General features: G+C 42.2%; 48 protein-coding genes, 3 tRNA genes and 2 pseudogenes (1 of these 53 running past the window's edge). 32 read left to right on the forward strand and 21 right to left on the reverse strand.

The genetic code is table 11. The features are described from left to right. From ACE01R_RS12105 to rpoC, 10 genes and pseudogenes are all read left to right on the forward strand, one after another. Positions 1-119, forward strand: a pseudogene (locus ACE01R_RS12105) (elongation factor Tu); the annotation flags it as partial. Positions 120-175: 56 nt separating this feature from the next. Then, positions 176-251, forward strand: a tRNA-Trp gene (locus ACE01R_RS12110). Positions 252-324: 73 nt separating this feature from the next. After that, positions 325-765, forward strand: a complete 441-nt coding sequence (secE, locus tag ACE01R_RS12115; RefSeq protein WP_395551462.1) for a preprotein translocase subunit SecE — start codon at positions 325-327, stop codon at positions 763-765. Positions 766-772: 7 nt separating this feature from the next. Next, on the forward strand, positions 773-1,306 hold the full coding sequence (nusG, locus tag ACE01R_RS12120) for a transcription termination/antitermination protein NusG (RefSeq protein WP_086197255.1): 534 nt from the start codon (positions 773-775) through the stop codon (positions 1,304-1,306). Between the two features lie 118 nt (positions 1,307-1,424). After that, the gene (gene rplK / locus ACE01R_RS12125) at positions 1,425-1,853 is read left to right on the forward strand and encodes a 50S ribosomal protein L11 (RefSeq protein ID WP_034587972.1); all 429 of its coding nucleotides are present in this window, start codon (positions 1,425-1,427) and stop codon (positions 1,851-1,853) included. Positions 1,854-1,856: 3 nt separating this feature from the next. After that, a complete protein-coding gene (rplA, locus tag ACE01R_RS12130; protein WP_395551463.1) occupies positions 1,857-2,552 on the forward strand; it encodes a 50S ribosomal protein L1 in 696 nt (231 codons plus the stop codon). Positions 2,553-2,863: 311 nt separating this feature from the next. Further along, positions 2,864-3,370: a 50S ribosomal protein L10 gene (gene rplJ / locus ACE01R_RS12135; protein ID WP_395551464.1), complete on the forward strand. Its 507-nt coding sequence runs from the start codon at positions 2,864-2,866 to the stop codon at positions 3,368-3,370. A gap of 48 nt (positions 3,371-3,418) precedes the next feature. Further along, entirely contained in the window at positions 3,419-3,787 is a 369-nt protein-coding gene (gene rplL, locus ACE01R_RS12140) for a 50S ribosomal protein L7/L12 (protein ID WP_086197252.1), read from the forward strand. 304 nt (positions 3,788-4,091) lie between these two features. Next, positions 4,092-8,180: a DNA-directed RNA polymerase subunit beta gene (gene rpoB / locus ACE01R_RS12145; RefSeq protein ID WP_395551465.1), complete on the forward strand. Its 4,089-nt coding sequence runs from the start codon at positions 4,092-4,094 to the stop codon at positions 8,178-8,180. Positions 8,181-8,326: 146 nt separating this feature from the next. Further along, the gene (gene rpoC / locus ACE01R_RS12150; protein ID WP_395551466.1) at positions 8,327-12,517 is read left to right on the forward strand and encodes a DNA-directed RNA polymerase subunit beta'; all 4,191 of its coding nucleotides are present in this window, start codon (positions 8,327-8,329) and stop codon (positions 12,515-12,517) included. A gap of 165 nt (positions 12,518-12,682) precedes the next feature. On the opposite strand, the gene ACE01R_RS12155 is transcribed toward rpoC, so the two are convergent. Further along, complete coding sequence (locus ACE01R_RS12155; protein WP_395551467.1) at positions 12,683-13,549, reverse strand: alpha/beta hydrolase; 867 nt, start codon at positions 13,547-13,549, stop codon at positions 12,683-12,685. A 628-nt stretch (positions 13,550-14,177) separates the two neighbouring features. Between ACE01R_RS12155 and ACE01R_RS12160 the strand changes: the two genes are divergently transcribed. Continuing rightward, entirely contained in the window at positions 14,178-14,717 is a 540-nt protein-coding gene (locus tag ACE01R_RS12160; RefSeq protein WP_395551468.1) for a hypothetical protein, read from the forward strand. Positions 14,718-14,854: 137 nt separating this feature from the next. After that, a complete protein-coding gene (locus ACE01R_RS12165; protein WP_395551469.1) occupies positions 14,855-15,214 on the forward strand; it encodes a DNA transfer protein p32 in 360 nt (119 codons plus the stop codon). A 50-nt stretch (positions 15,215-15,264) separates the two neighbouring features. Here ACE01R_RS12165 and ACE01R_RS12170 read toward each other — a convergent pair whose 3' ends face one another. After that, positions 15,265-15,750 (reverse strand): PaaI family thioesterase, encoded by a 486-nt coding sequence (locus ACE01R_RS12170; RefSeq protein ID WP_395551470.1) that lies wholly within the window; start codon positions 15,748-15,750, stop codon positions 15,265-15,267. Positions 15,751-15,869: 119 nt separating this feature from the next. Here ACE01R_RS12170 and ACE01R_RS12175 point away from each other — a divergent pair, with 119 nt between their 5' ends. From ACE01R_RS12175 to htpG, 5 genes are all read left to right on the forward strand, one after another. Continuing rightward, the gene (locus tag ACE01R_RS12175; protein ID WP_395551471.1) at positions 15,870-16,739 is read left to right on the forward strand and encodes an alpha/beta fold hydrolase; all 870 of its coding nucleotides are present in this window, start codon (positions 15,870-15,872) and stop codon (positions 16,737-16,739) included. Positions 16,740-16,869: 130 nt separating this feature from the next. Then, a complete protein-coding gene (locus tag ACE01R_RS12180) occupies positions 16,870-18,237 on the forward strand; it encodes a Na+/H+ antiporter family protein (RefSeq protein WP_395551472.1) in 1,368 nt (455 codons plus the stop codon). A gap of 301 nt (positions 18,238-18,538) precedes the next feature. Next, positions 18,539-19,141, forward strand: a complete 603-nt coding sequence (locus ACE01R_RS12185; protein ID WP_395551473.1) for an OmpW family protein — start codon at positions 18,539-18,541, stop codon at positions 19,139-19,141. Between the two features lie 178 nt (positions 19,142-19,319). Continuing rightward, positions 19,320-19,664, forward strand: coding sequence for a lysozyme inhibitor LprI family protein (locus tag ACE01R_RS12190; protein WP_395551474.1), 345 nt, complete (start codon positions 19,320-19,322; stop codon positions 19,662-19,664). 93 nt (positions 19,665-19,757) lie between these two features. Then, complete coding sequence (htpG, locus tag ACE01R_RS12195; protein WP_395551475.1) at positions 19,758-21,677, forward strand: molecular chaperone HtpG; 1,920 nt, start codon at positions 19,758-19,760, stop codon at positions 21,675-21,677. A gap of 81 nt (positions 21,678-21,758) precedes the next feature. On the opposite strand, the gene ACE01R_RS12200 is transcribed toward htpG, so the two are convergent. From ACE01R_RS12200 to ACE01R_RS12220, 5 genes are all read right to left on the reverse strand, one after another. Beyond that, complete coding sequence (locus ACE01R_RS12200) at positions 21,759-22,925, reverse strand: hypothetical protein (RefSeq protein WP_395551476.1); 1,167 nt, start codon at positions 22,923-22,925, stop codon at positions 21,759-21,761. An 85-nt stretch (positions 22,926-23,010) separates the two neighbouring features. Beyond that, positions 23,011-24,537, reverse strand: coding sequence for a hypothetical protein (locus tag ACE01R_RS12205; RefSeq protein ID WP_395551477.1), 1,527 nt, complete (start codon positions 24,535-24,537; stop codon positions 23,011-23,013). Positions 24,538-24,552: 15 nt separating this feature from the next. Next, on the reverse strand, positions 24,553-24,732 hold the full coding sequence (locus ACE01R_RS12210; protein WP_395551478.1) for a hypothetical protein: 180 nt from the start codon (positions 24,730-24,732) through the stop codon (positions 24,553-24,555). Positions 24,733-25,077: 345 nt separating this feature from the next. Then, positions 25,078-25,263 carry a hypothetical protein gene (locus tag ACE01R_RS12215; protein ID WP_395551479.1) on the reverse strand — a complete coding sequence of 62 codons (186 nt, stop codon included), beginning with the start codon at positions 25,261-25,263 and terminating at the stop codon, positions 25,078-25,080. 243 nt (positions 25,264-25,506) lie between these two features. Then, positions 25,507-25,722, reverse strand: a complete 216-nt coding sequence (locus ACE01R_RS12220) for a glycine zipper domain-containing protein (RefSeq protein WP_395551538.1) — start codon at positions 25,720-25,722, stop codon at positions 25,507-25,509. Positions 25,723-25,963: 241 nt separating this feature from the next. On the opposite strand from ACE01R_RS12220, the gene ACE01R_RS12225 reads away from it, so the two are divergent. Next, complete coding sequence (locus ACE01R_RS12225) at positions 25,964-26,164, forward strand: dodecin family protein (protein WP_395551480.1); 201 nt, start codon at positions 25,964-25,966, stop codon at positions 26,162-26,164. Positions 26,165-26,270: 106 nt separating this feature from the next. Here ACE01R_RS12225 and ACE01R_RS12230 read toward each other — a convergent pair whose 3' ends face one another. After that, the gene (locus tag ACE01R_RS12230) at positions 26,271-26,972 is read right to left on the reverse strand and encodes a DsbA family oxidoreductase (protein ID WP_395551481.1); all 702 of its coding nucleotides are present in this window, start codon (positions 26,970-26,972) and stop codon (positions 26,271-26,273) included. 179 nt (positions 26,973-27,151) lie between these two features. Here ACE01R_RS12230 and ACE01R_RS12235 point away from each other — a divergent pair, with 179 nt between their 5' ends. Further along, positions 27,152-27,901, forward strand: coding sequence for a hypothetical protein (locus ACE01R_RS12235; protein WP_395551482.1), 750 nt, complete (start codon positions 27,152-27,154; stop codon positions 27,899-27,901). A 103-nt stretch (positions 27,902-28,004) separates the two neighbouring features. On the opposite strand, the gene ACE01R_RS12240 is transcribed toward ACE01R_RS12235, so the two are convergent. From ACE01R_RS12240 to ompR, 3 genes are all read right to left on the reverse strand, one after another. Next, on the reverse strand, positions 28,005-29,522 hold the full coding sequence (locus ACE01R_RS12240; protein WP_395551483.1) for an acetyl-CoA hydrolase/transferase family protein: 1,518 nt from the start codon (positions 29,520-29,522) through the stop codon (positions 28,005-28,007). A 205-nt stretch (positions 29,523-29,727) separates the two neighbouring features. Beyond that, positions 29,728-31,188, reverse strand: coding sequence for an ATP-binding protein (locus ACE01R_RS12245; RefSeq protein ID WP_395551484.1), 1,461 nt, complete (start codon positions 31,186-31,188; stop codon positions 29,728-29,730). A gap of 232 nt (positions 31,189-31,420) precedes the next feature. Beyond that, positions 31,421-32,185, reverse strand: coding sequence for a two-component system response regulator OmpR (ompR, locus tag ACE01R_RS12250; protein ID WP_092820227.1), 765 nt, complete (start codon positions 32,183-32,185; stop codon positions 31,421-31,423). A 335-nt stretch (positions 32,186-32,520) separates the two neighbouring features. On the opposite strand from ompR, the gene ACE01R_RS12255 reads away from it, so the two are divergent. Then, a complete protein-coding gene (locus ACE01R_RS12255) occupies positions 32,521-34,884 on the forward strand; it encodes a Tex family protein (protein ID WP_395551485.1) in 2,364 nt (787 codons plus the stop codon). Positions 34,885-34,969: 85 nt separating this feature from the next. Continuing rightward, a pseudogene (locus ACE01R_RS12260) lies at positions 34,970-36,938 on the forward strand (DUF2075 domain-containing protein). Positions 36,939-36,976: 38 nt separating this feature from the next. On the opposite strand, the gene ACE01R_RS12265 reads toward ACE01R_RS12260, so the two are convergent. The 3 genes from ACE01R_RS12265 to ACE01R_RS12275 form a co-directional block, all read right to left on the reverse strand. Beyond that, entirely contained in the window at positions 36,977-37,294 is a 318-nt protein-coding gene (locus ACE01R_RS12265) for a hypothetical protein (RefSeq protein WP_395551486.1), read from the reverse strand. Between the two features lie 82 nt (positions 37,295-37,376). Next, the gene (locus ACE01R_RS12270; RefSeq protein WP_395551487.1) at positions 37,377-38,264 is read right to left on the reverse strand and encodes an SDR family NAD(P)-dependent oxidoreductase; all 888 of its coding nucleotides are present in this window, start codon (positions 38,262-38,264) and stop codon (positions 37,377-37,379) included. 312 nt (positions 38,265-38,576) lie between these two features. After that, positions 38,577-39,854 (reverse strand): O-acetylhomoserine aminocarboxypropyltransferase/cysteine synthase family protein, encoded by a 1,278-nt coding sequence (locus ACE01R_RS12275; protein ID WP_395551488.1) that lies wholly within the window; start codon positions 39,852-39,854, stop codon positions 38,577-38,579. A 324-nt stretch (positions 39,855-40,178) separates the two neighbouring features. Between ACE01R_RS12275 and ettA the strand changes: the two genes are divergently transcribed. Next, positions 40,179-41,840 carry an energy-dependent translational throttle protein EttA gene (gene ettA / locus ACE01R_RS12280; protein ID WP_395551489.1) on the forward strand — a complete coding sequence of 554 codons (1,662 nt, stop codon included), beginning with the start codon at positions 40,179-40,181 and terminating at the stop codon, positions 41,838-41,840. A gap of 49 nt (positions 41,841-41,889) precedes the next feature. Here the strand turns inward: ettA and ACE01R_RS12285 are convergent, their stop codons facing one another. After that, positions 41,890-42,309, reverse strand: coding sequence for a tetratricopeptide repeat protein (locus ACE01R_RS12285; RefSeq protein WP_395551490.1), 420 nt, complete (start codon positions 42,307-42,309; stop codon positions 41,890-41,892). A 310-nt stretch (positions 42,310-42,619) separates the two neighbouring features. Between ACE01R_RS12285 and ACE01R_RS12290 the strand changes: the two genes are divergently transcribed. After that, complete coding sequence (locus ACE01R_RS12290) at positions 42,620-43,576, forward strand: cation diffusion facilitator family transporter (RefSeq protein WP_395551491.1); 957 nt, start codon at positions 42,620-42,622, stop codon at positions 43,574-43,576. Between the two features lie 24 nt (positions 43,577-43,600). Here ACE01R_RS12290 and ACE01R_RS12295 read toward each other — a convergent pair whose 3' ends face one another. The 5 genes from ACE01R_RS12295 to ACE01R_RS12315 all read right to left on the reverse strand — a co-directional run bounded on the left by ACE01R_RS12295 (position 43,601) and on the right by ACE01R_RS12315 (position 46,289). Further along, a complete protein-coding gene (locus ACE01R_RS12295; RefSeq protein WP_395551492.1) occupies positions 43,601-43,942 on the reverse strand; it encodes a hypothetical protein in 342 nt (113 codons plus the stop codon). 164 nt (positions 43,943-44,106) lie between these two features. After that, a tRNA-Glu gene (locus ACE01R_RS12300) sits at positions 44,107-44,182 on the reverse strand. Positions 44,183-44,214: 32 nt separating this feature from the next. Continuing rightward, positions 44,215-44,290: transfer RNA gene (locus tag ACE01R_RS12305), tRNA-Ala, on the reverse strand. Between the two features lie 57 nt (positions 44,291-44,347). Beyond that, complete coding sequence (gltX, locus tag ACE01R_RS12310; RefSeq protein ID WP_395551493.1) at positions 44,348-45,856, reverse strand: glutamate--tRNA ligase; 1,509 nt, start codon at positions 45,854-45,856, stop codon at positions 44,348-44,350. 130 nt (positions 45,857-45,986) lie between these two features. Next, positions 45,987-46,289, reverse strand: a complete 303-nt coding sequence (locus ACE01R_RS12315) for a hypothetical protein (RefSeq protein ID WP_395551494.1) — start codon at positions 46,287-46,289, stop codon at positions 45,987-45,989. A 364-nt stretch (positions 46,290-46,653) separates the two neighbouring features. Here ACE01R_RS12315 and ACE01R_RS12320 point away from each other — a divergent pair, with 364 nt between their 5' ends. The 9 genes from ACE01R_RS12320 to ACE01R_RS12360 all read left to right on the forward strand — a co-directional run bounded on the left by ACE01R_RS12320 (position 46,654) and on the right by ACE01R_RS12360 (position 57,205). Next, on the forward strand, positions 46,654-47,655 hold the full coding sequence (locus ACE01R_RS12320; RefSeq protein ID WP_395551495.1) for a sulfate ABC transporter substrate-binding protein: 1,002 nt from the start codon (positions 46,654-46,656) through the stop codon (positions 47,653-47,655). Positions 47,656-47,894: 239 nt separating this feature from the next. Beyond that, on the forward strand, positions 47,895-48,914 hold the full coding sequence (locus tag ACE01R_RS12325) for a sulfate ABC transporter substrate-binding protein (RefSeq protein WP_395551496.1): 1,020 nt from the start codon (positions 47,895-47,897) through the stop codon (positions 48,912-48,914). Between the two features lie 262 nt (positions 48,915-49,176). Continuing rightward, positions 49,177-50,100, forward strand: coding sequence for a 16S rRNA (cytosine(1402)-N(4))-methyltransferase RsmH (gene rsmH / locus ACE01R_RS12330; RefSeq protein ID WP_395551498.1), 924 nt, complete (start codon positions 49,177-49,179; stop codon positions 50,098-50,100). Beyond that, positions 50,100-50,432, forward strand: coding sequence for a cell division protein FtsL (gene ftsL, locus ACE01R_RS12335; RefSeq protein ID WP_395551500.1), 333 nt, complete (start codon positions 50,100-50,102; stop codon positions 50,430-50,432). Before rsmH ends, ftsL begins: the two co-directional genes overlap by 1 nt. 14 nt (positions 50,433-50,446) lie before the next feature. Next, on the forward strand, positions 50,447-52,273 hold the full coding sequence (ftsI, locus tag ACE01R_RS12340; RefSeq protein ID WP_395551505.1) for a penicillin-binding protein PBP3: 1,827 nt from the start codon (positions 50,447-50,449) through the stop codon (positions 52,271-52,273). A gap of 10 nt (positions 52,274-52,283) precedes the next feature. After that, the gene (locus ACE01R_RS12345) at positions 52,284-53,780 is read left to right on the forward strand and encodes a UDP-N-acetylmuramoyl-L-alanyl-D-glutamate--2,6-diaminopimelate ligase (RefSeq protein WP_395551511.1); all 1,497 of its coding nucleotides are present in this window, start codon (positions 52,284-52,286) and stop codon (positions 53,778-53,780) included. A gap of 9 nt (positions 53,781-53,789) precedes the next feature. After that, positions 53,790-55,199: a UDP-N-acetylmuramoyl-tripeptide--D-alanyl-D-alanine ligase gene (gene murF, locus ACE01R_RS12350; protein WP_395551512.1), complete on the forward strand. Its 1,410-nt coding sequence runs from the start codon at positions 53,790-53,792 to the stop codon at positions 55,197-55,199. Further along, positions 55,199-56,317, forward strand: a complete 1,119-nt coding sequence (mraY, locus tag ACE01R_RS12355; RefSeq protein ID WP_395551513.1) for a phospho-N-acetylmuramoyl-pentapeptide-transferase — start codon at positions 55,199-55,201, stop codon at positions 56,315-56,317. The genes murF and mraY overlap by 1 nt, the downstream gene beginning before the upstream one ends. An 81-nt stretch (positions 56,318-56,398) precedes the next feature. Beyond that, on the forward strand, positions 56,399-57,205 hold the full coding sequence (locus ACE01R_RS12360) for a putative RNA methyltransferase (protein ID WP_395551514.1): 807 nt from the start codon (positions 56,399-56,401) through the stop codon (positions 57,203-57,205). Between the two features lie 46 nt (positions 57,206-57,251). Here the strand turns inward: ACE01R_RS12360 and ponA are convergent, their stop codons facing one another. Beyond that, positions 57,252-57,671, reverse strand: the end of a protein-coding gene (gene ponA / locus ACE01R_RS12365; RefSeq protein ID WP_395551515.1) for a penicillin-binding protein PBP1a. Its footprint extends 2,109 nt past the window's final position; the window shows 420 of its 2,529 coding nt (coding positions 2,110-2,529); its start codon lies off the right edge, out of view; the stop codon is at positions 57,252-57,254.

The following is a 57,671-nucleotide window of genomic DNA, read 5'->3' on the forward strand; positions in this document are numbered from 1 at the left end:
ACGTAGAAATGTCAGTAGAATTGATCCACCCAATCGCAATGGACCCAGGTCTACGTTTTGCGATCCGTGAAGGTGGTCGTACAGTTGGTGCTGGTGTTGTTGCTAAAGTAACTGCATAATAGCAACCATAAGTTGAAATTACAGATCGGGGACTTAAGTTCCCGATCTGTACTGTAGGTCAGTAGTTCAATTGGTAGAGCGTCGGTCTCCAAAACCGAATGTTGGGGGTTCGAGTCCCTCCTGGCCTGCCATTTTTTTAAAAAAAAGCTTGATGCTGGTTAAATTGTCATATAATAAGTCGCGAAGCCTACGACGAGTACAAAAATGTCGAATGATAAATCGCGTGACGCATTAAGCGAAGCGCCAATTCCACAAAGAAATAATTCTGCTGAAGTTATTAATTCTGGTTCACCCTTGGATATAGTTATATGGGTTATCGCATTGATTTTATTGATTGGTGCGGCCATGGTGGGGCAGTATTTGCCAGCGTATTGGGCACCAGCAAATAGTGTTTGGGTGCGCGTTGGAGTAATTTTGGCTTGTATCGTAGTGGCTTTAGGTTTATTATACGCCACCCATCAAGGCAAAGGCTTTGTTCGTTTGTTGAAAGACTCTCGAATTGAGTTACGTCGTGTGACTTGGCCTACCAAACAAGAAACAGTGACCACATCTTGGCATGTTCTTGCTGTTGTTGTAATCGCAGCCATTGTTTTATGGTGTTTTGATTACATTTTAGGCTGGTTAATGAAGTTTTTTATCGGGTAAAAGAGCTATGAAACGTTGGTACATTATTCATGCCTATTCAGGTTATGAAAAACAAGTGATGCGTTCACTTAATGATCGAATCCAGCGTAGCGCTGTAGCCGATAGCTTTGGTGAAGTCCTTGTTCCTACCGAAGAAGTGGTAGAGATGAAGGATGGCAAGAAGCGTAAATCAGAGCGTAAATTTTTTCCTGGCTATGTATTGGTCGAAATGGAAATGAATGATGACACCTGGCACATTGTTAAAGAATGTCCAAAAGTATTAGGTTTCATCGGCGGTACAGCAGAAAAACCTGCACCGATTACGCAAAAAGAAGCTGATGCGATTTTGGCACGTGTACGCAATACTGGTGAAGCACCTCGTCCTAAGACAATGTTTGAGCCAGGCGAAGAATTACTCGTTATTGATGGTCCATTCACCGACTTTAAAGGCGTGGTGGAAGAGGTTCTTTACGAGAAGTCACGTTTAACGTTGACAATTAATGTATTCAATCGTCCAACTCAGGTTGAGCTCGAATTTCGTCAAGTCGAAAAAGCGAACTGATTTAAGTTGGATTGAAGACGCCCGATTTGTTATGGATCGGGCATTGTTGTTGTAACAGTTTTGTTACATAGATAATGTTGGGGAGCCTAGCGGCGTTTGTACCCAGAGGTAATTTGAAATGGCTAAGAAGATTGACGGCTATATCAAGCTGCAAGTTCCAGCTGGTAAAGCGAATCCATCTCCACCGATTGGTCCTGCACTAGGTCAACGTGGTGTTAACATCATGGCATTCTGTAAAGAATTCAATGCTGCTACACAAAAAGTTGAACCAGGTCTTCCAATTCCTGTAGTGATTACTGTGTACAACGACAAGTCGTTCACATTCATCATGAAAACTCCACCTGCTGCTATTCTTCTTAAGAAAGCTGCTGGTATTCAAAAGGGTTCAGCTGTACCTAACAAAACTAAAGTTGGTAAGTTGACTCGTGCTCAGTTAGAAGAAATTGCGACTACTAAAGAACCAGATCTTACTGGTGCTGATTTAGACGCACGTGTACGTACCATTGCTGGTTCTGCGCGTTCTATGGGCTTGGAAGTGGAGCTATAAGACATGGCTAAATTAACTAAACGTCAAAAAGCCATTGCTGCTGCTGTAGAAGCACACAAAGTTTACACTTTGGAAGAAGCAGTACAAGTTTTAACTAACCTTCCTGCTGTTAAATTCAAAGAATCTTTGGATGTTTCAGTAAACCTAGGTGTTGACCCTCGTAAATCTGACCAGGTTGTTCGTGGCGCGACTACACTTCCTGCAGGTACTGGTAAAACTGTACGTGTTGCTGTGTTTGCTCAAGGCGCTGCTGCTGAAGCTGCTAAAGCTGAAGGCGCAGACATCGTTGGTTTTGATGATCTTGCTGAAAGCATCCAAGCGGGTAACCTTGACTTTGACGTAGTAATTGCTGCTCCAGATGCAATGCGCGTTGTAGGTAAACTTGGTACGATTCTTGGTCCACGTGGCTTAATGCCAAACCCTAAAGTGGGTACAGTAACTCCTGACGTAGCTGGCGCTGTTAAAAACGCTAAAGCTGGTCAAGCACGTTACCGTGTAGACAAAGCGGGTATTATCCACGCTGCGATCGGTCAAGTTGGCTTTGAAGCTGCTGCTGTTCGTCAAAACGTTGAAGCTTTAGTAGCTGACTTGAAAAAGTTAAAACCTGCTACTTCTAAAGGCGTATACATCAAAAAGATCACTTTGAGCTCAACTATGGGGCCTGGTCTTACTGTTGATGTAAGCAATGTAACTAACTAAGTTAAGCTTAGTTAAGACAGAATTTTAAAGCCCTGAGTGAAAATCAAAGCGCGGCTTTGATTTTTACGCAAGAGAAACCGGTTTTAGGCCTCTTGCGAACTTGGGCGAACTTTGAATTGATAAATGTAAATTTGTCAGCGTCAAAGACCTCGGGCGAGGGGAGTTCTTCGGAACTCACTTCTTAAAAATCCAGTCCGAGTAGACGCGGTGGTGTGATTTTGTTCCTCCTCCGCGTGTAAATTCAGAAATGAATTTACGAATTGGGAGTGTGCTTCGCGTAAGCACATAAATCACCGTTAGGAGGTTTTACAATGGCTCTTCTTATCGAAGGCAAAAAACAGATCGTAGCTGAAGTAGCTGAAGTTGCTTCTACTGCATTTGCTGCTGTTGTTGCTGACTACCAAGGTTTAACTGTTGAGCAATTAACTGCTCTTCGTGTTGAAGCTCGTAAACTAGGTGTTGCTACACGTGTTGTACGTAATACTCTAGCTAAACGCGCTCTTCAAGATACTCAATTCAATATCTTGAACGACAACCTTGTTGGCCCAACAATCTTAGCTTTCTCAACTTCTGAAGACGACATGGGCGCTGCTGCTCGCTTGTTCGAAGAATTTGCGAAAACTAACAAAGCATTTGAACTTAAAGCTGCTGCATTTGACGGTAAGGTTTATCAAGGTGCTGAAGTTAGCGTTATCGCGAATCTTCCGAACCAAGAAAAAGCGCTTACTATGCTTGCAAACGTTCTTCAAGCTCCTATTTCGAAATTGGGTCGCTTACTTACAGCGCTTCAAGAGAAAAACGAGTCAGAAGCTGCATAAGCTTAAATTCACTTTCACACCATTCAATACCCATTTGGAGTTACTCTCATGGCTTTAACAAACGAAGAAATCTTAAACGCAGTTGCTGAAAAAACTGTTCTTGAACTTGTTGAACTTATCTCTGCTTTTGAAGAAAAATTCAACGTATCTGCTGCTGCTGTAGCTGTTGCTGCTGGTCCTGCTGCTGGTGCTGCTGTTGAAGAACAAACTGAATTCAACGTTGAGTTGACTTCTTTCGGTGCTAACAAAGTAGCTGTAATTAAAGCAGTTCGTGAAATCACTGGTCTTGGCTTGAAAGAAGCTAAAGACATGGTTGAAGGCGCTCCTTCAGTTCTTAAAGAAGGCGTTTCTAAAGAAGAAGCTGAAGAACTTAAGAAAAAACTTGAAGAAACTGGTGCTACAGTTACTGTTAAGTAATTTCGATCGGGGTCTAATTTTAAATTGACCCCAAAAATTGGCTGATGGCTCTTGGGTCATCAGCCTTTTTGCGTTACAATTATCGGCTCGATTTTTGTTTGATTGGTGTAAAAAAGCATCAATTATTATAATAATCAATAATATCAAACGTTTACCAATATTTTTTATATCTGAAAATATTGCTAAGCGTTTTAATACCACTAAAAATTGCAGCATTTGTAAAAAGTGGTGGCCATATCGGCCTGTGTAATTCCTTCTAGGCCCGTTCTGCAGGCGGGCTTAGTTTACTTTCCGAGGACTCCAGATGGCATACTCATATACCGAAAAGAAACGGATCCGTAAGAATTTTGGTAAATTGCCTAGCGTCATGGATGCTCCGTACTTGCTTTCGATTCAAGTCGACTCGTACCGAACATTCTTACAAGATGGCAAAACACCAAAAAACCGCGAAGATATCGGTCTCCAAGCCGCATTTCGTTCAGTTTTTCCTATTGAAAGTTATTCTGGCAATGCTGCTTTAGAATTTGTTGAGTATAGTCTTGGTAAGCCTGAGTTTGACGTGCGTGAATGTATTTTACGCGGTTCAACTTATGCAGCACCAATGCGTGTAAAAATTCGTCTGATCATTAAAGATCGCGAAACGAAATCAATTAAAGACGTACGTGAACAAGAAGTGTACATGGGTGAAATGCCACTCATGACAGAAAACGGTACTTTTGTTATCAATGGTACTGAGCGTGTAATCGTATCTCAATTACACCGTTCACCAGGTGTGTTCTTTGACCACGATAAAGGCAAAACACATTCTAGCGGTAAAGTTCTTTATTCTGCACGTATTATTCCTTACCGTGGTTCATGGTTAGATTTTGAATTCGATGCTAAAGACTTAGTCTATGTACGTATTGACCGTCGTCGTAAATTGCTTGCGACTGTAGTACTTCGTGCGTTGGGTTATAGCAACGAACAAATCCTGGATATGTTCTACGAAAAAGTACCTGTGTATCTTGACATGGGTAGCTACCAGATTGACCTTGTACCAGAACGTCTTCGTGGCGAAATGGCTCAATTCGACATTGCTGATGCTGACGGCAAAGTGATTGTTGAACAAGGTAAACGTATTAATGCACGTCATGTTCGTCAAATGGAAGCAGCAGGTCTAGAAAAACTTTCTGTTCCTGATGAATACTTGTACGAACGTATTATCGCTGAAGACGTAACTTTACGTGACGGTGACGTGATTGCAGCCAATACTGTATTGAGCCATGAGATCATGGTGAAATTGGCTGAAGGCGGCGTAAAACAGTTCAACGTATTGTTCACCAATGACATCGACCGTGGTTCGTTCATTGCTGACTCTTTACGTGCCGATACTACAACTGGTCGTGAAGAAGCACTGGTAGAAATCTACAAAGTGATGCGCCCAGGCGAGCCACCAACAAAAGAAGCTGCTGAAAACTTATTCAACAACTTGTTCTTCTCTTCTGAACGTTACGACTTGTCTCCTGTTGGTCGTATGAAGTTCAACCGTCGTTTGGGTCGTCCTTACGAAGTGGGTACAGATCAGAAGTCACGTGAAGTTGAAGGCATTCTATCTAACGAAGATATCACTGATGTATTAAAAACATTAGTTGAAATCCGTAACGGTAAAGGCGAAGTCGACGATATCGATCATTTAGGTAACCGTCGTGTACGTTCTGTTGGTGAAATGACAGAAAACCAATTCCGTGTTGGTCTTGTACGTGTTGAACGTGCTGTTAAAGAACGTTTAAGCCAAGCTGAAACTGACAACTTGTCTCCGCAAGATTTGATCAATGCGAAACCAGTTGCTGCTGCAATCAAAGAATTCTTTGGTTCAAGCCAGTTGTCTCAGTTCATGGACCAAAACAACCCGTTGTCTGAAATTACACACAAACGTCGTGTATCAGCGCTCGGTCCTGGTGGTTTGACGCGTGAACGTGCGGGCTTCGAAGTACGTGACGTACATCAAACTCACTACGGTCGTGTATGTCCAATTGAAACACCGGAAGGTCCAAACATTGGTTTGATCAACTCGCTTTCTGTTTATGCTAAAGCGAACAACTTTGGTTTCTTGGAAACACCATACCGTAAAGTTGTTGATGGTCGTGTAACCGACGAAGTTGAATACCTGTCTGCGATTGAAGAAGTAGGTACTGTAATTGCACAGGCCGATTCTGCAATTGATAAAGACGGTAACTTGACTGAAGAATTCGTTTCTGTACGTCACCAAGGTGATTTCGTACGTATTCCTCCTGAAAAAGTGACGCATATGGACGTATCTGCTCAGCAGGTTGTATCTGTAGCAGCATCACTTATTCCATTCCTTGAACACGATGATGCCAACCGTGCATTGATGGGTTCAAACATGCAACGTCAGGCAGTACCTACGTTGATCGCCGACAAGCCGCTTGTTGGTACAGGTATGGAAGCAAACGTAGCGCACGACTCAGGTGTATGTGTTCTTGCGAAACGTGGTGGCCGTATTGAATTTGTAGATGCGTCTCGTGTTGTTATTCGTGTCAACGAAGATGAAATGATCGCGGGTGAAGCAGGTGTAGATATCTACAACCTGATCAAATACACACGTTCTAACCAAAACACTTGTATTAACCAGAAAGTTCTTGTGAAACTTGGTGATCAAGTAGGTCGTGGTGACGTTCTTGCCGATGGTCCATCTACAGATGGCGGTGAATTGGCTCTTGGTCAAAACATGCGTGTAGCGTTCATGACCTGGAACGGTTACAACTACGAAGACTCGATCTTGTTATCTGAACGTGTTCTTCAAGAAGACCGTTTAACGTCGATTCATATTCAAGAATTGTCATGTGTAGCACGTGATACCAAGTTGGGTGCAGAAGAAATTACTGCCGATATCCCGAACGTTGGTGAAGCTGCACTGTCTAAACTTGACGAATCAGGTATCGTTTATATCGGTGCTGAAGTAACAGCAGGTGACATCCTTGTAGGTAAAGTAACACCTAAAGGTGAAACACAATTAACACCGGAAGAAAAATTGCTTCGTGCAATCTTCGGTGAAAAAGCGGCTGACGTGAAAGACTCATCTTTACGCGTATCTTCAGGTGTGAAAGGTACAGTAATCGACGTTCAAGTGTTTACACGTGATGGTCTTGAAAAAGACGAACGTGCTCAAGCAATTGAGAAAGCACAGCTTGACGCTTACCGTAAAGACTTGAAAGAAGAATTCAAAATCTTCGAAGAAGCAGCACGTGAACGTATTGTTCGCTTGTTGAAAGGTCAAGAATCGAATGGTGGCGGCACAACTAAACGCGGAGACAAACTTTCTGAAGAATTGTTATCTGGTTTAGAGCTTGTTGACTTACTTGACATTCAACCAAGTGATGAAGCGATTGCTGAGCGCTTAACTCAAATTCAAGTGTTCTTGAAAGAGAAGAGCCAAGAGATTGACGAGAAATTTGCTGAGAAAAAACGCAAACTTTCTACAGGTGATGAACTGACAACTGGCGTATTGAAAGTTGTTAAAGTTTACTTGGCTGTAAAACGTCGCATCCAGCCGGGTGATAAGATGGCGGGTCGTCATGGTAACAAGGGTGTAGTATCAAACATCTTGCCTGTAGAAGACATGCCACACGATGCTAACGGTGTTCCAGTTGACGTGGTACTTAACCCGCTGGGTGTACCGTCACGTATGAACGTGGGTCAGATTCTTGAAACTCACTTGGGTATGGCAGCAAAAGGTCTTGGTGACAAGATCGACAAGATGCTTCAAGAGCAACGCACTGTACTTGAGCTTCGTGACTTCTTAGACAAGATCTACAACAAAGTTGGTGGCGAGCAAGAAGATCTCGATAGCTTAACTGATGATGAAATCTTGGCATTGTCTGGTAACTTGCGTGCTGGTGTTCCTTTGGCAACGCCTGTATTTGATGGTGCTGAAGAATCACAAATTAAAGACTTGTTAGAACTTGGCGGCATTTCACGTACTGGTCAAACAGTATTGTATGATGGCCGTACCGGTGAACGTTTTGACCGTCCAGTAACTGTAGGTTACATGTACATGTTGAAACTGAACCACTTGGTTGACGACAAGATGCATGCGCGTTCTACGGGTTCTTACTCTCTAGTAACGCAACAGCCGCTGGGTGGTAAAGCACAATTCGGTGGTCAGCGTTTCGGTGAGATGGAAGTATGGGCACTTGAAGCATACGGTGCAGCATATACTCTCCAAGAAATGCTTACTGTTAAGTCGGATGACGTTGAAGGTCGTACCCGTATCTATAAGAACATTGTAGATGGTAACCATTATATGGACCCAGGTATGCCTGAATCGTTCAACGTATTGACCAAAGAGATCCGTTCTTTAGGTATCAACATTGAACTGAAAAATGGTGACTAATTAAATCCCCCTGACCCCCTTTTACAAAGGGGGAAGTTCCCCTCTTTATCAAAGAGGGGCTAGGGGAGATTCCAAATTTCAGTTAAAAAACAATATTTGTGACCCAGTTGTGAAGTGAAAATCTCCACAACACACGGAGAAAAAAATTGAAAGACTTGCTCGATATCATGCGCAAAAAGACGGATTCAGACGGTCATGCTCCTGTAGAGTTTGATCGCATCCGTATTGGTCTTGCGTCACCAGAAATGATTAAGTCATGGTCTCATGGTGAAGTTAAAAAACCTGAGACAATTAACTATCGTACGTTTAAACCTGAACGTGATGGTTTGTTCTGTGCCAAAATCTTTGGTCCAGTAAAAGATTACGAATGCTTGTGTGGCAAATACAAGCGTATGAAATACAAAGGCGTCATTTGTGAAAAATGTGGCGTTGAAGTAACAACTGCGAAAGTTCGTCGTGAACGTATGGGTCACATCGAATTGGCTTCTCCAGTTGCGCACATCTGGTTCTTGAAATCATTACCGTCTCGTATCGGTCTTCTTCTAGACATGACTTTACGTGACATCGAACGCGTATTGTATTTTGAATCTTATGTTGTTACTGACCCGGGTATGACTCCTATGGAGAAATACCAGCTTCTTAACGATGAAGAATACTTCACAGCGTTAGAAGAACACGGTGACGAATTCAGCGCGAAAATGGGTGCAGAAGCAGTTCAGGACTTGTTGAAAGACATCGATCTTGAAGCTGAAATTTCACGCCTTCGTGAAGAAATTCCGAATACAACTTCAGAAACGAAGCTTAAAAAAGCATCTAAACGTTTGAAGTTGATGGAAGCGTTCAAAGAATCGAACAACAAACCAGAATGGATGGTGTTGACTGTATTGCCAGTTCTTCCACCTGACCTTCGTCCGTTGGTTCCTCTTGAAGGTGGTCGTTTCGCGACTTCTGATTTGAACGATCTTTACCGTCGTGTGATCAACCGTAACAACCGTTTGAAACGTCTTCTTGACCTTGCGGCTCCTGACATCATTGTACGTAACGAAAAACGTATGTTACAAGAGTCTGTAGATGCATTGTTGGATAACGGTCGTCGTGGTCGTGCAATTACAGGTTCGAACAAACGTCCGCTTAAATCTTTGGCAGACATGATCAAAGGTAAGCAAGGTCGTTTCCGTCAAAACTTGTTGGGTAAACGTGTCGATTACTCTGGTCGTTCGGTTATTACTGTAGGTCCAACTTTACGTTTGCACCAATGTGGTCTTCCGAAGAAAATGGCACTTGAATTATTCAAGCCATTCATTTTCGCAAAACTGCAAGCTTCTGGCCAAGCAACAACCATTAAAGCTGCGAAGAAAATGGTTGAGCGCGAAACGCCGGAAGTTTGGGACGTTCTTGCTCACGTGATCCGTCAACATCCAGTGATGTTGAACCGTGCGCCGACACTTCACCGTTTGGGTCTTCAAGCATTTGAACCAACCCTGATTGAAGGTAAAGCGATCCGTCTTCACCCACTTGTATGTGCTGCGTTCAACGCCGACTTCGACGGTGACCAAATGGCGGTACACGTACCATTAACACTTGAAGCTCAGTTAGAAGCTCGTGCGTTAATGATGTCGACCAACAACATCTTGTCTCCAGCGAACGGTGAGCCAATCATCGTACCGTCGCAGGACGTGGTCTTGGGCTTGTATTACATCACGCGTGATGCGATCAATGCCAAAGGTGAAGGCATGGTGTTCGCGGATACTGACGAAGTAAACCGTGCACTTGCAACAGGTCAGGTAGATTTACACGCTCGCGTTAAAGCACGTGTACACCAGACTGTGATTGACGACAATGGCAACCGTGAACAGCAAACCATTATTGTTGACACGACGCCTGGTCGCTGTCTGCTTTGGGAAGTTGTTCCTGAAGGTATGGACTTCCAGCAAATCAACGTTGAGATGACTAAAAAGAACATCTCTAAATTGATTAACTCTTGCTACCGTAAATTGGGTCTGAAAGATACCGTAATCTTTGCTGACCAATTGATGTACCTGGGCTTCCGTCAAGCGACTCGTTCTGGTGTATCTGTTGGTATGGAAGACATGCTCATTCCACCAGCGAAATACTCGATCATCGAAAAAGCAGAAGTTGAAGTTCGTGAAATCGAACAACAATTCGAACAAGGTTTCGTAACTGCCGGTGAACGTTATAACAAGGTTGTCGATATCTGGGCGCGTACCAATGACCAGGTAGCGAAAGCGATGATGGACAACTTGTCTTTCACCACTGTTAAGAACAAACAGGGCGAAGACGAGAAACAAAAATCATTCAACTCGATCTACATGATGTCTGACTCGGGTGCCCGTGGTTCTGCAGCTCAGATTCGTCAGTTGGCTGGTATGCGTGGTTTGATGGCGAAACCGGATGGCTCGATCATTGAAACCCCAATTAAAGCAAACTTCCGTGAAGGTTTGACAGTACTTCAGTACTTCATTTCAACACACGGTGCGCGTAAAGGTTTGGCCGATACAGCACTTAAAACAGCAAACTCTGGTTACTTGACTCGTCGTTTAGTAGACGTAGCGCAAGACTTGGTAATTACCGAGCCTGATTGCGGTACTTTAGGCGGTCTTGTGATGACTCCGTTCATTCAGGGTGGTGATGTGATCGAGAACTTAGGTACTCGAGTATTGGGTCGTGTTGTTGCTGAAGATGTGAAGAAAGTCGGTTCTGACGAAGTGATTCTTCCACGTAATACATTGATTGACGAAAAAATCGCTGCCTTCCTTGAAGAAGCTGGTGTCGATGAAGTTAAAGTACGTTCAGTGGTTTCTTGTGAATCTACCTTCGGCGTATGTGCGAAATGTTACGGTCGTGACCTTGCACGCGGTCACTTGGTGAACCCAGGTGAATCTGTAGGTGTAATGGCAGCTCAATCGATTGGTGAGCCAGGTACACAGTTAACCATGCGTACGTTCCACGTCGGTGGTGCTGCGAGCCGAACTTCTGCTGCAAACAGTGTACAGGTTCGTAACAAAGGTACAGTACGTTTCCATAATGTGAAAACAGTACAACATGCCAAAGGTCACCTGGTATCAACTTCACGTTCAGGTGAAATCGGTATTGCGGATGATTTAGGTCGTGAACGCGAACGCTATAAACTTCCTTACGGTGCATCTATCTTGCTGAAAGATGGTGAAGCTGTTGAGGCAGGCGGTATCGTAGCGACTTGGGATCCACATACACATCCACTTGTTACAGAAGTTGCAGGTAAAGTACGTTTCAGCCAGATCGCTGATGGCGTAACAGTTACCTCGAAAACTGATGACGCAACAGGTATGACGACAATCGAAATCTTGCCAGTGACTTCACGTCCTGCGTCAGGTAAAGATATGCGTCCAGCGGTGGTATTGGATACTACTGATGGTGGCGAACAGTTCTACTTCTTGCCACAAAACACGATTCTTTCTGTCCGTGATGGCGAAACGATTGGTGTGGGTGACGTTATCGGTCGTGTACCACAAGAATCTTCACGTACCCGTGATATTACCGGTGGTCTTCCACGCGTAGCTGACTTGTTCGAAGCACGTAAACCGAAAGAGCATGCAATTCTTGCTGAAATTTCTGGTGTGGTAAGCTTCGGTAAAGAGACCAAAGGTAAGAACCGTCTTGTGATTACTCCGGATGATGGCTCAGAGATCTACGAAGAGCTGATTCCGAAATGGCGTACCATCAACGTGTTTGAAGGTGAACATGTAAACCGTGGTGAAACCATTTCTGATGGTCCACAGAACCCGCACGACATCTTGCGTCTGAAAGGTGAAGTGGCGTTGACTAATTACATCGTGAACGAAGTTCAAGACGTATACCGTCTACAAGGTGTAAAAATCAACGATAAACACATCGAAGTGATCGTGCGTCAAATGTTGCGTAAAGTTGACATTACTGACGGGGGCGATACTAGCTTCATCAAAGGCGAACAAGTGGATTACATCCGCGTTATGGGTGAGAACCAAGCCGTTCTTGCACAGAACAAGTTCCCAGCGAAATTTGAACGTCAATTGATGGGTATTACCAAAGCGTCGCTTTCTACTGACTCGTTCATCTCTGCTGCATCGTTCCAGGAAACAACTCGTGTGTTAACTGAAGCGGCTGTAACAGGTAAAGAAGATGATTTACGTGGTCTGAAAGAAAACGTGGTTGTTGGTCGCTTGATTCCAGCAGGTACTGGTCTTGCATACCACTTGGAACGTCGTCGTCAGGAAGCAGAAGCTGCAGAACATGCGCTTGTAAATGACTTCTCTGATGTAGACCAAGCATTAAGCCAAGCATTTAACCAAGAATTCTAATTCGACGTTAAATGACTCAAAAAAGGCGCCTTCGGGCGTCTTTTTTTATGCCTGTACTTTTGAAAGCATATTGGGGAATTTTAGAGATAGTGAATGAGTTTTTTAAAAAATAAGATCTTAATTGATACTCAAAGCATTTTTAAATTGTATAAGATCACATTTGATCTATTTCCTTATAGAGGAATGGCTTTGTATAAATTGATTTACCGCTTGCGTATATGCATTATTTTTCCCTAGTGACTTGTTAATTTCTCCGTGTGAAAGCGGGACAGGCAATAATTGGGTTTGAGTCCCTAATTTTTGTGCCTGTTGAATAAATTGTTGTGCCTGCGTACAGGGCTGGTCTGGACGAATGGTTGAGCAAACGGCGAGAAATGCCGGTAGAGCTTGGTGTAATTGATAGATAGGGGAAAGCGCTTTCCAGTTTACTGGCTGATCACCAAAGGCTTGATCATAAAAACGCGCATGTCGGGTTTGCATAATGGTTTCGACATTATAGGCGCCGCTGTCTAAAGCAATCGTAGCACGCCAAGGCTGGGGCTGAGATGTTAGCCAGAGCGGACGTGTGGTGAGTAGGCTGACTAAATGTGCACCTGCGGAATGTCCCATGAGAATTAAGCGTTTAGGATTTGCATGCCAATTTGTAGCCTTATTCTGGATATAAATGAGTGCTTCTGCAATATCCTGGGTTTGTTGCTGTACTGTGACCTCAGGCACTAATCGATAGTTGATGGAAATGAAAATCCAATCTTGTTTGGTCCAATACGCTACTTTATTTTTAACCACAGCAGCATTATTTTTATCTCCAATAGTCCAAGCCCCACCATGTACCATCACAATTAACGCTGCTGGTGTTTTAGCTGTGAGAGTTTTGGCCGGAAAATAGACATCCATGACTTGTTGCGGATGTTGCCCATAAGCAACATTTTTTAAAGATTTCGTTTTATTGAGCAGCTTCGTATCAAAATCATTGGGATAGGCTGATAGGATGAAGCTAAATAATGTAAATATCAACAACAGAAGTTTTTTCATTCTCATTATCCTTCAAGTTCAATTACGACAGCACTTTAAAATTTTGAGTATAAGGTAATTATTATTTGGAGTCCTTTTACTGAATTTAGGAGGCTTCCATTTAACAAGCCAGGACTTTATCGATCAAATCGAGCTTTTTAGCCAGAAAGATATTACAAAATGGAAAATGAAATTAAAGAAGGATTAAAACAACTCTCATGAGGTATTGAAAATATAAAAGGTGAAGCGCTTAAATCAAAAACAAGAATTTAAAATTGTTGATGCGAAACAAATGGATAATGAACTCATTCAATATGATGAAAGAATTGATTGTATTTATGTGGATTACAAACTATCAGTAATGGAGCATCTAGAAAAATTTATACGCCACCAAAAGCTAAAGATAAAAAATGATCTTGGGACATCTATGTTCAGGTGGTCCAGAATTTAGAAAAGGTAAACCTTTAGTCAAAGTTAAAACTTCACAAAATTCATTTCGCTCAGCAATATTAAGATGCCTTTGGGCATCTTTTTTATTTTAAATAATTGAAAATTAAAACTTTCATCCAATGCCATTATTTTCTATATTGAAATGAGAACAACTGATTTTTTTATTTAGAAACTTTAAAAACATAACAGGGTAAAACGTATGAAATTTTTGCAACAGGGTATGGTACTTACTGTTCTTTCTGCTTCAGTTACGGTAATGGCGGCACCCATGCCAAATAGCATCGTTGTTGAAGATAAAGCCGTGGTTCCAATATTAAAAACCGAAGTGATTCGTCGAGTTGCAGGACAAGAGCCAAAGCGTAGTGTAGATGCCACGATTTTTGAAGTCACTAATCAGGGTAAAGATATTATTGCCCGTGAAGTACATTTAGAAGATAACCAGACGCAATTTTCTGAAAAGAAGCTTTCTGTTCCGGTGATTCAAAAAGGTGGGGTGATTGTGCCAACCTCAAAAATTGAATTGAACACCACCATAAAACAAGAAGGGAAAGTCATTTCAGAAACCAAGAAAATTGATGCAGAAGGGATTGAGTTTAAAGCAGGTCAAGAACCTATTCATCGTACCTTAAAGCTGGATCAGAAAAAGAATTTAGGCCAAAACACGAAAACTTCACATGCAGTTTTGACCGAAAATGGAGTGATGACCAAAGATATTGTAGTACTGAGTGAAGACGAATAAACCCCAATAAAAAGCCTTGAAATTTTTTAGGGCTTTTTACAAAATGCTGCATTTAAGTTGTAATGGGTAACATTTTAAGGTGATTGCTTCCATAAAATAGGCATAAGCTGAAAGAGTGAAAAAAGGAGAGTAATCCCATGAAAAAGTTAATGAGCGTGATGGCAATGGCAACCTTATCGACTTTCATGCTGGTGGGTTGTGATTCTATGTCTCCAAGGGAACAACGTATTGGCGCAGCTGCACTCGGTGGTGCTGTTGGTGGTGGTATAGGTAATCAAGTTGGCGGTGGTATAGGTGCGGCTGTTGGTGGCGGTGCAGGTGCAGCAGTAGGTAGCAAAACCCAAGGTGGTTCTAACCGTAATGCGACCTATAGTGGTGTCGGTGGTGCCATTGGTTCTGCAGTTGGTAAAAGCGTGTTTGGTGGTAATGCCGGGGCTGCCATTGGTGGTGCCATTGGTGGTGGTGCAGGGGCTGCCATCGAACAGAAAAAACGTTAATTGAAGTTTGGAATTTGAATAAAAGCGCTTGTTGATCAGGCGCTTTTTTGTCAATTACGGCTGGCCTTTGGTTTTTTGCGACGGATATATACTGTCTTTTGTACTTCGGCAATACGCACGCCTGATTCATCAAAAATATTTACATTATAGTTTCGGTATACCGGTGCATGATTTTCAGCAAGTTGTTTAATCTGTTCAATCTCTGTTGAATCTAGGCGAATATCGGCATAGACCGTACCACGACCGGGTGACAGGAATTGTATAGATGCTGATTTATCCCAGACAATGTATTTTGAACCCAGATGATGCATCAAAATCAGCATATATAAAGGATCGACCATTGAATATAAGCTGCCACCAAAATGTACACCGACAACATTTTGATTTTTACGGGTTAAAGGCATTTTGATGCGAATATGGTAATTTGCTAGATCAACCTTATCGATTTCAATCCCTGCGCCGCGGTAAGGTGCATAGCGATTTAATAAAAATTTAGAGATAGCAGGAATTGTCTGTAGTTTTTTTAAAAGGCTCATTTGGGTCAATTATTTTTTTTCGGCTTCAGAACATACTAAAACAGAATGATTAGACTGGCATTGATCAGATTGCCCAGACTCTGCAATAAATAGTCAATAAAAGAATAGGATAAAAATATATGCAAGCTCAAACACAATGGGTGGCTACTTCAGATCAGCAGCGTCTTTATGTCAAAACATGGGGCAATGAGGCAAAACCTGCTTTAGTCCTGGTTCATGGCTATCCCGATAATCAGGAAGTTTGGGAACTGGCCATTCAGCAGCTGATCCAGGATTTTTATATTGTGACCTATGATGTACGGGGTGCGGGGAAATCTTCTATTCCAAAACGGATTCGTAACTATTGCCTGGAACAGTTATCTTTAGATCTGGAAAGCGTGGTCAATGCTGTGCTGGAAAACCGTCCTTTTCACTTGGCAGCACATGACTGGGGCTCAATCCAGTCTTGGGAATCGGTGACTGAGCCGAAGTTTAGGGAGCGGATTTTGTCCTATAGCACCATTTCTGGTCCCTGTCTGGATCATGCCGCTTTTTGGATGCGTCAGCAATTTAAGCAAAATAAGCCCAAATTTTTTAAACAACTGACGAAATCCTGGTATATCGCGCTGTTTCAATTGCCCTTGCTTGCCCCTACGGTGTGGCAATTTTTTAGCCCTGAAAAATGGGACAGGGTATTGCAGAAGTTAGAGCATCAAAAAGATTTACCTTTAAACAGCCATATTGCATCAGATGGAAAACATGGTATTGGACTGTACCGTGCCAATTTCCTGCCACGTTTAACCCAGCCACGCCAGCGTTTTGCTGTTTGTCCGGTGCAGGCGATTGTGCTAAAACAGGATAATTTTGTCAGTCCAGAACTGATTGATGAAATGCCGAAATGGGCAGAAAATTTTCAGCGTGTAGAGGTGGATGCCAACCATTGGGCAATATTAAGCCAAGCTGAGTTGGTCGCAGAATATATCAAAACATTTGCGCTAAAAAATAATTGAACCACTATTTTTCATATAAATTTTAATTAAAATCAGTACTTTATTGTTTTATGAGTCAGCCGATTTATTTACAGTTTCAAAAGGATGAATCTGATAAAATATCGGCTTTTCATCTTCCCCTCAATTGATTATGTTCGCAATTCTTGCCGCTATTGGAGTCATGTTCGGACTCTCGTTAGCTCGTGTGCCTGTGGTATTTGCATTGGTGATCGGTGCGGTTACCGGTGGTTTATTGGCCGGTCTAGGCCTACAGGGAACTTTAGATGCATTTAATAATGGTTTAGGTGGCGGCGCTAAAATTGCCTTGGCCTATGGCATTTTGGGTGCATTTGCGCTGGCTTTGGCGCGCTCGGGTTTGCCTGATTTATTGGCTTATAAACTCATTGTCACCTTAAAAGGCGATGCTAATGTTCAATCGCAAAATAAAGTTAAATATTTAATTTACTTTACTATTGTAGCTGCTGCGGTATCTTCGCAAAACCTGATTCCTGTTCATATTGCTTTTATTCCGGTTTTGATTCCACCTTTGTTAAGTGTGTTTAATCATTTAAATTTAGACCGCCGTGCTGTGGCCTGCTTATTAACCTTCGGTTTATGTGCTACCTATATGCTGGTTCCGGTCGGATTTGGTGCGATTTTTCTGAACGATATCCTAGGGCAAAACATCAATACTTTCGGTAAGCCATACGGTTTTGAAATTAGCTATGATCAAATTCCATCTGCTATGGCGATTCCGGTTTTTGGCATGTTTGTGGGCCTCTTGGTTGCGGTGTTCTATAGCTATCGCAAGCCACGCATGTATAAAGATATTAAGCCTCAGGCAAGTCATCATAGTATTGCAGGTGATGTGGTCACCGATGCTAATGCCAAGCCGCAAATCGCAAAATTCACCTTATTTATGGCCGCTTTTGCAGTCATTGCAACCCTGGTGGTACAGCTTTATTCGGATTCGATGATCCTTGCCGGTTTGGTAGGAGTGGCGATTTTAAGCTGCGCGGGTATTTTCAAGTGGAAAGAAGCGGATGATGTAATTATTACGGGTATGCGCATGATGGCACTGGTCGGTTTTATTATGATTGCCGCACAAGGTTTTGCTTCCGTGATTGAAGCTACCAATCAGGTTCCTGCTTTGGTCAATGCATCTGTTGAGTGGATTGGTAACAGTAAAGGTTTGGCTGCATTCTTAATGTTGCTGGTCGGTTTGTTGATTACTTTAGGGATTGGTTCATCATTCTCTACGGTGCCGATTTTAGCCATTATCTATGTGCCTTTGTGTATTCAATTCGGCTTTAGTCCAGCCGCGACAATTGCAATTATTGGTACCGCAGCAGCCTTGGGCGATGCCGGTTCTCCTGCTTCCGATTCAACTTTGGGACCAACCTCAGGTTTGAATATGGACGGACAACATGACCATATGAAAGACAGTGTGGTTCCTACATTTATCCATTTTAATATTCCATTATTGGTATTTGGCTGGATTGCTGCAATGGTACTTTAATGAGTTTTTAATTTATTTTATTGCTCATTTTAAAATATGTATTTAAAATAAATGTTATTAAGTAATTAATATAATAAAACCAAGTAATATGCTTGGAATATAATAATAAATCTGATTAACATGGTTGGTTTTAAATACCAACCATGTTGGTCTGATTAAAATAAATAATTAATATTTTCAATAGTTTAAAAATAAATAAAATTTTAAATAATTAATTCCTATTGCATATTAATAATATGCGTGTTTATTATTAATTAATGTTTAAAGACGATTGTTATTATTCTTCCAAGGGGTTTTAAAAATGTTAAAACAAGTTGCTCTTATCGCGTTAATGGGGATGTCTGCTTCTGCAATGGCGGGTCAATGGCAGGTTAAAGTCGGCGCGAGCTCTTTAGCTCCAACAGAAGACCAGAATGTATTGGCAAACGGTGCATTTACAAATGTAGAAGCTTCCCAAGAATACGGTTTTACTCCATCGGTAGAATATTTCTTTAATGATAATTTTTCGGCTGAATTATTGTTGGCAACTCCTTTTGAACACGATGTAACATCAAACGGTACAAAAATTGCTTCATTTAAGCATTTACCACCAACAATTACAGCAAAATATAATTTCAAAAACTCAACTGGTTTCACTCCTTATGTAGGTGTTGGTGCAACTGTGGTTATTCCTTGGGATGAGGAAATTGTGATTGATGGGGCAAAATTAAATGCTGATGTCGGCTATGGCGTAGCAGGTCAAGTAGGTCTCAACTTCCAACCAGCTGATGCTAAAAACTGGGGTGTTTTTGCTGATGTACGTTATGCGAATGTGAAATCTGAGCTTGAATTAAATGGCACTGCTATTGGTGATCTTGAAGTAAATCCATGGGTTTACACCATTGGTTATAGCTACAAATTCTAAAACTAGAACTAAAATAAAAATAAGAAATCAGCGCTAAAATCCCCATCTCTGATGGGGATTTTTTATTTAATCATCCAGTCACAATAAAGTACATAAATTGAGCATTTTGATCCTGTTTAATCATTAAAAATATGCTTAAGTTGGTAGTTAACAATAAGCTAAAAAAGTAGGAAAAATCATGAAATTATTCACTTTGTATGGTGTGGTCTTTTTTAGTTTTTTGAGTGGATCGGTTTATGCAGCCAGTTTTAATTGTGACAAAGCAGAAACGCCCACTGAACATGCAATTTGCGAGCACCGTACAATCAATGATGCCGATGTCAAAATGGCTACCACCTACAATATTATTAAACGTCTGGTGCCTATGGGAACACGCGGTATGATTCAGGATGAGCAAGTCAAATGGTTACAGTTGCGCGATCAATGTGGCAATTCAAGCCGCTGTTTAAGCGAAGTGTATAAAATGCGCCAGCAAAAGCTGAATCTGTATATGGAGCGTGTGTATCAACAAGGGCCTTTTTAAGAAAAATTTATCCGCTACTATTGAAAATTCTTTAACTTACTCCATTCATTAAGCATCCAATAAAAACCGTGTAATGAATTTAAGGAGTGATTTATGAGCGAACAAAGCGCACAAAAACATAGTTTCCAAGCTGAAGTAGCACAGCTATTACATTTAGTGACGCATTCTCTCTATTCAAACCCTGAAATTTTCCTGCGAGAACTGATCTCGAACGCTTCAGATGCCTGTGACAAGCTACGTTTTGAAGGGATTAATCATCCTGAATATTATGAAAATGACCCTGATTTGCATGTACGGGTCAGCCTGGATAAAGACAATAAAACCCTCACCATTTCTGACAACGGCATTGGTCTAACTCAACAAGAAGCGATTGATAACCTGGGCACCATTGCCAAATCAGGCACCAAAGACTTTATGTCCAAACTGTCTGGAGATCAAAAAGTGGATGCGCAATTGATTGGTCAGTTCGGTGTAGGTTTCTACTCAGGCTTTATTGTGGCTGAAAAGATTACCGTGGAATCACGCCATGCGGCTGCTGATGTCGCTGATGGGGTACGCTGGATCAGTAGCGGAACAGGTGATTTCGAAGTTGAGCAAATCAATAAGGCTTCACGTGGAACAGACATTATTTTGCATTTGCGTGACAATGCACTTGAGTATTTAGAATCTTATAAAGTTAAGCAAATCATCAATAAATACTCTGACCATATTAGCCTGCCAATTGAAATGCAAAAAGAAATCTGGCAGCAAGAAGAAGCAGCTGAAGGGGAAGAAGCCAAGCCGGGTCAGATGGTAAAAACAGATGAATGGGAAGCTATTAACTCTGCCAGCGCACTGTGGACCCGCAATAAAAACGAGATCACTGACGAGCAATATACCGAGTTCTATAAGAATCTCAGTCATGACTTTGATGCACCTTTGGCCTGGACCCATAACCGTGTAGAAGGCAGCACGGAATATACTCAATTACTTTACATTCCAAGCAAGGCTGCAAGCAACATCTTTACCCGTGAAGCCAAAGCCGGCATTAAACTGTATGTCAAACGCGTATTTATTATGGATGAGGCAGATAACCTGATTCCAAACTACTTGCGTTTTGTGCAGGGGGTGGTAGACAGTGCTGATTTGCCGTTAAACGTGAGCCGTGAATTGCTGCAAGAAAGCCGTGATGTGAAAACCATTCGCGAAGGTAATGCGCGCCGTGTGCTGACCATGCTGGATGCTCTGGCAAAGTCTGAAGATGAAAAAGACCAGGAGAAGTTCAAAACGTTCTATGCTGAGTTTGGTTCGGTAATTAAGGAGGGTTTAGGCGAAGACTTCGGTAACCGTGAGCGTATTTTAAAATTATTACGCTTCTCGACCTCTACCAATGATGAAGTTTCAACCTCTTTGAGCGACTATAAAGTACGCATGAAAGAAGGCCAGAAAGCCATTTATTACGTGACTGCGGATAGTCTAAGTGCTGCAAAAAATTCGCCGCAACTGGAACTGTTCAAGAAAAAAGGCATTGAAGTGCTGTTAATGGCAGACCGTGTAGATGAATGGGCGATGGAGTTCATTCACGAATTTGATGGAACGCCAATGCAGAACGTGTCTAAGGGTGCAGTCGATCTGGGTGATTTGCAGGATGCTGAAGAGAAGAAAGCACTGGAAGCAGCGGCGGAACAGTTTAAGCCTGTTGTGGACAAGCTTTCTGATTCTCTCAAAGCTAAAACCCAACAAGTTCGTGTGACTACTCGTCTGGTGGATTCACCTGCGTGTTTGGTGACAGGAGAAGGTGAGCTGTCTCCACAATTGATTCGCATGCTGAAACAGGCAGGTCAGGCTGTTCCTGAAAGCAAACCGATCCTGGAAATTAACCCTGAACATCCATTGGTGAAAAAACTGGAAGGCTCGAACCAGTTTGATGACCTGGCCAATGTGATCTTTGATCAAGCTGTGATAGCTGAAGGTGGATTACCTGATGATCCAGCTGAGTATGTGAAACGTATCAATAGCTTATTGTTAAAATAAGTCAGCTTTCGACAACATAAAAAACCTCCTGTGGGAGGTTTTTTATGCGCAATCATTTTAAAGCTCAATGGATCTGCCTGCTTAAAACAATGCTTCCAAACGTATCGATGCACCCAGAAAATGGCTACGATCTTCACGATGGTCATTCAGATAGTTTAAATCGCCCTGTAGAAAAAACCATTCGCGAACGAAAGGTTGGCGCCATGAAATATAAGGTCCCCAACTGTTTAGACGCAGGTCATTATTATGATAAAAACCACCGGTATAGAGACCATAGGCAAAACGGTTATTATGGAAAAACTGATGTTGTCTAAACAGATAATTATCCCAGGTTAAATCGTCATCTTGCTGGTCTGCATAGGTCAGGCTGAGCTGATTGGATAAAAATGCCTGATTTTGTCGTGCATGGGTGAGTTCCAGATTGGTTCTCAAGTAGTTTTCACTGTCTATTCCGTAGCGGTAAATCTGTTCGGCATGAAAACTGAAATCATTTTCCAATTGCCAGTCTTTGGCAGCCTTAAGCCTTACATAAATATCATCCCCTGAACGAACCCCTAGGTCTAGGTCGGTTTCAAAAGGAAGACGCTTGGAAAAATCAGACCAACGTAGGGCCAAAGAGCTGTTACTTTCTCGCGTCCGTTCACGGTCTAGGGTTTTGTCCTGAGTGCTTGCCGGATTTTCATCGGTAATCGCGACATTATTTTTCAGCTCGTTATCTAAAGAATCATCACCAAATATGAGGCTGAATTTACGTTCTAAGGTCGGGAGTTTTATTTTTCCGCGCAGACGTGGGCTAATTTCATAACCATCATGTTTATTCCAGCTGTTATCAATAATCAAACGCAGGCTTGCTGAAGCCGGATCATTCGGATCGGCCTTTCCAAACCAGTTATCAATTTTATGTGAGCTACGCTCTGTCCAATTGCGGATTTCATGCTGTTTGCGATCTACCCAGCTTTGCTTTTCAGTGGCTTGTATTGGAGGGACAATCACATCATTCGATTGTTGCGGTAAAAATGTCGGTATGGCATCAACCCAGCTTGGAATCTGATTAAGCAAATTAAAATTTGTTTCTGTTTCTGTTTCTGTTTCTGTTTCTGTTTCTGTTTCTGTTTCTGTTTCTGTTGCGGTACGTTTTTGTTGATCAGCTCCAGTTTCAGCCGAGTTTGACCAGCTGAAAGTAGACATGAGCCCACTGATCAACACGCATAAGAGGGGTTTGAATAGAGATAATTGTTTTGGCCGCATATCCTTGCTCTTATATTTTTTGATAATGACTAGTCTGTTAAAAATCCGGACCAAAAAGCAAGCTTTTGCTACAAAAAATAAAAACTTAATTTGCAATATGCTTTTGAATCTCTTTATATAATTCTCGGCAATCAATCGGAAACTTGAATTGAGCAACAATCATCTGAATCATTTGCCAGCTAATCCCATGGTGACGTTCTAATAAAAAATAAGGATAAGCAGATTCATTCGGTGAGAGGGTTAAACGTTTTTGTCCATGAATAATGCGTATTTTTCGCCGTTCTTTGAGCAAAAGTAGTGGGGTTTTAATATCGGCGGCACTTTCATCAAATTGAATAATTTTTTGGGTTTGAATCATTTGTGCCGGAATAAACGGAAGATAGTTTTCATCATTCCAGATGCAAATGGCCTTATGTGTATAGACATCAAACATGGATTCAATATGGGTAAAATGATCGGCCAAGTCTATCCAGGAAATCTTCTTAATTGCAGCCACGGCATACTGGTCAGGAACATTGGATAATTGCATGAACTGAATGGCCTGCATCTGGTTTTCTGCACCCAATAATGCCAAATATCGAATAAAACCACCTTGCTGATTGATCTGTTCTGCCAGATAAACGGGGTGATGTTGCCAGTTTTCTATGTTTGCACCGTGCAGCAGTAAATCTACATGTTGGTAAAGTTCTGGCAGGCTGGCAATTTCTAAACGATATAGCTGTTGCAGGGAGGCATCTTCACTATGCAGCGAATGAATATGTGCCACATACTGGTTGAGTTCCAGGGTTTCCGGAACATTCTTGATTACAGATGATTGATCTGCAGTATTTTCTATATCGGTCTGTGCAGGCGAAGACGCAACACTGTGGTGATCAGGTTCTGCAATTACGGAAGACGGCTGCTGAGCTCCGGCAGGCTGCTGATTTTGTTGAACAGATATTTCCGTTGTGATCTGATCTTGATCTGCATATAGCTCAGCTATAGATAGCTCAATCGAATCTGATTGTTCATTTTGAGCAATGACTTGAAGCTCATTAGCAGATGCAGTCAGATTTGTCTCGGTCTCGGTCTCGGTCTCGGTCTCGGTCTCGGTCTCGGTCTCGGTCAAAGCTTTAGCTATCTTTTGTGCAACAAGATTTTGGATTTGCTTGAGTTCATAGTCCGTTTTTAGGCAGCCATAGTCCTGCTGTTGTTCCAGCATCCAGTGATAGCTGTCATCCAAATTTCCCCATTCGCTGATCAAGGCCGTGCGATTGGGTGCGGGGATTAACCAGATTTGCCAACCTTGTTGAGGAGCATACAAAATTGCCCAACCAAAATCCGGATCTTGATAAAGGACTTGTTCTAGAGCTTTATCTTGCTGGAACACGCCACGAAAAGAGAGCTGAAACAGGGTTTGAGCAGCGAAATCTGTGGCTGCTTTTTCAGGCTGGGTGTGGGATTTAAATTGTAAAATCTGTTTTTTAAAAATGGGTTCATCACATAAAGCAAAAATGTCTTTTATCCGTGCTTTTGATCGGGCAATTTCAAAGAAAGATAAGGACCGTTGTTCCAATCCATCTAGGAGTTGATTTAACTCTTTAATCAGCTTGGCTTTTTCTAAGGCATTCATGCGCTGACCTCACCTCTAGAGATGCTTTTGAGCTTTTTCTAAATAACTTGCCAGTACGATATTGATCGCAAGTTCAAGTAACTTATATTCTGCAGATGTGGGCTGAGAGTAATGCTCAGCAAGCACGAGCAATTTATCGATTTTGATCGTTTGCGGAGGAATCTTGCCTTGAATCAGCGCTTGAAGTTCTTGCATATGCACACTTTTTATAGAGTGAATTATTCATTTAATTCTTTTGATTATATGTGTTTAGTAAAAAAAAGCATGAAAAAAAATGTCAGTTTTTGAGTATTTATAGACATAATTTATAAAAAATGTAAATTTTAGATAAAAAATAAGCAATTTTTTTGGGCCGGAGGAAGAGAAAATCCGGGAATCAGATTTTAGCTGTTCTGCTGTTTCGAACAGAAAGAGGCGAAATGGCTGATCAAAGCCAATGTTTTGGCTGAACATAAGCTAAAAATAAGTGCTGATTTTTGCCCATAAAAAAACCAGACAGAGCGAACCCGGCCTGGTTTTTTTATGGGCTATTCGAGCTGATTAAGCAGCTGTTTTAGATGCAGTCTCACTATGAGCTACCGCATCAGCAGCAGGTGCTTTTTGTTCAGCATTCAAGGTGTCAACTGCCTTTTTAACAGGAAAATCTGGAATATAAACAATTTGAGCAGAAACATTGGCAGAGCAAGCCACAACAGCAACAGCCAAAAGAGATTTAATCACGTTCATCATCATTTTCCTTTAGGTGAAAGGATGTCTGGGGCATTAAAAATGAACCAGGCAAGGAGAGAAATAAAAAATAAACTTCATGTGAATGATATCAAAAAGTGATCAAATAAAGTAAGGGGTGGATGGTGAAAAAAGATGAACGGTGAGTTTAAATTATTATATAAATCATATATTTAGAGTTTTTGCTCTAAGACAGATTGCCTGTCAACAATCTGTCTTAACTGCCTTGAAAATATAAAAAAATTACTTTGCATGGCATTTATTTTGACATTTTTTTTCGTAAACTTTTCCAGCAACACCTCCAATAATGGCACCACTAAACGTACCGAAAACGGGTAATACACTACCAGCCACTGCGCCAATCAGTACACCTTTCAGAGTGGGTGAAAAAGAAGATTTTGCACATGTGCTTTGTTTAGGGTTGCTATCAACCATAGGATCTTGTATTTCACTGTTCATATTTACCTCTATAAATTTCATGATTTGGAAACTAGACATTCCGCATATTAGCCTAGCGAATTGTGCTTTTAATTGTGTCCAAGCCTTGTATAGATAAGTTGTATTTTGTAAGAAGCTCAAAGCAAAGATGGGTATTGTGACCCGGCTGTAAGTTTTTGCGCTGTAATGTTAAAACTCACTTTTTTGTTGAAAAAATATCCTATGATCTGCACTCAAAATAATAAAACCTGAGGTGAAAACAATGGCTATTGCAAAAGTGGTTGAAGTGAATTCAAGCAGCAAGAAAAGTTTTGAAGATGCTATTCAAAGTGGAATAGATAAAGTTACCGAAACAGTTAAAAACGTACAGGGTGCCTGGATTAATGAACAAAAAGTGGTGATTAAAGACAATAAAATTACAGAATATCGGGTGAATTTAAAAATTAGCTTTTTGGTTGATTAATTGACTAAATTGAATAGATAAATAAATCTTAAAATAAGAAAATCCCCAGCATCTGGGGATTTTTATTGCCTTTTTTACTTAAGATTGCTGTGCTTAAGACTTAAGCTTATTTTTCTGGAAGATCACAGTTATCTTCTTTGCAGATTGCCGTGTCATCAGCTGGCGTGTTGGCCTGTTGCGGTGCTTCTTGTGCTTTTTCCATCACCTGTAAAAATACTTCACGTGGCTGTGCACCCGCTAGCGCGATACGTTGATCAAAGACAAAGAAAGGCACGCCTGTAACTTTCAACTGATCACGTGCCACTTCTTCATCAAATTTGACAAAGTCTGCATATTCTTCTGAATTGAGCACATCCTCCACTTCAACCGGATTTAAGCCGATGCGTGCTGCGACATCTTCTAGAGTTTCACGTTCACCAATGGCTAAACCTTGAGTCATATAACTATAGAAAAAGGCATCTTTGGCCTCGGAACCTAAACCTTTGCTTTGTGCCAAATGAATAATACGGTGCGCATTAAAGGTGTTGCCTGAGTTGGCATTTTCCCAGTTGAACTGAATGCCTTCTTCTGCAGCCATAGCGGCAATATTGCGCTGCATTTCTTCAACTTCTGCCAGAGTACGTCCGTATTTTTGCGCCAGACGTTCAGAGTTGGATACTTCCTGGCGAACAGGTGCTTCCGGGTCAAGTTCATAACTATGCCAATGCACTTCAAGTTCCACACCGGCCTGTTCAGCAGCAGCTTCCAGACGTTTCTTACCAATATAACAAAATGGGCAAACCACATCTGACCAAATATCTACGCGCATGAGAGTTCTCTTATCTTTTCTTGCCTATATTGATGGGGATTCAGCTCAGAATTTAAAGCATCCGCATTGAATAAAAAACGAGAGAGGGCAGTCAGCTTTATGTAGCTATTGTTTGAAAAATGAACGATTTAAACCAAAACAGGTTATGATGATGAAAAAGCTGTATTGCGGAGTCTCATATGCCCAGGATTTTTCTCATCTTAGGATTGGCGACATGTACTGTATTTGGCTGGATGTTTTACCAGTATTCAGTCCAGCAAAAAGAACTTGGTCAGGTTCAAGAGTACCAGACGGTATTGTATGAAAAAGCTGAACTGATTTATCAGCAAGCCCAAGACTGGTCTAAACCGATCGAAATCAATGTCTCAGATCATCGTTTGCAGGGCGATTATAAAGTGATGGCCGATTTTGTACTGAGTGAAATGATTCAAAATGCTGAAGCAAGGAATCAGTATTTACGCGAGCTGAAAGTGATTCACTGGGATCAGTTTTTAAATATCGACCGTTTAGATAAAGACCGCAAGCAGAAATATGTCGAAACCGAACAGATGTTGCAGCAAGCGCATCTGCTTGCGAACCGCTATCAACAACAAACCATGCAGCGTGAAGGAAATGCCTTGGCCCGGGCTAAACAGTTATCCATTAAATCTCATCTCAGACATCAGTTAATCGACAGCTTAAGGGAAAGCCGTGATAGTGATCAAACCCATGCGTTATTTGCCTTGGAGTTACAGGTTCTAGATAAGGCCGATGCTTTATTCCAGATTCTGAAAAACAATAAATGGGAGAAAAAGAACAAGACTTTTATGTTTTATCAGGATCAGCCGATCAAGCAGTTTAATGACTTGTATAAGCAGGTTCTGCAATTAAATGCAGAAATGGAAAAAATTAAAAAGCAAAACCGTCAAGCCGTTGAGCAGCGCTTATAGATTTTGAGTTTCGGTGGAATATTAGGGATTAGCTAAAGCAACAGTTTAAAATAAAAAAGCGTACCGAAGTACGCTTTTTTAATGCTATGCAGCTATAGGGCGATTAAGCACTTTTGGCTTCAGCCTGAGCAGCAAGCATATGACCTTGTTCTTCAAAGTTGCTGTGCCAAGACAATGCTTCACGCAAGATATGTGGAGTTTGACCACCTTTTGCACATGCACGATCAAAGTAATCGTTTAGGGCATCACGGTACATAGGGTGAGCACAGTTGTCGATAATCGCACGAGCACGTTCACGAGGCGCTAAACCACGTAAGTCAGCAAGACCTTGTTCAGTTACAAGGATGTCTACGTCGTGTTCTGCATGGTCAACGTGAGATGCAAATGGAACAACAGAAGAAATGTCGCCACCTTTTGCAATCGACTTAGTCACGAAGATTGCCAAGTGAGCATTACGTGCGAAGTCACCAGAACCACCAATACCGTTCATCATTTTGGTACCGCAGACGTGAGTTGAGTTTACGTTACCGTAAATATCGAACTCTAATGCAGTGTTGATGCCGATAATACCTAGACGACGAACCAATTCAGGGTGGTTCGAAATTTCTTGTGGACGAAGCACAAGTTTGTCTTTGTATTGTTCAAGGTTGTTAAATACTTTTTCGCCGTATTTCGCAGAAAGAGTAATAGATGAACCTGAAGCAAATTTCATTTTGCCAGCATCAATCAATTCAAACGTACAGTCTTGCAGTACTTCAGAGTACATGATCAAGTCTTCGAAGTTTGAATCTTTCAAACCGGTCAATACTGCGTTGGCAATTGAACCAATACCTGCTTGAAGTGGACCAAGGTTAGATGGAAGACGGCCTTCAGCCACTTCTTTTTCAAAGAATGCGATCAAGTGGTTCGCAATGCCTTGAGTTTCATCATCTGGTGCAGTCACAGTAGATGGAGAATCGTGGTATTCGCTGTTAATTACGATGCCCACGATTTTTGCCGGATCGATATTAATTGCAGTCGTACCAATACGTTCATCCACCTGAGTCAACGGAATAGGTTGACGTGTTGGACGGTAAGTTGGGATGTAGATGTCGTGTAAACCTTCAAAAGCAGGGCTTAAGTTGGTGTTGATTTCTACAATCACTTTCTCAGCGAAAATAGCAAAGCTGGCAGAGTTACCTACAGAAGTGGTCGGAATGATGCCGCCATCTTCAGTAATGGCAACAGCTTCAATTACTGCTACATCTGGCTTTTTAAGTTGTTGGTTACGCATTTGTTCAACAGTTTCAGACAAATGCTGATCGATGAACATCACTTCGCCTTTGTTAATGGCTTTACGTAAAGTATTATCTACTTGGAACGGTAAACGACGAGCAAGTACACCAGCTTCAGTCAACTGTTTATCTAAATCATTACCAAGACTTGCGCCTGTAATTAACGTAATTTTTAAAGGATTGGTTTGAGCTTGTTTTACCAGTGCCAGGGGAACAGCTTTTGCTTCACCTGCACGAGTAAATCCACTCATACCTACAGTCATACCATCTTGGATAAAAGTAGCAGCTTGTTCTGCGCTCATGACTTTGTCATGAAGTGACGCTAAACGAATACGATCTAAAGACATGGTTTACGCTCAATTCTTGTTCAAAACTAGACGGATTGTACCGTCCAAAAAACAAATTGTGCATGCCTGTTAGGCTAAGGTCTAATTTTTTGAAAAAATGTGGGTATAACGATTTTTTATGGTTTTTAATTGATTGATTTTAATCGTGTAAAAACCAAGGGATCAATAGTTAAACAAAACCGTTTGTTCATTAATTAACCATAGGTTAGAAATGTCCTGTAATACTTTGTTTAATTTTTCCTAAAGTTCCTTGCGGTGTATTTTCCTCAACCTCATCGTGAAGTATAGGTAAAGAAATAAGCGCTTCTAATCCTCCCTGCGGACGATTATGGATGGTGAGTTCCCCTTGATGAAGATCAACAATACGTTTCACGATGGCCAAACCGAGACCACTTCCTTGTATGGTGCGGGCTTCATTACCACGCACAAAAGGTTGCATCAGATCTTCAATTTGGTCTTCAGGAATACCTTCACCATGGTCAGCGACACTAATCAGCAGATGATGGTCTTCTACTTTGGCGGATAACTCGATCGGTTCGGCACCATAGCGTTTTGAGTTGTTAATCAGATTGCCAATTAATCGTTTTAAAGACTGGCTGCGTGCCTGAATGATGGGAACCTCTTGAGCTTCAAAACGTACATCCAGTGGTTTGAACTGAATGACCAGTTCCTGTAACAGCATATTGATATCCGTGTCCTGAACTTCTTCATCAGAGCCATCGCGCATATATGAGATGAACTGATTCAGGATGGCATCCATATCTTCAACATCATAAATGAAGCCTTCTTTCAAAAAGTCATCATCGGGCATCATTTCTGCACTGAGACGGATGCGGGTCAGGGGAGTACGCAAGTCATGAGAAATTCCGGCCAACATGATACGGCGGTCGCGTTCAGTCTGATCGAGCGTATAAATCATCTGATTAAATGCCTGGTTTACTTCACGAATCTCTTGTGGTCCATGATTGGTTTCCAGATAGGGTGCAGAGCCGGTTTTACTATAGCTGTTAGCCGCATCTTGCAAACGGCGAAGCGGGCGGTTTAACTGGCGAATCAGAGTTAAAATGATGGCAGCAGCAATCAGTGGCACACCCACTAACCAGCCATAGATCAGTTCGGGGCTATAGTTGGCATAGGTTTTTAAAGGTTCACGTACCCAGTGGCCGTTCATTTCCGGGGTCTGAATCCAAATACGCGGACTGGGTTTGAACTGGAAATAGACCGTTACATTTTCAACTTTCAGTTCTTTGGCCAGCTTTTTTTCTATTTGATTGGTAAAAAACTCGGCAATCACCTTGTCCTTTACTCTAGGATACTCGGCGGGATTGGTAATATATTCAATTCCGACCCGATTTTTTAGCCATAAATCCGCATCAACTTCGACATTATTATGAAAAATCCGTAAGTCAGGATTGTTCAGAATTTCCAGTTCGACCCCTAAATAGCGGGCATGCTGCTGAATTTCAGGAAGGTAAAGCGTACGCCAAAAGAACCATAACGACATAAATAAACTGAAAAATACAACAAATAACACGAGAACGGTGGTACGCATTGCAGCAGAACGCGGCTTGATCTTATCTAGAAAGCGTTCCGAGCGGGTGCGCTTCTTTTCTGAATAAGCTTCGTAATCAGTAAATTTTTGTGGGTCGATGGGTTCGAGTTTCACGCTTGATCCTAAGTTTGATTCTGAATCAAATTTATAATTTTAGTGCAAAAAATTGCTAAGTTTTGTAGTGAGGAGCATTGCTTCCCAAGATGGCTTTCTTGTGAAGCTTCGCTTCTCATGTTGCCGAATGAGAAATATATTCGCAAGGTAAGGCGAACAGCAGGTTAATGTATGCCTTAGAATCTAACGAAAGGACTCCGTCGTGCAATCACGCGAAGCCCTTTATATTCAATTATTCAGCACCATCTGGAACAAAGACATAACCTACACCCCAAACCGTTTGGATATAACGCGCACGGGCAGGGTTTTCTTCAACCAGACGACGTAAACGTGATACCTGAACATCAATCGAACGTTCCATTGCACCCCATTCACGACCACGCGCCAGATTCATCAGCTTGTCACGGGTTAAGGGTTCGCGGGGGTGTTGGACAAGTGCTTTCAGTACCGCGAATTCACCTGTAGTTAGCGTTACCACCTGACCTTCACGGGTTAGGGTACGGGTTGATAAATCAAGTGACCATGGGCCAAAGCTCACGACTTCCATTTGCTGGCTTGGTGCACCCGGAACTTCACGAACCTGACGGCGTAATACGGCACGGATACGCGCGAGCAGCTCATTCGGGTTAAACGGTTTAGGCAGGTAATCGTCGGCGCCTGCTTCCAGACCTGCAATACGGTCAGAATCGCTGCCACGAGCAGTCAACATGATAATAGGCGTATCGATATTCGATTGGCGTAAACGGCGACAAATACTTAAACCATCTTCAACTGGAAGCATAAAATCGAGCACGATCAGGGAGAAAAGTTCGCGCTGTAATAAACGATCCATTTGTGTTGCATCGTGAGCAGTTTTGACCACAAAGCCTTTATCTTCTAGAAAACGCTGTAACAGCGTACGTAAACGCACATCATCGTCTACAACGAGAATGCGTTCGACGCGATCAGTTTCGGTTTGTACTGGATCTGTTTTATCAGCAGGTACCACTAAACTCATGATGTGCTCCTTTATCTTTATTGTCATCGTAAACAAAAGTTCGGATGGTCTTGAGTATACGATTCATTTGTATCTGTTTACTATGCTCTAAAGCAACAAATATTGCAGATAAAATCAAGACATAGATACCAAATATATACATCTAAATTATCGCTTATCTTGCTGAATATGTAGAGTTAAAATCAACTTATCACCTAATTTTGTAGCGAATTCTAAAAAAACTGTGAATTGGCAATACTGACCACTTATAAATTTAATCAAAACAGTTGTGGATTTTATGGCCTTGGTCTTTATAATCATGCCATTTAGTACTTATCCTTGTGGGATCAAACACGATGACTGACTTAGTTCAGCAGTTAGCAAAAGAAATTGCCGTACGTCCAAATCAAGTAGAAGCTGCCATCAAACTGATTGATGAAGGTGCCAGCGTTCCATTTATCGCACGTTACCGTAAAGAAGTAACCCAAGGCTTGGACGATACCCAGTTACGCCAACTCGACACCCGTTTATCGTATTTACGTGATTTATTTGAACGCCGTGAAAAAGTAATCGAATCTCTGAAAGAACAAAATAAATTGTCAGATGATTTGTTGGCACGTGTAAACGCTGCTGAAACCAAGAATGCTTTAGAAGAACTTTATGCGCCGTACCGTCCAAAACGTACTAGCAAATCTTTTAAAGCCAAAGAAGCAGGCTTGGGTCCAATTGCCGAGAAAATCTTTAGCGAGCAGGTTGATCCAACTGAAGCGTTGGCTGGATTTAGCCATGAAGATTATCCAGATGTGGAAAGCCAGCTTGATGCGATCCAGCACATTCTGATTGATGACTGGGCGCAAAATATTGCTTTAACGACTGAATTAAAAGCCAGCTTTGCCAAAACTGCTGTATTAAAAAGTCTGGTTGCAAGTGAAGAGAAAAAAGAAGTCGGTAAAAAATTCCGTGATTACTTCGATTTTTCTGAAAGCCTGAACAAAGTACCTTCACACCGTTTATTGGCAATGCTGCGTGGCCGTCAGGAAAATGTCCTGGGCTTAAAAGTGGATGGTGAAGATGATGCGCCATTGAGCCGTATCGAAACTGAATACAACCTGGACACAGTACAACCGCAAGCACGTCAAGATTACTTGAAGCAAACTGCAAAACTGTTCTGGTTAGGCAAAGTCCGTCCACAGATCGAACATTCATTATTGACTGAAAAACGCTTGGCTGCCGAAGCTGAGGCGATGGACGTATTTGCTGAAAACCTGCGTCATTTATTGCTTTCTGCTCCTGCTGGTGCACGTTGTACCTTAGGTGTGGACCCTGGTATCCGTACTGGCGTGAAACTGGCTGTTGTGAACCAGTCTGGCGATGTGGTTGCGCATAGCACCATTTATCCGTTTGCACCAAAAGAAGATAAAGAAGGTTCAATTGCAGAACTTGCTCGTCTGTGCCGTGAATTCAATGTCGACTTGATCGCAATTGGTAATGGTACTGCTAGTCGTGAAACTGAAGCTGTTGTTGCTGAAATGATGGCTGCCAATAGCGACCTGAAATTGACCCGTGTTTCAGTTTCTGAAGCAGGTGCATCAGTTTATTCAGCATCTGAATTGGCTTCACAAGAACTTCCTGAATTAGACGTGTCGATTCGTGGCGCTGTGTCTATTGCACGCCGTTTACAAGATCCATTGGCTGAACTTGTGAAGATTGATCCAAAATCGATTGGTGTAGGTCAATATCAGCACGACGTGAACCAGGCCGGTTTGGCGAAAACATTAGAAGCAGTCGTTGAAGACTGTGTGAACTCGGTCGGTGTAGATGTCAATACAGCATCTTCAGCAATTTTGGGTTATATCGCAGGTCTGAACAAATCGATTGCACAGCAAATAGTTGACTTCCGTAAGGAAAATGGTCGTTTTGATAACCGTCAGGCACTCAAAAATGTACCACGTTTAGGCGAGCGTACTTTTGAACAGGCAGCAGGTTTCTTGCGTATTCAAGACGGTTCTGAACCGTTGGATGCATCTGCCGTTCACCCTGAATCTTATGGCTTGGTAGAAAAAATTGTTGCAGCAAAAGCCACTACGGTAAAAGATATTATTGGTAATTCTGAAATCATTCGCCAAGTGAATGCAGAAGAATTTGCTGATGAGCAATTTGGTTTGCCTACCATTCAAGATGTATTGTCTGAACTTGAAAAACCGGGTCGTGATCCACGTCCGGAATTCCGTACTGCTAAATTCCGTGAAGATATTACTGAAGTGTCGCAATTGACTGAAGGCATGCAGCTAGAAGGTGTGATCACTAATGTCACAAACTTCGGTGCATTTGTGGATGTAGGCGTACACCAAGACGGTTTAGTGCATATTTCTGAACTGGCGAACGAGTTTGTGGCAGATCCGCATAAAGTGGTGAAACCTGGTCAAATCGTGCAAGTACGTGTCTTGACTGTAGATGCTGAACGTAATCGTGTGAACTTGTCTATGCGTCCTGAAGGTTCTGAGGCTCCGGCTAAAGCACCACGTCAGCCACGCCGTGACAATGTTCAGAATGAACAACGTGCTGAACGTAAGCCACAAGGCAAACGTCCACAGCATGCACGTCCGCAAGGTGACCGCCCACAAGGTCATAAAAAGCCTCAAACAGCTAAACCACAAGAAAATAAAATTGGCGGTTTAGGTGCATTGTTATTGCAAGCCGGGATTAAAGGTTCGAAGTAATCTTTTATTTCAAAAAGAAAACCTCCCAATTGGGAGGTTTTTTGTTTTATATTTCAAATTATTAAATAGAAGATTTTGAGTGAAAATGCTGCGTAGCTATTACTATAATACAATTCAAAACTTCATTTCTGATTCATCTGAAAGAATTCTGGGCAATCTAGCGCAAGCCCATCAATTTGCCTTGGAAGACCGACAAAAAAATGCATGGCTTAAACAAATTCAAGTTTTAAAACATAACTTTGCTGAATTTAAAGAAGGATATTTATTTTTTGAGTTTGCAATTCCTCGTATGGGAAAGCGAGTTGATAATATTTTAATTTTTAAGAATTTAATTTTTGTCATTGAATTTAAAGTGGGTGAAAAACAATATTCAGCTTATGCAAAGACACAAGTCATTGATTACTGTTTGGATTTAATTAATTTTCATGCAGAAAGCGATCAGAAAAAAATTATTCCCGTATTGGTTGCAACACAAGCGGATGAAGAAGACATTGATTGGCCTAAGCTAACTCAGCTTGAGGAGGTGGTCTGTTGCAATGAATTGAATTTAAGAGAAACAATACAACAGGTCATTCAGCAATATGCAAATACCAAGCATATTGACGCGATCAGCTGGTTAAATTCAATTTATAAACCGACCCCTACGATTATTGAAGCAGCCCAGGCGCTTTATCAAGGGCATCAAGTTGAAGAGATTTCTCGTAGTGATGCAGGTGCCATTAATCTAGAATTAACTTCAAAAAAGATTGAATCCATTATTGAAACAAGTAAGCGAAATCATCAGAAAGCCATTTGTTTTTTAACAGGTGTTCCTGGCGCTGGAAAGACTTTAGCCGGATTAAATATTGCTAATCAAAGATTAAAAGCGGATGAGTCGGAACATTCAGTCTTTTTATCTGGAAATGGCCCTCTAGTCGATGTTTTACAGCAAGCCTTAGCTCGAAATACTATTGAGATTGCGAAAAGCAAAGGTGAAGTTGCTAAGAAAACAAATGCTGAGCGTGACGCGAAAACCTTTATTCAAAATATTCATCATTTTCGAGATTATTATCTACAGTCCCAAGAAATTCCATTTGAAAAAGTAGTTGTATTTGATGAGGCACAAAGAGCTTGGCAAAAAGCCCAAGTTTCTAATTTCATGAAACAAAAGAAGGGCATTGATGATTTTAATATGTCTGAACCCGAGTTCCTGATTCAGGTCATGGATCGGCATCAAGATTGGTGTGTGATTGTGTGTCTGATTGGTGGTGGACAAGAAATCAATACGGGTGAAGCGGGTGTCACAGAATGGATTGAAGCCTTAAAGCAAAATTATCCAGATTGGAAAATTTATTATTCAGATAAGATACTGGATGAGCCAGTTTATTTAGCTGCAACTGAACAGAGAGAATGGCTAAAACAGCAGGGTATTTGTGAAAGCTCGCTGCATTTGGCTGTATCGATAAGATCATTTCGCAGTGAACGTGTATCTCAATTGGTTCACCATCTTTTAGATGGTGAGGCCGAGTGGGCTGCTGAACTTTATCAAAATATAAAGAGTGATTATCCGATTTATCTCACGCGAGATTTAAAACAAGCCAAAAATTGGTTGAAGACCAAAGCCAAAGGGTCTGAGCGTTATGGAATCATTGCAAGCTCTGGTGCACGGCGATTAAGAGCAGAAGGAATTGATGTAAAAAATAAAATTTCTCCGGCAGATTGGTTTTTAAATTCTTCTAGGGATGTTCGGTCTTCGTATTATTTAGAGGAAATTGCAACTGAGTTTGATATACAGGGTTTAGAAATTGACTTTAGCTGTTTGGCTTGGGACATTAATTTTTACTATGATCAGGGATGGCAGTATCAGGCATTTAAAGGCAGCGGTTGGCAACAGATCAGGCAGAAAGAAAAACAGCAATATTTGCTAAATGCCTATCGTGTGTTATTGACTCGAGCCCGGCAAGGAATGGTGATTTATATTCCGAATGTCGATGATTGTGATTGGACACGTCCAAAATCAAAATATGATAGTACATATATATTTAAAGACATGTGGCTTTGATGATCTCTCTTAAAACAAAACCTCCCAATTGGGAGGTTTTTTATTTGATTTTTATGAATTAATGATTGGCACAATCCAGCTACAGATAATCAGAATAATACCCAAATGACCCAACTTACGCGTGATTTTTTCTATCGTTGAAACCCGAACAGCAGGCTGCTGAGAGGTATTTTTCATTTTTAGCGATGCCAGAGACTTGTTGAAATAAAGGAATATGCCTAAATCGATACAAATTAAAATAGTACCAATATCACTGACTATATCCATCAATTTATAATCTTGCAGGTATATAGAAGTACCGACTTGATAGCAAAGAAAAAGAGCAAAGGCAAAACAGCCATATTGGCAAATGAGAGCAGCAATCCGCATAAAAAATCTAAAAGCAAAAAAGTTAAGGACGTTTATAGCATAAAAAAGCCAGTCTAATGACTGGCTTTCATACCGCACAATCTTACCAATGTTCACCCGGGAACAAACGAGCATACGCTTTTTGCACCCAATTCAGTTTTTGTGGCTGACCTACCGAAGCAGAAGAGCTCGGGAACAGGTTATAACCAATTGACATCAATTTATTGTTGATGTCTGGCGCAATAGAATAGGTGATCGATGCCAAACGGCCTAAGTGGGTTGCCACTTTCTTTGGACGTTTCACAATTGCATAAGCAATTAAATCTGCTGCCTGTTCAGGAGACAGGGTAGGTACATATTTATAAATTTTGGTTGGTGCGATCATCGGGGTGCGTACCAATGGCATATAAATTGAGGTAATGGCAATTTTATGCGAATGAACTTCGGCAGATAGACAACGGCTAAAGGCATCCAGAGCTGCTTTAGATGCCACATAAGCTGAAAAGCGCGTTGCATTTGCCAGTACACCAATCGAGCTGATATTGATGATATGACCATCACGACGCACCATCATTTGCGGCAGGATATTCATCACCAAACGAATGGCACCGAAGTAATTCAGCTGCATGGTGCGTTCAAAATCATGGAATCGGTCTGTCGATTCATGTACCGCACGACGAATTGAGCGTCCTGCATTGTTGATGAGGATATCAATATGATCTACAGACGCTAAAATTTGTTTTGATACTTCATCAATAGATTCCATGTCGTTTAAATCACATGGGAAAACAGATGCTTTGCCGCCTTTGGCTTCTATTTCTTCTTTAACTTGATCTAGTGTTTCTTTGGTACGAGCCACCAACAGAACATGTGCACCAGCATCCGCAAGTTTATGCGCAGCGGTCAAACCAATACCACTCGATGCACCTGTGATTAAAATAACTTTGCCGTTGACTCGATTTCGAAAGAGTTTCTCTAGTCTTGAATTCACGCTGTTTTTTCCTGGTTTCAATAGAATAAAAATTTGGATTATTTTTTTAGTTGATTCTAGCGCTCAAAATTTGGGGGAATTTGAGCTATTCTCGAGTCAACTATAATAGCGAATATAAGAAAAAAATCTAGAATTAAGTTATTGAATTTACAAATATAATTAGAGTAATTGCTCTATTATTATTCTTCTTATAACTTAATTTTTACCATGAATTTAAATTAAAGCAAAGGGAAATAACCAGAAAATGGTAATCAAATAAAAAAGCCTTCTTCCATTCAGAAAGAAGGCTAAATTGTCCTCAAATCAAAAGCTTTAAACTTGGGCCAGTGCCTGTTCCAAATCTGCAATTAAATCATCAATATGCTCAATCCCGACCGATAGACGAACCATATCAATACTCACCCCGGCAGACTTTAATTCTTCTTCATTGAGCTGACGATGGGTGGTGGTAGCAGGATGGCAGGCGAGGCTTTTTGCATCACCAATATTTACCAGGCGAGTAAATAATTGCAGGGCATCAATAAAACGGGTGCCGCCTTCACGACCATCTTGCACACCAAAAGACAGGATGGCAGATGGTTTACCTTTCACATATTTTTGTGCCAAAGCATGCTGTGGATGATCTTTAAGACCAGCATAATTGACCCATTTCACTTTTGGATGTTGCTGTAAATATTCTGCCACTTTCTGCGCATTTTCGGTATGGCGTTCCATACGCAGACTTAAAGTTTCCAAACCTTGCAAGATCAGAAAGACACTCAGTGGGCTAATGGCAGCACCGGTGTTGCGTAATGGCACTACACGTGCGCGGGCAATATACGCCGCTTCACCCAAAGCTTCGACATAATTGACCCCGTGATAACTTGGATCAGGCGTATTCAAGACTTTAAAGCGCTCAGGATATTTGCCCCAAGGAAATTTACCGCTATCGACGATGGCACCACCGATCGAGTTGCCATGTCCGCCGATATATTTGGTCAATGAATGCACCACAATGTCGGCACCATGTTCAAAGGGTTTCAGCAGAGCAGGAGTGGCAACGGTATTGTCGACAATCACTGGTACGCCGTATTCATGGGCAATTTTAGCAATCGCTTCCAGGTCGATGATATTGCCCAGTGGATTGCCGATCGACTCGACAAACACCAGTTTGGTTTTGTTGTCAATCAAACCACGCAAGGCTTCGGGCTCTTGGTAATCGAAGAATCGCACTTCAATACCCTGCTTTGGCAAAGTATGGGCAAACAGGTTATACGTCCCACCATACAAAGTAGAAACAGAGGCAATATTGTCACCTGCTTCAGCAATGGTCTGAATGGAATAGGTAATCGCTGACATCCCTGATGCCAAAGCTAAAGCGCCAATTCCGCCTTCCAGTGCCGCCAGACGTTGCTCTAAAACAGCGGTGGTGGGGTTCATAATACGGGTATAGATATTGCCCTGAACCTTTAAATCGAATAAATCAGCCCCATGTTGAGTATTGTCAAAGGCATAAGAAGTCGTTTGATAAATAGGCACTGCGACCGCTTTTGTGGTCGGTTCTGGGCTGTACCCCGCGTGAATCGCTAAAGTTTCATCTTTATAAGTCATGTTTACATCATCTAAGTGAGTTAATTGTTTCGGTTGATTATTGAATCAGTCTATCATCTGATAATATGAATAAAAGTGCATATTATAGAAAAGAATATCTAATTTTCTTATATTTATCGCTTTTATTCGGTCAGAATTAAATAAAACTTAGTGTCTACGATTATGTTTAAAAAACCAACACGCCATTAGTTGTAACATTCTATTGAAGATGCATGCTATGCCTTATTTTTTTTGTACTTTCATCGTATAATGCCCGCCAAATATTTGTTCGCATACTGCTGTGGGTAGAGTGCGAATGTTGCTTTTTCTATAGAGGAGTCCTACGTGGCCCAATATATTTACACGATGAACCGTGTGTCTAAGATGGTTCCGCCTAAGCGCGAAATCCTGAAAGACATCTCTTTATCATTTTTCCCAGGTGCAAAAATTGGTGTACTTGGTTTAAACGGTGCAGGTAAATCTACCTTGCTTCGTATTATGGCGGGCGTAGATAAAGATTTCTCAGGTGAAGCCCGTGCTCAACCGGGTATTAAAATCGGCTACCTTGAGCAAGAACCACCACTTGATCCTAACAAAGACGTTCGTGGTAACGTTGAAGATGGTTTACGTGAACCATTGGATGCTTTGGCTCGTCTGGATGAAGTATTTGCTGAATATGCAGCGGAAGATGCTGACTTCGACAAACTTGCAAAAGAGCAAGAAAAGTTAGAAGCCATCATTCACGCTTGGGATGCGCATAACCTGACCAACCAAATGGATCAAGCTGCTGCTGCGTTAAACCTTCCAGCTTGGGATGCAGATGTCACCTTGCTTTCAGGTGGTGAACGTCGTCGTGTTGCACTGTGCCGTTTATTGCTTTCTAAGCCGGACATGTTACTTCTTGATGAACCGACGAACCATTTGGATGCAGAATCTGTATCTTGGTTAGAGCGTTTCTTGAAAGATTTCCCTGGCACAATTGTTGCGATTACGCATGACCGTTATTTCTTGGATAACGTTGCAGAGTGGATTCTGGAGCTTGACCGTGGACATGGTATTCCTTACCAAGGTAACTATTCTTCTTGGTTGGAACAAAAGAATGCCCGTTTAGAGCAGGAAAATAAACAAGAAGAATCTTTTGCTAAGGCATTGAAAAAAGAACTTGAATGGGTTCGTTCAAATGCTAAAGGTCAGCAAAAGAAAAACAAAGCGCGTATGGAGCGTTTTGAAGAGCTTAACTCACGCGAATTCCAACAGCGTAATGAAACCTCTGAAATCTACATTCCACCTGGTCCACGTCTAGGTAACAAGGTTGTAGAAGTTGAAGGCATCAGCAAATCGTTTGATGGTCGTTTACTGTATAAAGACTTAACTTTCACAGTACCACCAACAGCGATTGTCGGTATTGTTGGTCCAAACGGTGCGGGTAAAACAACCTTATTCCGTATGATGACTGGCGAACAACAACCGGATACCGGTACCGTGACCTTAGGTGAATCGGTTAAAGTGGCTTATGTGGGTCAGATTCGCGATACTTTAGATAACAATAAAACCGTTTGGGAAGAAGTATCTGGCGGTTTAGATATCTTGCGTATCGGTGACTATGAAATCGCATCACGTGCCTATATCGGTCGCTTTAACTTTAAAGGTCAAGATCAGCAAAAACGTGTTGGTGAATTATCTGGTGGTGAGCGTAACCGTCTACAACTTGCGAAAATTCTGCAAATGGGCGCTAACGTGATCTTACTCGATGAACCATCGAACGACTTGGATATCGAAACCTTGCGTGCACTTGAGGATGCAATTTTAGTATTCCCGGGTACGGTGATGGTGGTATCGCATGACCGTTGGTTCCTGGACCGTATTGCAACGCACATCTTGTCATTTGAAAATGAAACACCAGAATTCTTCACCGGTAACTATACCGAGTTTGAAGAATATCGCCGTAAGCGCGATGGCGATGACTTGGCAACGCGTCGTCAAAAATATCGTAAAATCGGTGCTTAATCCCCGATTTTGATGTGAAAAAAACCAGCCTCCGGGCTGGTTTTTTTTATTAAAATACAATTTGAGAATAACTGTACATTAACATCTTTCGTGCTTCTGGATGACCTTGCCTGGCTGCTTTTTCTAACCATTCTTGGGCATGGGTGTAATTTTTATCAAGGCCCAAGTCACCATTCAAATAACATAGACCGAGTTTATACTGAGAATCGCGATGACCTTTTAATGCCGCACTTAAAAAGTTCCAGATCGCATTGCGTTTATCTTGAGTGGCAGGATTGTTTTCAGATATGGCGTGATTCGAATGCAAGCTTTCAAAGATCTGATGATGTTCGAGCGCTAACTTTTCATAATATTGACCTTGCGCATATTCTGACTGCACTTCGGAAATGGGATTTTGCATTCCTTGCATTTTAGAGCCCAGTAGGGGTAACCAAGCGTAAACGATCTGTTTTATTTTATGTATGATCATATTCAGCTCCTTGTTATCTGGATTAAATGATTTTTATCCAATATGTTAATGTATATACTTTTTTTTAAAATTAGGTACTTTTTATTTGTAATTTGATTTTTCATTTACTATTGCTTAGGTGTTAGTTTCTATCAAATTATTGATTTTATTTTTTAAATAGGGGTTATAGAGAATTAATTATTGTGTTGGAGCTTAGTCTCATAACTCATTACATTGGGGCAATAATGTCATGTTATTCCCCATGACTGTATTATTATGCTGAATAGTTATACCAAAAATTAGAAAAAAATAGAGTAATAAAGGAGTATGTATGGCTGAACAGCATGGACATGATCATAGTCATGCAGTGGTGACTGAAGCAAATGCCAAAAAGCTGACCTTTGCTCTGGCACTCACCAGCATTTTTCTCATTATTGAAGTGATTGCGGGTTTTATTACTCAAAGTTTGGCGCTGCTTTCTGATGCGGCGCACATGTTTACCGATGCGGCAGCCCTAGCCATTGCCCTGGTGGCGATCAAAATTGGCAAAATGCCGGCAGATAATAAAAGAACTTTTGGTTATCAACGTTTTGAAATTCTAGCGGCGCTGTTTAATGCCTCCATGCTCTTTGTAGTGGCAATGTATATTCTATTTGAAGCTTATCAGCGTTTTAGCCATCCTCCTGAAATCCAAAGTTTGGGAATGCTGGGCGTTGCGGTGATTGGCTTAATGATCAACCTGATTTCTATGCGGATTTTATTTTCCAGCTCCACAGAAAGCCTGAATGTTAAAGGGGCTTATCTGGAAGTTTTAAGTGATGCTGTAGGTTCGATCGGTGTGATTATTGGTGCTGCAATCATCTATTTCACCGGCTGGATGTGGGTAGATACCTTAATTGCAGTGCTGATTGGTTTTTGGGTATTGCCTAGAACCTGGATTTTGCTCAAACAGAGCATCAACATTCTGCTGGAAGGGGTTCCGGAAGAAATTGATATTGAGCAGTTGCGCAATGACCTTTTGAGCCTGCAGGATGTAGAAAGCATCCATCAACTCAAGGTTTGGGCTATTACGTCCAGGAATGTCCATCTGACTGTGCATCTTTATGCACCTCAGGCAGATCATAATCTGTTATATCAGCAAGCTCTGGAGATGTTGAGCCATCAACATGGTATTAGGGAAATGACGCTACAGATTGAAGATTATGAATGCAGACTACATTCATCCTGTCATCGCTATGATGACCATGAAAAACATTCACATTATCAGGAAGATTCACACCAGCACTGAAGCTGATGTGAAATCAAATCTATTTTAGATTTCCCATTCGTGATTACATTCACGACATTTCCATTTCTTTTGCGATTGCATAAAGCCTTGCATGGAAATTTTAAAATCAGGCAGGTCGCGGTAAAACAGGAAACCGGCAATGACACAGATAATAAAGGCCACTACAGTTGCAGTTTGTAGGGTAGAACCTGCACCATCGCCAAAAATCCACATTGCAATGCTAATTAAAACCAGCAGCAATAAGATAAATACTGCAGGAATAAGAAAGACGAGGCTTTTAGGAACTATAGGTCGTACTGCAGGGCTACCGGCTTGAGCGACAGGCATAATTTTAGGGCTTTGGCATTTTGGGCAACGGTATTGCATTACAACTCCATCATTTTAATTTATCGCTTATTTTAATCGGAATGACACAGAAAGCAAAAACAGCGCAAATAAAAGTTGAGAAAAAATTAAGGCAATAAAAAACCCAAGTCACAATGCTTGGGTTTTTTATAAGATCACTATATATATTACAGCCATCTTGAATATGGCGTCCCTACGGGGATTCGAACCCCGGTTACCGCCGTGAAAGGGCGATGTCCTAGGCCTCTAGACGATAGGGACAATTGAGGCAACACAGGTAAAACAGCAAACTTTGGTGGAGTCAAGGAGGATCGAACTCCTGACCTCTACAATGCCATTGTAGCGCTCTACCAACTGAGCTATGACCCCAGTTTGTGTGAGCGCAATATTAGGGGTATTGCGCCTACACGTCAACTATAAAATCAATTATGCTTGATCAACTGCATCATTTTTCGACAATTTTAAGCTTTCATTGAGTTTTTCCCAAGCTTTTGCTTCTTTTTTGCTCGGACCGCCGACAATTTCCAGGGCATGACGTAAGCGCGCGAAAGTTAAATCGGGACCAATCGTTACCATTGATTGCATCACTGGAGTCGAAGAGGTTGAACCGGCAATTGCAATAAAGAAAGTTGGCATAAAGTCACGAAGTTTCACTTCCATCTGGTTTGCCAAGTCCATTAGGGTTTGGCTTACCGTATCATTATTCCAGGTGAACAGATTTTCCAAACGCCAAATCGCAAACTGCAGGCTTTGACGAACCTGTTCTTCGGTCAATTTCTTACTTTCAAACTGTTCTTTAGTGATTGTTGGGAATTGGTTGAAATAAAAACCAGCCCAATTCACAGCTTCGGACAACAAGTTGATTCGTGGTTGAATGGCTGCAGCAATATCTTCTAAAGTTTGACGATCTGCTTTCCAGGCCAATAGGGTATTTAACAATTCGGCAGGAGAGAGCGCTTTAATCCATTGACCATTGAGCCAGTTGAGTTTTTCAACATCAAAGATTGGACCACCGAGTGATACACGTTTAATGTCGAAATGTTCAACCATTTCCGCCAAAGTGAACTTTTCACGTTCATCTGGCATTGACCAGCCCATACGGCCTAAATAGTTTAACAAGGCTTCTGGTAACACGCCGATATCTTTGTAGTAATTGATAGATGTCGGGTTTTTACGTTTAGACAGTTTTGATTTGTCCGGGTTACGTAACAGGGGCATGTGGCAAAGCACAGGCATGTCCCAGCCAAAGTATTTGTAAAGCAATTGGTGTTTCGGTGCCGATGGAATCCATTCTTCACCACGAATCACGTGGGTGATTTGCATGAGATGGTCATCAACTACGTTTGCCAGGTGGTAGGTCGGCAAACCATCGGTTTTCAACAGGATTTGCATGTCCACTTGTGCCCATGGAATTTCCACTTCACCACGCAGCATGTCGTTAAATTTGCAGCTACCTTCTGTCGGTACTTTCATACGGATCACATGTGGCTCGCTAGCGGCAAGACGACGTGCAACTTCATCCTGAGACAATAATAAACCACGGCCGTCATAACGGGGTGTTTCACCGCGCGCTTGCTGTTCCGTACGCATTTGGTCTAGTTCTTCAGCAGTTGCGAAGCAGTAGAAGGCATGGCCTTTTTCTACGAGCTCCAGAGCATATTGTTTATAGATGCCCATACGTTCAGATTGACGGTAGGGTGCATGAGGACCGCCGACATCTGGACCTTCTGACCAGTTCAAGCCTAACCAGCGCAATGAGTCTAAAATCATTTTTTCAGATTCAGGGGTTGAACGCAGTTGATCAGTATCTTCAATACGAAGAATAAATTCACCGCCATGCTTTTTAGCAAAACATAAGTTAAATAAGGCAATATAAGCAGTGCCTACGTGTGGAAAGCCAGTAGGAGAAGGCGCAATACGAGTACGAACAGTCATAACCAATATTTTTCAGAATGTGAATGGAAGCTATTATAACGAAAAAGCCTAATCACTTAATGTTAAATTCAACATTGAAATGATTAGGCTTATTTTGAACCTCTAAAGGGGTAAGAAGTCCGCTGTTGGGTTAAGAGCTGCTTTGTGGGAACAGGGCCTGAACAAAACGGCTAAATTTCTGGTTTTGGGCGGCAAAGAAGCTTTGAGTGGGTGCGACTTTAATTTCGGTCAGAATCTTTAAATCGTTATCGGCACGTAAAGTATTTCCACCTTGCTTCTGCTGTTGCAAAGCTTTTTCAATCAATGACGATTTTTCAGGGCTTAACGTCACTTTGGCTTCGGTACCTTTAATTGCAGCTGCATTTCCCAGCTGAGCCATAAACCCTAAAGTTAAACTTAAGCTAAAAACTTGTATAATTGCTGTATATCGCATTTCAACATCCCCCTTGCTGGTGCTGGAATTTTATATATTGTTTTAATCCGATGAGTGTCTACCATTTAACCATACAAAAAAATACAAAAGTAGAACTGGATCACACTTTTTTACAAAATAATAAAATACCTGTAAACATTGTGCTTTTTGTATCAAACAAATATGGAGACAACATGGAGAAGGAGGGGAAAACAGAAAACTGTAGCGTTATCATGAGGTTTTTTAGTACTAAAAATGCATTTTAAAGCATTTTTATGGATATATTAAAAATCGATTTTTAATCAATAAAATATTATAAGTTTTTGATTGTTAAAAATATTTGTGATTTATATAGTGCTCTTATTATTAAATAAGAGTGTTACATATGAAAAAAATAATCGCCTCTACTCTTTTGGTGTTGCTTGGGGGCATGGGGACACAGAGCTTCGCCGCGAAAGATTTCCTGAATGTATCTTATGATCCGACCCGTGAGTTTTATCAGGAATATAATCAGGCCTTTGGTAAGTACTGGAAAGAACGTACCGGCCAAGAAATCAATTTTAAGCAATCTCATGGTGGTTCGGGCAAACAGGCGCGTTCCGTGATTGATGGTTTGCAGGCTGATGTGGTGACTTTGGCCTTAGCCAACGATATTGATGAAATTGTCAAAGCTGGCCTGATCCATAAAAACTGGCAAAAGCAGTTTCCGAACAATTCTGCACCCTATACCTCGACCGTGGTTTTTTTAGTTCGCAAGGGTAATCCCAAAAATATTAAAGACTGGAACGATTTAACCAAGCCGGGTGTGGAAATTATTACGCCAAATCCGAAAACTGGCGGTGCACCACGCTGGATTTACCTGTCTGCATGGGGCTATGCGTTAAAACAGCGGGGTGGTAATGATGCCAAAGCCCGTGAGCTGGTTAAAAAGCTCTATGGTAATGTCAAAGTACTGGATTCTGGCGCACGCGGTTCTTTAACCACATTTGCTGAACGTGGTATTGGCGATGTGCTGTTGTCTTGGGAAAATGAGGCCTTATTGGCGACGCAAGGCTTGGGTAAAGACAAATATCAGATTGTCTATCCATCCATTTCAATTTTGGCTGAGCCGTCAGTAGCAATTGTCGATAAAAATGTCGATAAGGATGGCAACCGAAATTTGGCTAAAGGTTATCTCAACTATTTATATTCGCCTAAAGGGCAGGAGCTGGCAGCGCAATATTTCTTCCGTCCACGCAATTCACAGGCGGCAGTGAAATATGCGGCACAATTTCCAAAAATCAAACTGTTTACCATTGGTGATGTATTTGGTGGGTGGGCCAAGGCACAGAAAACCCATTTTGTGAATGGTGCTGTTTTTGATCAAATTTATAGTGAAAAGAATTAAGCCTGATTTTTGAAAAAAGAGTAAAAACGGATAATTTGTTATCCGTTTTTTTCATATCTAATCCATAAAAATCTATATATCTTGAATAAGTATAATGTTATCGTCTTTTTTCTATCTAAAACAGTAGATTAAGTAGAAAAACCTTTTATCTTAATCGGTTATGTCTAAGTTTGATGAATTGCGGATTATGACTTTATTTCATATAGTTAGCATTAATGAAGATAATTGATCTGTATGCCATGAAAACTCAATTTAAAGCCTTATTCAGTGCAGCATTGCTTGCTACCGGCATGGCTTTTACTGCAACTTCTGCTCAGGCGGCAGAACGTGAATTTTTAAATGTATCTTATGATGCAACGCGTGAATTTTATGAAGAATTCAACAAGTCTTTTGGTGCTTACTGGAAAGAACGTACCGGCCGTACTGTCAATTTTAAGCAGTCGCATGGTGGTTCAGGTAAACAGGCCCGTTCCGTTGTGGATGGCTTAAAAGGCGATGTAGTAACTCTGGCTTTGGCAAACGATATTGAAGAAATCGTCAAGTCTGGTCAGATTCAGCCGGGTTGGCAAAAAGAGTTCCCATATAACTCTGCGCCTTATACATCAACCATTGTGTTTATGGTGCGTAAAGGTAATCCAAAGCAGATTAAAGACTGGTCTGACTTGACCAAGCCGGGTGTACAAATTATTACCCCGAACCCGAAAACAGGCGGTTTACCGCGTTGGGTATACTTGTCGGCTTGGGGTTATGCACTGAAACAACCGGGTGGTAATGAGGCCAAAGCCAAAGACTTTGTTGGCAAGATGTACCACAATGTTAAAGTGATGGACTCGGCTGCCCGTGCTTCCATGACGACTTTCGCAGAACGCGGTATTGGTGATGTGCTGTTGACTTGGGAAAATGAAGCCCTAGTGACGCAAAAAACTTTGGGTAAAAACAAGTTTGATATTGTTTATCCATCCATGTCTATCCTCACCGAGCCATCAGTGGCTATCGTGGATAAAACCGTCGAGAAAAACGGTAATAAATGGTTAGCCAAAGGTTATATCAACTACTTGTACTCACCATTGGGTCAGGAAATGGCAGCAAAATATTACTATCGTCCACGCAACCCGGAAGTGTTAGCAAAATACTCTGCTCAATTCCCGAAACTGAAGACCTTTACCATTGATGAAGTGTTTGGTGGCTGGGGCAAAGCACAACAGACCCACTTTGCCAATGGTGCGATTTTCGACCAGATTTATAATAGCAAACGTTAATTCTGCATAATCTGAAAAAGCCAATCCTGAGAGGTTGGCTTTTTTATTGCCGTTTAGATGAATGGTGTCACATCATTTTTAAATCATCAAACTCACCGAACGATAAAAATCACATGCAAGATAGCGTAGATCTGGATGGAATCCATTTAGAAACGGTTTTCTCTATGAAAAGTAATATTTCCCTACAAAAAGTCGTTTGGAGCTTTATCAAAACAAGGTAATAATGTGCAGTTACATTTTTCCTAGTATTGATTGAACCCTTATGTCGCATATTTCTGTATTACTTCACGAAACTGTTGATGCCTTGTTGGCGGATCGCAATACAGGAATTTACGTCGATGGCACTTTCGGTCGTGGCGGTCATACCCGTTTATTGCTTTCTAAATTAGATGAAAATGCACGTGTATATGGCTTTGATAAAGATCCGCAAGCTTTGGAAACAGCAGCACTGTTGGAACAGGAAGATTCACGCTTTAAAATTATTCATGCCAGCTTTGCGGATTTAAAACAGGAACTGGAAGCATTGGGGATCGACAAGGTTGATGGTGTGATGGCAGATTTAGGGGTGTCATCTCCACAACTCGATCAGGCTGAACGTGGCTTTAGTTTTATGAAAGATGGACCACTTGATATGCGTATGGACAATTCGCAAGGTCCAACGGCGGCCGAGTGGCTGGTGGATATTGAAGAAGAAGCCTTGGCGAATATTATTTTCCAATATGGTGAGGAACGTTATAGTCGCCGTATTGCCAAAGCCATTAAAGCTGCTGGCTATATTGAAACCACAGCTCAACTGGCAGAGATCGTAAAGGTTGCCCATCCGAAATGGGAAAAAAATAAACATGCCGCAACCCGAACTTTTCAGGCCATCCGTATTGCCATTAACAAAGAATTAGATGATATTGAAGCTTTCTTGCCGCAAGCAGTGGATGTGCTCAAAGCAGAAGGTCGTCTGGCAGTGATCAGTTTCCACTCATTAGAAGATCGATTAATTAAACAATTTATTCAAAAAGAATCGACTTTAGCGGAAGATACCAGTTGGGGTATGCCACAAGAACGGGAAGATACCCGTCGTTTAAAGAAAATTTCCCGAGTTCGTGCCAGTGAAGAAGAGGTGAAAGCCAACCCTCGTTCTCGTAGTGCATGGCTTAGAGTTGCAGAGCGCTTAGCTTCAAAAGGCGAATAATGAAAACTGAAGTTGTTGAAAAGAAAACCGACAAAAAGCCGATGAAAAAACTCATCAGTTATATCGTTTTGCTGCTGCTGGTCTTTCTTAGCGCAATTATGGTGGTATTCAAGGTATTTGAATATCGTCATGATTATCGCGAATTAAGTTCTTTTATGCGGGAAAGGGATGATCTGAATGCAGAGTGGGGGCGTTTGCTGATTGAGCAACAAACCTTTGGTGCGACAGCGCAAATTGGCACACGCGCGGTAACGCAGCTTCGCATGTATTCGCCACCAGCAGCGCAGACGGTTGTAATTGCTTTACCAATGACTTCAGAAGATAAAAAATAGGGCTAGCTGTAATTATGGTGGACAAAAGAACAACGCAGGCAACACGCAAAAAGCAGCAGCCGATTAGCGAGAAAAATGCCCTTAGCGTAGATATGTGGCGTTTTTATCTGATGTGGAGTGTGGTTTTACTGTGCTTTTTGGCTTTGGTGGGTCGTGCATTTTATGTACAGGTGATCAACAAGGACTTTTTGCAAAATAAGGCCAATGCCAATATTTTGAGAACGGAAAAAGTCAAGGCGATGCGTGGCGTGATCTATGACCGCCATGGTGTGCCTTTGGCCATCAGTACGCCGGTCATGAAGGTGGTGATTGATCCGCGTGACTATTTTGAAACCAAAAAACTGTTTGATGAGATTACAGCCGAACTGGCTAAAGATCCCAATAACCGCAAACTGAAACGCCAGCTACCCGATAAAAACCTCAATCTGGATGAGCTTGCCGATGCAGTGGGGATGGACCGTGCCGAGCTGAAAAAGAAAATGAACGATAAGCCTCGTTCACGTTATCTGGTACTGCAAAAAGAAATTCCACCCCAGCAAGCCGAACTGATCGCGAAACGTGAGTTTCAGGGTGTTTATACCGAGAAAAACTATAAACGTTACTATCCGCAGCCGCAGCCTAATGCACAGATTATTGGTTTGACCAACAGTGAAGGCATGGGGATTGAAGGTCTGGAGATGCAGCTGAATAAGGCTTTATCTGGGCATGATGGCGAACAGCAGATTGTGCGGGATAAAAAAGGCAACCGTTTTAAAGATCCTGAAATTATTAAGGAAGTTGAAGCTGGGGAAAATATCACCTTAAGTATCGATTCGCGTCTGCAATATATTCTGTACCGCGAATTGACTGCTGCAGGGGTAGCGAATAATGCACGTTCTGCCACTGCTATTGCCGTGGATGTCAAAACCGGTGAAATTCTGGCCATGACCAGCTGGCCATCTTATAACCCGAACGATAAAAAAAGTTTAGCCAATAAAGATGCCATGCGTAACCGCGGTGCAGTTGACTCATTTGAGCCGGGTTCGACCATGAAGCCGCTGACTGTGGCGATGGCACTGGAAAGTGGCAAATATACTGCGAACTCCATCGTTAATACTTCGCCGGGCAGTATGCGCATTGGTAACCATACCATTCGAGATACCCATAACTATGGCGCACTGACTTTGGGTGGCATCATTCAGAAATCTTCTAACGTCGGTGTTGCAAAACTTGCATTGTCCTTGCCGTATGCGACCTTGCCGACTTTTTATAAACGCGTGGGCTTTGGACAACGTTCAGCGGTTAAGTTCCCGGGTGAAAGTGCGGGTCTGATTTTGCCGCCAAGCAAATGGAACGTCTCGGAAGTGGGCACCATGGCTTATGGTTATGGCCTGAATGCGACGGTACTGCAAATTGCTGATGCCTATGCCATGATTGCCAATAAAGGCGTGAAGGTGCCTTTAAGCTTGTACAAACTGGAGCAGCCACCTAAGGGCGAGCAAATTGTCGATGCAAAAATTGCCGAACAGGTTTTGTTGATGATGGAAGCGGTGACCTTGCCTGGCGGTACAGCACAGCAGGCGAATATTCCAGGTTATCGTGTAGCAGGTAAGACCGGGACAGCACATAAATTACGTGCAGACCGTAAGGGGTATTCAGACAATGAATATCGTGCGCTGTTTGCCGGCATGGCACCTGTCAGTGATCCACGTTTGGCGATAGTCATTGTGGTGGAAAATCCGAAAGGACAATATTACGGTGGTTTGGTGGCAGCACCGGTATTTGCACGTGTGATGCAAGAATCCTTACGTTTGATGAACGTGCCTTTAGATAAACCTTTAGATACTCCCAAAATCCAGTAACAGGTGATGAATGTCGATTACATTTCAAGATCTCTACAGTACTGAGAAAACCACTGGATGGATGAGCAAGCCATTCGCTGGCTTTAGTTTAGATAGTCGTAAAGTTGAAGCAGGGCAAATTTTTATTGCCCTGACTAGTTTTTCTCAGCCTGAAAAAACGCTGCAATTTGCCCAATCCGCTTTGGCACGGGGTGCCTTGGCAGTAGTGAGTGAAACGGATCTGGGGCTGGAAAATAGCATTGTGGTAGCGAATGTCCGTCATGTGATGGGACAGTGGCAAAAACAATATTTGCAGGCCAGCCAACCAGTCGATGCCGCGCGCATTATTGCAGTGACCGGAACCAATGGTAAAACCACCATCTCGCGTTTAATTGCTGAACTGTTGATGTTGCAAGGCAAGAAATGCGCCGTGATGGGAACCACCGGTAACGGTATTTTACCGAATCTGGAAGCCTCTTCGCATACCACGCTGGATGCCCTGCAGCTACAAAATGCCTTACATGAATATGCACAGGCCGGAGCTGAATTTGCGGCGATTGAAGCCAGCTCGCACGGTCTGGAACAGGGACGTTTGAATGGCTGCGATATCGAAATTGCGGCTTATAGTAACTTGAGTCGTGATCATCTGGATTATCATGGGACGCTTGAAGCCTATGCCGAAGCGAAGTCGCGATTATTCCAATTTGCTACCTTGAAAGTGGCGATTATCAATATGGATGATGAGCATGCGCGGGTCATGCTTGACGCTGCAAAATCAAATCCAGCCCAACCGAAAATCCTCACTTACTCAATCACGCAAGCAGCTGACTATCGGGTTGAAAATATTCAATATAGTTTAAGCGGCGCATGCTTTAAACTGATCACTGCAAAGGGCGAATTTGAAGTAAATAGTCCCTTGCTTGGTCATTTTAATGTGGAAAATATTGTGGCAAGTCTGATTGCTGCGGAGCAGGCTGGCTTTAAGCTGACCGATTTGATTGCAGTTGCACCGCAACTGAAAGGTGCGCCGGGTCGTATGCAGGTGATCCGTGATGGCGAGCGTCTGTTTGTAGTGGATTATGCTCATACGCCCGATGCCCTGATTCAGGTACTGACCACCTTAAAACGCCATGTATCGAAAAATTTATGGGCGGTATTTGGCTGTGGCGGTGACCGTGACCGTGGTAAGCGCCCGCTGATGACCCGGGCTGCCTTGGATCATGCCGATGTTTCGCTGATCACTTCTGACAACCCGCGAACCGAAGACCCAGAACAGATTTTTGCTGACATGAAAGCCGGAATTGATTTTTCAAAGCATCAAGTACATGAAATTCATGACCGCCGTGAAGCGATTAAATTTGCAGTGAAACAGGCTCAGGCGGGTGATATCGTGATTATTGCCGGTAAGGGGCATGAAAACTATCAGGAAATTGATGGCGTACGTCATTGGTTCGATGATGTGGTTGAAGTGCAGGCAGCCATTGATGCACAACATCACTCACCAGATTCAGCTTATCCTGCGCAATAGGAAATCATCATGCATACATCAACCACCAGTACAGTGCCTTTAGAGCCATGGACAGCAGCTCAACTTGCTGACGCTACTCAAGGTTACTGGTTGAATGACAAAGTACCTCAAGGCGAAATCAAACGAATTTTGACTGATTCGCGTTTTGCGGAAAAAGGGGATGCTTTTCTTGCCCTGCAAGGTGAGCGTTTTGATGCGCATGACTTTGTTGCTCAAGTGGCAGGTAAAGGCTGTGAAATCGCGATTGTCAGCCATCCAGTGGATGCTGATATCTGTCAGCTTGTAGTTGTTGATACCCGATTGGCATTGGGGCAGCTCGGGGCTTATCGCCGTGCGCAAAATCCACAATTAAAAGTGATTGCCCTGACTGGCAGTAGTGGTAAAACCACCACCAAAGAAATGCTCGGCAGTATTTTATCCCGTCTTGCCCCGACCTTGATTACCCGCGGCAACCTGAATAACGATTTGGGTGTGCCGATGATGCTGCTCGAGCTGCGTGCGGAACACCAATATGCAGTGATGGAATTGGGCGCCAGCCATCAAGGTGAAATTGATTACACCTCCAATCTGGTACAATCGCATGTGGCCGGGATTATCAATATTGGTACTGCGCATCTAGGTGAGTTTGGCGGACGCGATGGTATCTGTCGGGCAAAATCGGAAATTTATGCGCATATTGCCCCAACAGGTACTTCGATTGTTCCTGCTGCGGATGATTTTGCTGACCCGATTCGTCAGGCAGTACAGACTGAAAAAGTCTTGAGTTTTGGGCAAGGTGGTGATGTGTATGCAACAGACATCGAGTTGCAAGCACAATCTTCTCACTTTACTTTAAATACCCCACAAGGCATGCGTCAGATCAATCTGCCATTTGCCGGTGAACATAATGTGCAGAATGCTACTGCTGCGACAGCTTTTGCCTTGGCGATTGGTGTTACGCTGGATGATATTGTGACCGGTTTGGAGCAGGCGAAAGGCGCGAAAGGCCGTTTGAACTTTATTCATACTGCAAAACATTTGTTTATTGATGATACGTACAATGCCAATCCGACGTCCATGCGTGCTGCAGCCGAAGTGCTGGCGCAACAGGAAGGCGTCAAAGTAATGGTGATTGGTGATATTGGCGAATTAGGCGCAAGTGCTGCACAGCAACACTATATGCTGGGGCGTGACCTGGTTTCGGTACCGGGAGTTCACTTCGTCGTTGCCGTAGGTGAATTTGCTCCGGCTACCCAAGAAGGGGCGCGGAGTACCCAGTATGGCAAAAAACTGCAGGCCTTCCTGACCCAGGCACAAGCCCTTCCTTTCTTAATTGGTTTAATTGAAACACATCAACCTCAATCCATGAGTTTCCTGTTTAAAGGTTCTCGTTATACCCACATGGAAACATTGATGGCTGATTTGATGGAGAAACTTTAATGCTGTTATGGTTATTTGAACACCTGGCTGGCTACAATAGCTCGTTCGGCGTGATCCGTTATTTAACATTACGTGCGCTGCTCAGTGTCTTAACCGCATTGACCATTGGACTGGTTTTGGGTCCGGTAATGATCCGTAAGCTGCAAGCTTTAAAATACGGACAGGCCGTAAGTTCTTTTGCTCCTGAAGGTCACGCCAAGAAAATGGGAACCCCTACCATGGGCGGGATCTTGATCCTGCTATCAATTGGTATTTCAACCCTGTTATGGGCTGATTTATCTAATCCTTATGTCTGGATTGTATTGAGCGTGATGGTGATTTTTGGTGCCGTCGGTTGGGCAGATGACTGGATTAAGGTACGTTATAAAGACAATGCCGGTCTACCTGCACGAAAGAAATTCTTCTGGACTTCCGTCGGTTCGTTAGGTGCGGGTATTGCCCTGTATGTGATTGCCACTCAACAGGTCAATCCTGTACACACCAGCAACATGCTGGATTTATTGATTCCGTTCTTTAAAAACCTGACGATTCCATTGTCTGCAATTCCGTTGGGGATTGGTTTTATTATCTTTACCTATCTGGTAATTAACGGTGCATCCAATGCGGTGAACCTGACCGATGGTCTGGATGGTCTGGCGATTATGCCGATCGTTCTTGTGGCGGCAGGTTTAGGGGTGTTTGCTTATCTTGCCGGTGATATCCGTTTTGCCAATTATCTGCATATTCCGTATGTGAAATATTCATCTGAACTTGTGGTGATCTGTGCAGCGATGATTGGTGCCGGTTTGGCCTTCCTTTGGTATAACGCACATCCTGCGCAAGTGTTTATGGGCGATGTCGGTGCACTCTCATTAGGTGCGATGCTGGGTACAATTGCAGTGATGGTTCGTCAGGAAATCGTGTTTGCGATTATGGGCGGGGTATTTGTGGTTGAAGCCATTTCCGTGTTCCTGCAAATTGGTTCACTGCGTATGCGTAACAAACGTGTATTCCTGATGGCACCGCTGCATCACCATTATGAGAAAAAAGGCTGGCGTGAAACTCAGGTGGTGATCCGTTTCTGGATTATTACGATTATGCTGGTGGTATTGGGTTTAATGACCTTAAAATTACGTTAAGCAAATCTTTGCAAAAGAGCCGGCATTTGCTCCCACATTTGCCGGCTCTTTTTATTGCACTTTTAGGTTTTGGAGAAAAGAATGAATCTGCTGATGTGTCCTGTATGTCGTGAGGCATTGCACCTGAACGAGAAAACCTGGCGCTGTGCAAATCAGCATAGTTATGACGTAGCAAAACAAGGCTATGTCAATCTGCATGTGGTACAACACAAGCATAGTAAGCATCCAGGCGATACGCCCGAATCGGTGCAAGCCCGTCGTGCATTTTTAAGTGCAGGTTTTTATGCGCCTTTACAGCAGGCAGTAGTTGAAAAAATTCGCGAGTTACGCATTGAAAATCTGCTGGATATTGGCTGTGGTGAAGGTTATTACACTAATGCCATGCAAGCGGAAGTGCTGCAATGTGTCGGTGTGGATATTGCTAAAAATGCGGTTCAGGTGGCTGCAAAACTGAATAAAAATATGACCTGGGTGGTAGGTACGGGAGCGACCTTGCCGGTACTGGATGCTTCAATTGATTTATGTAGTAGTCTATTTAGTCCGATTCCGAAACAGGAAATATTACGGGTACTTAAACCGCATGCCTATTTGATGGTGGTGACCCCGGCGAAAGAGCATTTATATGCCATGCGTGAAGCGCTTTTTGAAGAAGTCAATCCGCATGAGCCGCATAAATTTGTCGCTCAGCTGGAAGACGCTTTTGAGCTGGTGGAGGAAAGTGTGGTGGATGCTCCATTTACCTTGTCGCAAGCGGATTTAAAAAATCTGATTGCCATGACGCCTTATGCCTACAAAGCTAAGCCAGAGCGACGTCAGACATTAGAACAACTCGAACAATTCGAGTTAAAAGCACAATTTCAGATTTATCTGTTTAAAAAGAAATCTTAAAAAATAAGTGCATTAAAAAGCCCTCAGTCGAGGGCTTTTTATTATGCTATTCAAATACATCAATCAGATTATCCAGAGCATCCGGTTTGCTGTTTTGTTTTTGCATATCTGGAGGATTGGCATTATCCGGAACAAGAATTTCTTCTCCCGGCAAGTCGTCAAAGTCACGTTCCGGTGCCCGCGCAGGGGTCACAGGTGCCGGACGATACAATGGGCGGGCCAGAGGTGGAGAGGAGCGATCTGTCTGGTCGGGTTCACCTACAGTAATCGTCTGGTTACGATTGGCCGGTGCTTTGGCATTTTTGTCAAAATGTACCCAAGCTGCCGGTGTGCCTTTTAAGGCATTACCCATAAAGTTGGTCCAGATTGGTAATGCGGCAACACCACCATATTCACGGCGGCCTAGCGTGGTCGGTTGGTCAAAACCGACCCATGCCACAGTCACCAGTTTGCCATTAAAACCTGC

The sequence above is a fragment of the Acinetobacter sp. BSP-28 genome (assembly GCF_044130285.1).
In the GTDB taxonomy this organism is placed as follows: Bacteria; Pseudomonadota; Gammaproteobacteria; order Pseudomonadales; family Moraxellaceae; genus Acinetobacter.

Excerpts from the sequence above, each read along its gene's own strand:
- secE (WP_395551462.1), top strand. The coding sequence starts at position 325 with ATGTCGAATGATAAATCGCGTGACGCATTAAGCGAAGCGCCAATTCCA.
- nusG (WP_086197255.1), top strand. The coding sequence starts at position 773 with ATGAAACGTTGGTACATTATTCATGCCTATTCAGGTTATGAAAAACAA.
- rplK (WP_034587972.1), top strand. The coding sequence starts at position 1,425 with ATGGCTAAGAAGATTGACGGCTATATCAAGCTGCAAGTTCCAGCTGGT.
- rplA (WP_395551463.1), top strand. The coding sequence starts at position 1,857 with ATGGCTAAATTAACTAAACGTCAAAAAGCCATTGCTGCTGCTGTAGAA.
- rplJ (WP_395551464.1), top strand. The coding sequence starts at position 2,864 with ATGGCTCTTCTTATCGAAGGCAAAAAACAGATCGTAGCTGAAGTAGCT.
- rplL (WP_086197252.1), top strand. The coding sequence starts at position 3,419 with ATGGCTTTAACAAACGAAGAAATCTTAAACGCAGTTGCTGAAAAAACT.
- rpoB (WP_395551465.1), top strand. The coding sequence starts at position 4,092 with ATGGCATACTCATATACCGAAAAGAAACGGATCCGTAAGAATTTTGGT.
- ACE01R_RS12155 (WP_395551467.1), bottom strand. The coding sequence starts at position 13,549 with ATGAAAAAACTTCTGTTGTTGATATTTACATTATTTAGCTTCATCCTA.
- ACE01R_RS12160 (WP_395551468.1), top strand. The coding sequence starts at position 14,178 with ATGAAATTTTTGCAACAGGGTATGGTACTTACTGTTCTTTCTGCTTCA.
- ACE01R_RS12165 (WP_395551469.1), top strand. The coding sequence starts at position 14,855 with ATGAAAAAGTTAATGAGCGTGATGGCAATGGCAACCTTATCGACTTTC.
- ACE01R_RS12170 (WP_395551470.1), bottom strand. The coding sequence starts at position 15,750 with ATGAGCCTTTTAAAAAAACTACAGACAATTCCTGCTATCTCTAAATTT.
- ACE01R_RS12175 (WP_395551471.1), top strand. The coding sequence starts at position 15,870 with ATGCAAGCTCAAACACAATGGGTGGCTACTTCAGATCAGCAGCGTCTT.
- ACE01R_RS12180 (WP_395551472.1), top strand. The coding sequence starts at position 16,870 with ATGTTCGCAATTCTTGCCGCTATTGGAGTCATGTTCGGACTCTCGTTA.
- ACE01R_RS12185 (WP_395551473.1), top strand. The coding sequence starts at position 18,539 with ATGTTAAAACAAGTTGCTCTTATCGCGTTAATGGGGATGTCTGCTTCT.
- ACE01R_RS12190 (WP_395551474.1), top strand. The coding sequence starts at position 19,320 with ATGAAATTATTCACTTTGTATGGTGTGGTCTTTTTTAGTTTTTTGAGT.
- htpG (WP_395551475.1), top strand. The coding sequence starts at position 19,758 with ATGAGCGAACAAAGCGCACAAAAACATAGTTTCCAAGCTGAAGTAGCA.
- ACE01R_RS12200 (WP_395551476.1), bottom strand. The coding sequence starts at position 22,925 with ATGCGGCCAAAACAATTATCTCTATTCAAACCCCTCTTATGCGTGTTG.
- ACE01R_RS12205 (WP_395551477.1), bottom strand. The coding sequence starts at position 24,537 with ATGAATGCCTTAGAAAAAGCCAAGCTGATTAAAGAGTTAAATCAACTC.
- ACE01R_RS12210 (WP_395551478.1), bottom strand. The coding sequence starts at position 24,732 with ATGCAAGAACTTCAAGCGCTGATTCAAGGCAAGATTCCTCCGCAAACG.
- ACE01R_RS12215 (WP_395551479.1), bottom strand. The coding sequence starts at position 25,263 with ATGAACGTGATTAAATCTCTTTTGGCTGTTGCTGTTGTGGCTTGCTCT.
- ACE01R_RS12220 (WP_395551538.1), bottom strand. The coding sequence starts at position 25,722 with ATGAACAGTGAAATACAAGATCCTATGGTTGATAGCAACCCTAAACAA.
- ACE01R_RS12225 (WP_395551480.1), top strand. The coding sequence starts at position 25,964 with ATGGCTATTGCAAAAGTGGTTGAAGTGAATTCAAGCAGCAAGAAAAGT.
- ACE01R_RS12230 (WP_395551481.1), bottom strand. The coding sequence starts at position 26,972 with ATGCGCGTAGATATTTGGTCAGATGTGGTTTGCCCATTTTGTTATATT.
- ACE01R_RS12235 (WP_395551482.1), top strand. The coding sequence starts at position 27,152 with ATGCCCAGGATTTTTCTCATCTTAGGATTGGCGACATGTACTGTATTT.
- ACE01R_RS12240 (WP_395551483.1), bottom strand. The coding sequence starts at position 29,522 with ATGTCTTTAGATCGTATTCGTTTAGCGTCACTTCATGACAAAGTCATG.
- ompR (WP_092820227.1), bottom strand. The coding sequence starts at position 32,185 with ATGAGTTTAGTGGTACCTGCTGATAAAACAGATCCAGTACAAACCGAA.
- ACE01R_RS12255 (WP_395551485.1), top strand. The coding sequence starts at position 32,521 with ATGACTGACTTAGTTCAGCAGTTAGCAAAAGAAATTGCCGTACGTCCA.
- ACE01R_RS12265 (WP_395551486.1), bottom strand. The coding sequence starts at position 37,294 with ATGCGGATTGCTGCTCTCATTTGCCAATATGGCTGTTTTGCCTTTGCT.
- ACE01R_RS12275 (WP_395551488.1), bottom strand. The coding sequence starts at position 39,854 with ATGACTTATAAAGATGAAACTTTAGCGATTCACGCGGGGTACAGCCCA.
- ACE01R_RS12285 (WP_395551490.1), bottom strand. The coding sequence starts at position 42,309 with ATGATCATACATAAAATAAAACAGATCGTTTACGCTTGGTTACCCCTA.
- ACE01R_RS12290 (WP_395551491.1), top strand. The coding sequence starts at position 42,620 with ATGGCTGAACAGCATGGACATGATCATAGTCATGCAGTGGTGACTGAA.
- ACE01R_RS12295 (WP_395551492.1), bottom strand. The coding sequence starts at position 43,942 with ATGCAATACCGTTGCCCAAAATGCCAAAGCCCTAAAATTATGCCTGTC.
- gltX (WP_395551493.1), bottom strand. The coding sequence starts at position 45,856 with ATGACTGTTCGTACTCGTATTGCGCCTTCTCCTACTGGCTTTCCACAC.
- ACE01R_RS12315 (WP_395551494.1), bottom strand. The coding sequence starts at position 46,289 with ATGCGATATACAGCAATTATACAAGTTTTTAGCTTAAGTTTAACTTTA.
- ACE01R_RS12320 (WP_395551495.1), top strand. The coding sequence starts at position 46,654 with ATGAAAAAAATAATCGCCTCTACTCTTTTGGTGTTGCTTGGGGGCATG.
- ACE01R_RS12325 (WP_395551496.1), top strand. The coding sequence starts at position 47,895 with ATGAAAACTCAATTTAAAGCCTTATTCAGTGCAGCATTGCTTGCTACC.
- rsmH (WP_395551498.1), top strand. The coding sequence starts at position 49,177 with ATGTCGCATATTTCTGTATTACTTCACGAAACTGTTGATGCCTTGTTG.
- ftsL (WP_395551500.1), top strand. The coding sequence starts at position 50,100 with ATGAAAACTGAAGTTGTTGAAAAGAAAACCGACAAAAAGCCGATGAAA.
- ftsI (WP_395551505.1), top strand. The coding sequence starts at position 50,447 with ATGGTGGACAAAAGAACAACGCAGGCAACACGCAAAAAGCAGCAGCCG.
- ACE01R_RS12345 (WP_395551511.1), top strand. The coding sequence starts at position 52,284 with ATGTCGATTACATTTCAAGATCTCTACAGTACTGAGAAAACCACTGGA.
- murF (WP_395551512.1), top strand. The coding sequence starts at position 53,790 with ATGCATACATCAACCACCAGTACAGTGCCTTTAGAGCCATGGACAGCA.
- mraY (WP_395551513.1), top strand. The coding sequence starts at position 55,199 with ATGCTGTTATGGTTATTTGAACACCTGGCTGGCTACAATAGCTCGTTC.
- ACE01R_RS12360 (WP_395551514.1), top strand. The coding sequence starts at position 56,399 with ATGAATCTGCTGATGTGTCCTGTATGTCGTGAGGCATTGCACCTGAAC.